We start from the raw sequence: 57,671 nt of genomic DNA on the forward strand, positions 1-57,671 counted from the left end.
AACTGGCTTGGCCGATGCGCAGGTGCTGGCCGTCGAGTTGGCCTTCCAGGCCCAGCCCGGGCACGTTCTGCACTTCTTCGGCGGGCCGCGTGCTGCGGCCGAAGGCACGCGCGATCGGGTGCTCCGAGCGGTTTTCCAGGGCGGCGGCGAGGGCCAGGCACTGGTCGCTGCCTAGCGTGCCCAAGGGGCGAATGCTGCGCAGGGTGAGGCGGCCTTCGGTGAGCGTGCCGGTCTTGTCGAAGATCACCGTGTCGATCTGGTTGAGGCCTTCCAGCACATGCCCGCGGGTCACCAGCAGGCCAAGCTTGTGCAGGGTGCCGGTGGCGGTGGTCAGCGCGGTCGGCGTGGCCAGCGACAGGGCGCAGGGGCAGGTGGCGACCAGCATCGCCAGCACGATCCAGAATGCCCGGCTCGGGTCCAGTTGCCACCAGAGCAGGCCGATGGCGACTGCGGCCAACAGCGTGAATAACAAGAACCACTGCGAGGCGCGGTCGGCGATCTGCGCCAGGCGCGGCTTTTCGGACTGGGCGCGTTCCAGCAGCCGGACGATGGCGGACAAGCGCGTGGCCTGGCCCAGCGCTTGGACCTCGACGCTCAGCGTGCTTTCGATGTTCAAGGTGCCGCCGGTGACGTGATCGCCCGGGCTGCGCGCCAGCGGCAGGTACTCGCCGGTGAGCAATGACTCGTCGATGCTCGAACGGCCCTCGACAATCCGCCCGTCCGCCGGGATCACCGCGCCGGGCAGCACCTGCACCCGATCGCCGCAGTTGAGTTCGGCCAGCAGAATACGCTCGCTGCGCCCCTCGCTGTCCAGGCGCAAGCACGAGGCCGGCAGCAGGTTGACCAGTTGCGCAGTGGCCGCCGCCGTGCGCTCGCGGGCGCGGCGTTCAAGGTAACGGCCAGTCAGCAGAAACAGGGCAAACATGCCGACCGTGTCGAAGTACAGCTCGCCACTCCCGGTGATCGCCGTCCAGATCCCGGCGCAGTAGGCCAGGGCGATGGCCAGCGACACCGATACGTCCATGGTCAGGTGGCGGGTCCGCAGGTCGCGCGCAGCGCCTTTGAAAAACGGCGCGCAGCTGTAGAACACGATCGGCGTAGTCAGAAACAGCGCAACCCAACGCAGGATGGTGTGCAACTCGGGGCTGAGGTCGATGTTGAATTCCGGCCAGGTGGCCATGGTCGCCATCATCGCCTGGAACCACAACAGCCCGGCCACACCGAGGCGGCGCAGGGCGCTGCGGTTCTCCCGCGCAAGCTGCTCGGCGGCCTGGTCGGGCTGATACGGGTGGGCGGCGTAGCCAATCTGGCGCAGCTCGGCCATCAGCTTCGACAACGGCAGTTGCAGGTCGTCCCAGCTCAGCAGCAGGCGGTGGTTGGACAGGTTCAGGCGGGCGTCGGCCACGCCTGGCACATTGCGCAGATGTTTCTCGATCAGCCAGCCGCAAGCGGCGCAACTGATGCCTTCGATCATCAGCACCGCTTCGGCATGGCCATGGTCATGGCGGACGAAGCCTTGCTGAACATCGTTGCGGTCGTACAGCGCCAGTTCGTCCTGCAACTGCTGGGGCAGGGCCTCTGGGTTGGCGCTGGTTTCGCTGCGGTGCTGGTAGTAGTGCTCAAGGCCGCCAGCGACGATGGATTCGGCAACGGCCTGGCAACCGGGGCAGCAGAATGCGCGCAGCTCGCCCAACACCTTGGCGTTGAAGCGGCTGCCGGCAGGGACCGGCAGGGCGCAGTGGTAGCACGGGTTGGGCTGAGTCATCACATCATGGCCTTACAAAAACCGCAAAGTTGCACGCATCCCCGTAGGAGCGGCCTTGTGTCGCGAAAGGGTCGCGAAGCGGCCCCAGGATTGATGCCGCGGCCACAATTGCCGGGCCAGCTTCGCTGACCTTTCGCGACACAAGGCCGCTCCTACAGGTGCTCGGCGCCCTGGATGGCTTCATCGCCGAGCTGGAGGGTTACGCCGTGCTCGACTTTCTCTTCCTCGAACAAGCGCCAGATGTGGCCATCCTGGCTGCCCAGCAACTCGACAAAGCGCCGGCCCTCGACCTTGTCGTCCAGTTGGCCAACATAGCGGCCCGCTTCGCTGCGCGCCAACTGGACTTTGCGGTCTTTGTCCGGCTGGGTCGGCGAGATCAGGTTGAGTTCCAACGTCTGCGGGTCGCTGTTGCCGCTCAGACGCAGCTCGACCTCGCCGGTCAGCTCATCGAGGAGCACGCTGGCCTTGAGGTTGAGAGTCTGCGCCAGCAGTTCGCGGTCGAGCGAGCGGTTGATGCCTTTGCCGGCCTCGTAGTAGTTGTCGTTGACCAGGTTGTCTGGGTTGCGCACGGCAATGCTGACCATGGTCAGGCTCAGGCACACCGAGGTGGTGAGGATGCCGATGAGGATCCAGGGCCAGAGGTGCTTGTACCAGGGGCTGGCGGCAGTAGCAGGCATGGAGCGGGTTCCTTAGCGAATTTGCGGGCCGATGAAACGGCTCTTGGCTTCAACCTGGGTGCCGTTGTCGTCGGCGTCCTTGAGGGTGAAGATGACTTCGTTGGTGGTCGACGGCAACTGCTCGGGGGCCACCGACAGCTGCACCGGCAGGCTGACGATATCACCGGCCTCGACACGGATCTCGCGCCGGCCTTGCAGTTGCAGGTCTGGCAGGCCGCTGGCCTCGAGCACGTAGACGTGATCGCGCTGGTCCTTGTTCATGACTTTGAGGCTGTACACGTTCTCGATCCGCCCCTGGGCGTTTTCGCGGTACAGCACGCGGTCCTTGCTGACATCGAACCCCACCAGCGAACGGGTAGCGAAGGCCGTGGCCAGGGCGCCGATCATCACCAGCAGGACTACTGCATAACCGATCAGGCGCGGCCGCACCATGTGTGTCTTTTGCCCGGACAGGTTGTGTTCGGTGGTGTAGCTGACCAGGCCGCGTGGGTAGTTCATCTTGTCCATGATGGTGTCGCAGGCGTCGATGCAGGCAGCGCAGCCGATGCACTCGACCTGCAGGCCGTCACGGATGTCGATGCCGGTCGGGCACACCTGCACGCACATGGTGCAGTCGATGCAGTCGCCCAGGCCTTGTGCCTTGTAGTCGGCATCTTTCTTGCGTGGGCCGCGCAGTTCGCCGCGGCGCGGGTCATACGAGACGATCAGGGTGTCCTTGTCGAACATCACGCTCTGGAAACGCGCATACGGGCACATGTAGATGCACACCTGTTCACGCAGCCAACCGGCATTGCCGTAGGTGGCCAGGGTGAAGAAGCCGACCCAGAAGTAGGCCCAGCCATCGGCTTCGCCGGTGAAGAATTCCACGAGCAGTTCACGGATCGGCGAGAAGTAACCGACAAAGGTCACCCCGGTGACGAAACCGATCAGCAGCCACAGGCTGTGCTTGGCGGTCTTGCGAGCGAGCTTGTTGGCGCTCATTGGCGCCTTGTCGAGCTTCATGCGCTGGTTGCGGTCACCCTCGGTGATTTTCTCGCACCACATGAACACCCAGGTCCACACGCTCTGCGGGCAGGTGTAGCCGCACCAGATGCGCCCGGCGAACACGGTGATGAAAAACAGGCCGAAGGCGGCGACGATCAGAATGCCCGACAGCAGAATGAAATCCTGCGGCCAGATGGTGGTGCCGAAGATGTAGAACTTACGCTCGGGCAGGTTCCACCAGACAGCCTGGTGGCCGCCCCAGTTCAGCCACACGGTGCCAAAGTAGAGCAGGAACAGCAGCGCGCCGCCGACCATGCGCAGCCTGCGGAACACGCCGGTGAAGGCGCGGGTGTAGATCTTGGCACGGGAGGCATAGAGGTCGACGGAATCCTTTCCCTTGTTGGCAGGCGGGGTCACGTCATGTACCGGAATGTGCTTGCTCATCATCGAGTCCCACGGCAGTGGAGAAGTGCCGCGGCCAGTGCATGCCGGCCGCGGTCGTGCGCCTGGTGCTGACGCTCTGCGGCCTATGATACGCCTGTGCTGGCGAGGTCGGACCGTGCTGCGACGTTATGTCGCGTTGGGTTTGCCTGTGAAATGGTGTAAGTGCGATTGTCAATTGATCCAGGTCAGCCGAGGTGCAAACGCCTCGGCTGACCTGGCTGGATTACGGCTTGGCAGGCTCGGCGGCTTCCTGCTGCGACAGGCTGTACACATAGGCGGCCAGCAGGTGCACCTTGTCATTGCCTTGCAACTCGGCCTGGGCCGGCATCTGGCCCTGACGGCCGTAGCGGATGGTCTGCTGCAACTGGGCGAAGCTTGAGCCGTAGATGAACGCCTGCGGATGGGTCAGGTCAGGTGCGCCCATGGCCGGCGTACCCTTGGCCTCGGGCCCGTGGCAGGCGACGCAGTTGGTGGCGAACAGTTTCTGGCCGTTGGCAGGGTCTGCCTTGATGCCCTCGGGCAGCTTGCGCCCGTCCAGGTTGGTCAGGACAAAGGCGGCCACATCAGCCACACCTTGCTCGCCGAGCACCTCGGCCCAGGCCGGCATGACGCCGTGGCGGCCGTTCATGATCGAGGCCTTGATCGTCTCCGGCTCGCCGCCCCAGCGCCAGTCGCTGTCGGTCAGGTTGGGGAAGCCATAGGCGCCCTTGGCGTCGGAACCGTGGCACACCGAACAGTTGGAGGCGAACAACCGGCCACCCATTTTCAGCGCCTGCGGGTCCTTGGCGACTTCCTCGATCGGCATCGCGGCAAACTTGGCAAAGATTGGCCCGAAGCGGGCATTGGCCTTGGCCATTTCCTTTTCCCACTCGTGCACGCCGGTCCAGCCCGCCTCACCGTTGCTGAACTCGGTCTGCTTGTCGTTATCGAGGTAGCTGTAGCCTGGCAGGATGCCTTTCCAGTTGCCCAGGCCTGGGTACAGCACCAGGTAACCAAGGGCAAAGATGATGGTGCCGACGAACAGCCAGAACCACCATTTGGGCAGCGGGTTGTCGTATTCCTCGATGCCGTCGAAGGCGTGGCCGACGGTCTCGTCGGTGATGTCCTCGCGCTGGCCCTTGCGGGTCGACAGCAGCAGCCAGGTGAGGGCGAAGATCGTGCCCAACGTCAGCACGCTGACGTACAGGCTCCAGAAGGTAGTCATTGTTGTTTGCTCCTAGACGCTTTTGCTTGCGCTTGCTCGACGTGCTGGCTGGCTTCGGGGTCATCGGCAAAAGGCAGTTGCGTGGCCTCGTCGAAGTCGCGCTTGCGCCGTGGGCTGAACACCCACAGGGCGAGGCCGACGAACGCCACCAGTACCACCACGGTGCCCAGGCCGCGGATCATTCCAATATCCATCAGCGTCACCGTTTGCTTTTGATGATGGTGCCAAGGCCTTGCAGGTACGCCACCAGCGCGTCCATCTCGGTCTTGCCCCTGACCGCGTCGGCAGCGCCGGCGATGTCGGCATCGGTGTACGGCACGCCCAGGGTGCGCAGCACTTCGAGCTTTTTCGCGGTGTCCTTGCCATCGAGCTTGTGCTCGACCAGCCACGGGTAGGACGGCATCTTCGACTCGGGCACGACGTTGCGCGGGTTGTACAGGTGCGCGCGGTGCCAGTCATCCGAGTAACGCCCGCCGACCCTGGCCAGGTCCGGCCCAGTGCGCTTGGAGCCCCACAGGAACGGGTGGTCCCAGACACTTTCCCCGGCCACCGAGTAGTGCCCGTAGCGCTCGGTTTCGGCGCGGAATGGCCGGATCATCTGCGAGTGGCAGCCGACGCAGCCTTCGCGGATATAGATATCGCGGCCTTCCAGCTCCAGCGCGGTGCGCGGCTTCATGCCTTCGACCGGCTTGTTGGTGACGTCCTGGAAAAACAGCGGGACGATCTGGGTCAGGCCACCGATGCTGACGGCAATGACCATGAAGAAGGCCAACAGGCCGATGTTCTTCTCGACTGCTTCATGCTTCATCAGTGCGCTCCCACAACGACGATCTTGGCGGCGGCTTCAGCTTCTGTGGCATCCGCTGCACGCACAGTGCGCAGCACGTTGTAGGCCATCAGCAACATCCCCGAGGCGAAGAACGCACCGCCCACTGCGCGGACGATATAGCCCGGGTGGCTGGCCTGCAGCGCCTCGACGAACGAATAGGTGAGGGTGCCGTCATCGTTGATCGCACGCCACATCAGGCCCTGGGTAATGCCGTTGACCCACATCGAGGCGATGTACAGCACGGTGCCGATAGTGGCCAGCCAGAAGTGCGCGTTGATCAGGCCGACGCTGTGCATCTGCGCCCGGCCGTAGAGCTTGGGAATCATGTGGTAGATGGCCCCGATCGAGATCATCGCCACCCAGCCGAGCGCGCCGGCGTGTACGTGGCCGATGGTCCAGTCGGTGTAGTGCGACAGCGAGTTGACCGTCTTGATCGCCATCATCGGCCCTTCGAAGGTCGACATGCCGTAGAACGCCAGTGACACCACGAGGAAGCGCAGGATCGGGTCGGTGCGCAGTTTGTGCCAGGCCCCGGACAGCGTCATCATGCCGTTGATCATGCCGCCCCAGCTCGGCGCCAGGAGGATGATCGACATGACCATGCCCAGCGACTGCGCCCAGTCGGGCAGGGCGGTGTAGTGCAAATGGTGCGGGCCGGCCCAGATGTACAGGGTGATCAGCGCCCAGAAGTGCACGATCGACAAGCGATACGAGTAGATCGGCCGCTCGGCCTGCTTGGGCACGAAGTAATACATCATGCCGAGAAAGCCCGTGGTCAGGAAGAAGCCCACCGCGTTGTGCCCGTACCACCACTGGATCATCGCGTCGGTCGCACCGGCATAGGCCGAGTACGACTTGAACAGGCTGACCGGCAGCGAGATGTGGTTGACGATGTGCAGCATCGCGGTGACGACGATGAAGGCGCCGTAGAACCAGTTGCCGACATAGATGTGCTTGGTCTTGCGCTTGACGATGGTGCCGAAGAACACCACGCCGTAGGTGACCCAGACAATCGCCAGCAGAATCGCGATTGGCCATTCAAGCTCGGCATATTCCTTGGTGGTGGTGTAACCCAGCGGCAAGGTGATCAAGGCGCTGACGATGACCGCCTGCCAACCCCAGAAGGTGAAAGCCGCCAGGCTATCGGAAATCAACCGCGTCTGGCAGGTGCGCTGGACCACGTAATACGAGGTGCCAAACAGCGCACAGCCACCGAAGGCGAAGATCACCAGGTTGGTGTGCAGCGGGCGCAGGCGGCCGAAGCTGGTCCAGGGCAGGTCGAGGTTCAGTTGCGGCCAGACCAGTTGCGAGGCGATGAACACCCCGAGCCCCATGCCAAGGATCCCCCAGACCACCGTCATGATGGCGAACTGGCGGACGACCTTATAGTTATAAGCAGTCGGACTGATTGCTGTGCTCATTCTAAGGTTCCACGGTTTGAATATTCTTGTTGGTTGAAAATCGGCGCCAGTATCGGTAACCCCTGGGGGTATGGCAACGCAAGGCTCCTCGCGCCGACCCGTGTCCAAACCCTGCATGCTGCCGTCCCGCAGCGCTTGGGTCTGGATGATTGTACACAAATAAATATTTGTTATGTGTACCGTTTCTCGACTTTTTCTGATCGATTGGTCAGGCTTTTTCGGGCCTGTCTGGGTAGGTCGGATACCCTTCCAAAGCCGTAGCTTGAACCGCCCAAAGTCGGCCCGGCGTCAGGCGCTATGGGACGTGCGAGTAGGGCGTTGCCGCCTTGGCATCAAGCTTAGTTGTGTTCGGAGGGGGTGCAAGCGAGGTGGGCGGTGGGGAGAAGCGGGGAAGCCGGGGCCGTGAAACGGCCCCGAGGGTGTTACTTGGCGGTCACGGTCTGCGCCGGTTGCGGTTGCGACAGGCTGTACACGTAGGCTGCCAGCAGGTGGACCTTGTCGTGGCCCTGAATGTCAGCCTGGGCTGGCATCTGACCCTGGCGGCCGTAGCGAATGGTCTGCTGCAACTGGGCGAAGCTGGAACCATAGATGAACGCCTGTGGATGGGTCAGGTCAGGTGCGCCCATCACTGGCGTGCCTTTGCCTTCCGGTCCGTGGCAGGCGACGCAGTTGCTGGCGAAGATCTGCTGGCCTTTGGCTGGATCAGCCTTGACCCCTTCAGGCAGCTTGCGGCCGTCCATGTTGGTCAGCACGAACGCCGCCACATCCGCCACGCCCTGTTCACCGATCACCTCCGCCCAGCCCGGCATGACGCCGTGGCGGCCGTTCATGATCGAGGCCTTGATGGTTTCCGGGTCGCCGCCCCAGCGCCAGTCGCTGTCGGTCAGGTTGGGGAAGCCGTAGGCACCTTTGGCGTCCGAGCCGTGGCACACCGAGCAGTTCGAGGCGAACAGGCGACCGCCCATTTTCAGCGCTTGCGGGTCCTTGGCCACTTCTTCCACCGGCATGGCGGCGAACTTGGCGAAGATCGGCCCGAAGCGGGCGTCGGCCTTGTCCATCTCGCGCTGCCATTCATCGACCTGGGTCCAGCCATTCTCATAGCCCGGCAGGATGCCCTTCCAGTTGCCCAGGCCTGGGTACAGGATCAGGTAACCGACGCCGAAGGCGAGGGTGCCGACGAACAGCCAGAACCACCACTTGGGCAGTGGGTTGTCGTACTCCTCGATGCCATCGAAGCTGTGGCCCATGGTCTGGTCGGTGGTGTCCTTGCTCTGGCCCTTGCGGGTGCTGAGCAGCAGCCAGGTCAGGCCGATCAGGCTGCCGATGGTCAGTACGCTGATGTACGTACTCCAGAAGGTGGTCATTGCCCGTTACTCCTCATTGCAGGCTCCTGCCCGGCAGGGGGCAGGCGGTCATCGTCGAAGGGCAGCAGGCGCGCTTCGGCGAAATCACGGTCACGGCGACGGTTGAACACCCACAGGCTCAGGCCGATGAAGGCGATCATCACCACCAGGGTGCCGAGGCCGCGGATCATGCCGATGTCAATTGACAGTTCCATTGCTTACCTTTTGTTCTTGATCGCAGTGCCGAGCACCTGCAGGTAGGCGACCAGCGCGTCCATCTCGGTATGGCCCTTGACGGCGTCACGGGCACCGGCGATATCCGCGTCGGTGTAAGGCACGCCGAGGGTGCGCAGGGCGCGCATCTTGGTCTCGGTGTGGCTGTTGTCGACCTGGTCGGCGACCAGCCATGGGTAGGACGGCATTTTCGACTCGGGGACGACGTTGCGCGGGTTGTACAGATGCGCGCGGTGCCAGTCGTCCGAGTAGCGCCCGCCGACTCGGGCAAGGTCCGGCCCGGTGCGCTTGGAGCCCCACAGGAACGGGTGGTCCCAGACGCTCTCGCCGGCGACCGAGTAGTGCCCGTAGCGCTCGGTCTCGGCGCGGAACGGCCGGATCATCTGCGAGTGGCAACCGACGCAGCCTTCGCGGATATAGATATCGCGGCCTTCCAGCTGCAGCGCGGTGTACGGCTTCATGCCTTCGACCGGCTTGTTGGTGACGTCCTGGAAGAACAGCGGGACGATCTGGGTCAGGCCGCCGATACTGACGGCCAACACCATCAACACCGCCAGCAGGCCGACGTTTTTCTCGATGACTTCATGTTTCATCAGGCAACTCTCCTCAGGCCAACTGGGCGTTCGCAGGGGCGGCGGCTGCATCCGGTGCGCGCACCGTGCGCCAGGTGTTCCAGGCCATCAGGAACATGCCGCTGAGGAAGATCGCACCACCGACGAAGCGCACGATGAAGCCTGGGTGGCTGGCCACCAGGGTTTCGACGAACGAGTAGGTGAGGGTGCCGTCGGCGTTGACCGCGCGCCACATCAGGCCCTGGGCGATGCCGTTGACCCACATTGAGGCGATGTACAACACGGTGCCGATGGTCGCCAGCCAGAAGTGCGCATTGATCAAGCCAATGCTGTACATGCGCTCTTTGCCCCAGATTTTCGGGATGGTGTGGTACAGCGCACCGATGGAAATCATCGCTACCCAACCAAGCGCGCCGGCATGGACGTGGCCGATGGTCCAGTCGGTGTAGTGCGACAAGGCGTTGACGGTCTTGATCGCCATCATCGGCCCTTCGAAGGTCGACATGCCGTAGAACGCCAGCGACACCACGAGGAAGCGCAGAATCGGGTCGCTGCGCAGTTTGTGCCAGGCGCCCGACAGGGTCATCATGCCGTTGATCATGCCGCCCCAGCTTGGCGCGAGCAGAATCAGCGACATGACCATGCCCAGCGACTGCGCCCAGTCAGGCAGGGCGGTATAGTGCAGGTGGTGCGGGCCGGCCCAGATGTACAGGGTGATCAGTGCCCAGAAGTGCACGATCGACAGCCGATAGGAATACACCGGGCGTTCGGCCTGCTTGGGCACGTAGTAGTACATCATGCCGAGGAAGCCTGCGGTCAGGAAGAAGCCCACCGCGTTGTGGCCGTACCACCACTGCACCATGGCGTCGGTTGCGCCGGCATACACCGAGTAGGACTTGGTCAGGCTGACCGGGATTTCCAGGTTGTTGACGATGTGCAGCAGCGCCACGGTGAGGATGAACGCACCGAAGAACCAGTTACCCACATAGATGTGCTTGGTGGTGCGCTTGATCAGCGTACCGAAGAACACGATCGCGTAGGCCACCCAGACAATGGTGATCAGGATGTCGATCGGCCATTCCAGCTCGGCGTATTCCTTGGAGCTGGTGTAGCCCAGCGGCAGGCTGATCGCGGCGAGCACGATCACCAGTTGCCAGCCCCAGAACGAGAATGCCGCCAGGCGCGGCGCGAACAGGGTGGTCTGGCAGGTGCGCTGCACCGAGTAATACGAGGTGGCAAACAGCGCGCAGCCGCCGAAGGCGAAGATCACTGCGTTGGTGTGCAGCGGTCGCAGGCGGCCAAAGCTGGTCCACGGCAGGTCGAAGTTGAGGGCAGGCCAGGCGAGTTGGGCAGCGATGAAAACGCCGAGCCCCATCCCGACGATTCCCCACACCACCGTCATAATGGCGAATTGGCGGACCACCTTGTAGTTGTAGGCGGTTCTGGGTGTTGTGTTCATGTATGGGTTCCCATCCACGGTTATAGGCAGACTAAACAGCGAGGCAAGAATGAGAGATGGGCAAAATGCCGGTATTGACGGGGATCAATGGGCGCAAGTGACAAATGTTTCAGGCTTGCGCTGCGATCTGCCGCAAGCCGGTGGCGAGCAGGGCTATGTGGGGTGTTTGATCCTGGCCCACGGCGCTGGCGCACCGATGGACAGCGGGTTCATGAACGACATGGCGCAAAGGCTGACAGGGCAAGGGCTGGCGCTGCTACGCTTCGAGTTCCCGTACATGGCCCAACGGCGCGCAACAGGCGGCAGGCGGCCACCTAACCCGCAGAAGGTTTTGCTTGAATGCTGGCGCGAGGTGTATCAACAGGTGCGACCATTGGTCACAGGGCCGCTGGCGATTGGCGGCAAGTCAATGGGCGGGCGCATGGCCAGTTTGCTGGCCGATGAACTGCAGGTAGATGCACTGGTGTGCCTGGGATATCCGTTCTACGCAGCGGGCAAGCCGGAAAAGCCGCGGGTCGCGCACTTGGCGGAACTGCAGACACCGACCTTGATTGTGCAGGGCGAGCGCGATGCCCTGGGCAACCGGGAAACGGTCGCGGGCTACCAGCTGTCGCCAGCCATCGAACTGTGCTGGCTGGCGGCGTCGGATCATGACCTCAAGCCGCTGAAAGCGTCGGGCTTCACCCATGAGCAGCACCTGCAAACCACTGCAGAACGGGTTGCCCGCTTCATCCAGCGCTGAGCAGCAACTCAGCAGGCGCCGCGCCTGCTGAGCCAATGCGATTGCTGGATCAGTCGCGGTATTCGCACAGGTAAGCGGTTGCAACTGCGACCTTGAGCTGGAACTTGCTGTCGGCAGGCACGTTGAACTGGCTGCCAGCGATGAATTCCTGCCAGTTGTCGCTGCCCGGCAGCTTGACGGTCAGGGCGCCGGAAACCACGTGCATGATTTCGCGCTTGGCGGTGCCGAACTCGTATTCGCCCGGGGCCATGACGCCGACGGTGGCCGGGCCTTCAGTGCCTTCGAAAGCGATCGACTTGACGGTGCCATCAAAGTACTCGTTGACCTTGAACATGGGGGCGACTCCTGTAAAGGGGGGATGAAAAAGGGGCTGGCCAGTATGCCCAAGCCCCAGCGTGTCGTCATCTGCTTTCAGGGGCTCTCGGCCGGCAGGCTCAGCGGCAGCAAACGCGCGGTGTTGCGCGCATCTTCGAGGGCGCGGTGCTGCTGGCCGCTGAACTGCAGGCCAGCCAGTTGCAGGGCGCTGTTGAGCCCGGCCGGGCGTTGCAGGTGGCGGGCCTTGGCGAAGCGCTGCTTGAGGTTGATGTGGGCGGTGTCCTGGAGCACGCTGCGCACTTTATAGTCGTGCCATTCCTGCAGCAGCTGGCGGCGGTCATAGTCGCCCCAGCTGACCCAGGCTTGCAGTTCATCGGCATGCGTCCTCAGCCAGCCCTCGAACCCAGCCCAGGCCTCACGAAAACACGCGGCGGCGTCGACGTCCGCCTGGCTGATGTGGGTCAGCTGGCGGCAGAACGGAGTCAACTGCGGGCGTTTTTTCGGTTTGACGAAGCACTGGAACTGGTCGACCTCATGGCCTTGCCGCGTCACCAGGCTGGCGCCGATTTCAATGATTTCCATCTCTGTGAGCGGCCAGCCACCGTCGTCGGTGGTGGCCTCCAGGTCGATCACTAACCAATGGGCCATGGCAGGCTCCCTTGCAAGACTCGCTAGAGAGTAGCCAAACTCGGCCAAACAGGCACCCTATGGCACTTTGGCATATGTGCTGGTTGTGCCGCTTGCAGAAAACGCCTAGCTTAGGCGCATCAAGGTTTGGTGTGTCTGCAAGTGTCTGTGTTGATTCCACTGCCCAGGCTCAAGGCCTTCTCGTCGCTGTTGCTGGTTGCTCTGCTGGGGCACGTCGCGCCTGCCTGTGCCGAACCCGAGGCAGGCATCGAGGTGCGCATCGGTGCGGCGCATTTTCCGCCTTATACCGAACGCCCGGAGCGGGGCGCCGACAGTGGCCTGCTGCCGCAACTGACACAGGCGCTCAACTCGCTGCAAAAGGACTACTTCTTCGTTCTGGTGCCCACCTCGATTCCGCGGCGCTTTGCCGACCTGGAGCAAGGGCGCACCGACATGGCGATTTTCGAGAACCCTCAGTGGGGCTGGCAACAGGTCCCCCACCAGGCCGTCGACATGGGCCTGGAAGATGCCGAAATTTTTGTCGCGCGGCGCCAGCCGGGAAGGGACCAGAATTACTTCGCTGAGCTGCATGGCAAGCGTCTGGCTGTTTACCACGGCTATCATTACGCCTTCGCCGACTTCAACGCCGACCCACAGCAGCTCAGTGCGAACTACCATGCGACCTTGACCTACTCGCATGACAGCAACCTTTTAATGGTCCAGCGAGGGCGCGCCGACATTGCCCTGGTAACGCGCTCGTACTTCAATGATTTTCTTGCTCGCAACCCTGCCAGCCGCGAGCAGTTGATGGGCTCGGAACGCGTCGATCAGCTTTATCATCATTACGCACTGCTGCGCCCGAATGCACCGATCAGCCCGCAGGCATTTGCCGCGCTATTGCAACAACTGCGCAGCAACGGTGAATTGACGCGGATTTTTCAGCCCTATCAGATCCAGACGACCAGCCCGCAGTAGCCCTCAAGCGTGCGGCTGGGCGCTTTTGCGGCAATGGATCAGGGCGTCGCGAATCATGAAGTTGACCAGCGTCGGCGAGACGCCAAGTTCCTTGGCGATGTCTTTCTGCGGGACGCCGTGCAGCCGGTACATCTCGAAGGCATAACGGGTGCGCTGGGGCAGTTCATTCAATGCATCGGCGATATGTTCAAGCGCAGCCAGGTTGATGTGGGTGTGCTCGGGCGATGCATTGACGATCACCACGTTCATGCCTTCCTCTTCGGTGCCCGAATACCTCAGCTCCATCGCCTGTTTGCGATAGTGATCGATGGCCAGGTTGCGCACGATCTGGAACAGATAGCTGAGTTGAGCTTTGATCGAGGAGGTGATCTGCGGTGCGGCGTTGAGCCGGAAGAAGGCGTCCTGAACAACATCCTCGGCACGCGAGCGGCAGCCAGTGATGCGTGCGGCTATTTTGAGGAGAATGCTGCGATTGTCGACGAACGCCTGGAGTAAGGGTGAATCGCACTTACTTGTGGATAGTTGTTCCGCCATGGAAATCACCTTAGCTCTTTTAGGAATAGGAGCGCTTTTGGATAGGGCGCTTCCTGCGACGAGCGACAAATTAGGCGGAATGATAATGGTTGTCAAATACGAAAGTTAATGAGTATCTATTCGTGTTTGATCTAAGCCTGCCCTCGCGCAGTCATCACCCTCGCTGCCCGCACTGTTAATTATTTGCCCTGCCCATCCGTTCCCCTGTGTACCCAAGGCCGCCTACGCCGCCCGCATTCAGCGAGGCAACGGCCAGGCCCGACTTACCCAGACACTGGCAGGAACACCCATGACGGACGCCTTCGAACTCCCGCACTCGCTGGTCCAGGCCCTGGCGCAACGCGCCAAGCAGACCCCCGAGCGGATCGCCTTGCGCTTTCTGGCCGATGACCCGCGCGAGCAGGCAGTACTGACCTATCAGGCGCTGGATGCGCGGGCGCGGACCATCGCCGCAGCACTGCAGGCGCGGGCCGAGTTCGGTGATCGGGCAGTGCTGTTGTTCCCCAGCGGTGCCGATTACGTCGCGGCGTTCTTCGGCTGCCTGTATGCGGGTGTGATTGCCGTGCCGGCCTATCCGCCAGAATCTGCCAAGCGCCATCATCAACAGCGCCTGTTGTCGATCATCGACGATGCCCAGCCGCGCTTGCTGCTGACCGTGGAAACACTGCGCGACAGCCTGCAGCAACTTGACGCGCTCGCTGCTGACGGCGCGCCGCAGTTGCTGGCGGTCGACCAGCTAGACCCGGCGCTGGCGGCGCAGTGGCGCGAGCCGCAGTTGGCGGGCGATGACATCGCCTTCTTGCAGTACACCTCAGGCTCTACCGCATTGCCCAAGGGCGTGCAGGTCAGCCATGCCAACCTGGTCGCCAACGAGCAACTGATTCGCCAGGGCTTTGGCATCGACCTGAACCCCGACGACGTCATCGTCAGCTGGCTGCCGCTGTACCACGACATGGGCTTGATCGGCGGCTTGCTGCAGCCGATCTTCAGTGGCGTGCCGTGTGTGCTGATGTCGCCGGGATACTTCCTGGCCCGGCCGCTGCGCTGGCTGCAGGCGATCAGCGAGTACGGCGGCACCATCAGCGGCGGGCCGGATTTTGCCTATCGCCTGTGCAGTGAACGGGTTAGCGAAGCGGCCTTGGCCGGGCTCGACCTTAGCCGCTGGCGGGTGGCCTATTCCGGTTCCGAGCCGATCCGTCAGGACAGCCTGGAAACCTTTGCCAGCAAGTTTCAGCCATGCGGCTTCGAGCGCAGCAGCTACTTCGCCAGTTACGGCCTGGCCGAAGCCACCTTGTTCGTCAGCGGCAGCCGTCGCGCTCATGGCATTGCTGCTCTGCAGGTCGATGCCCAGGCGCTGGCCGAGCACCGTATCGAAAGCGGCGAGGGCAGTGTGTTGATGAGCTGCGGCTATCCGCAACCCGAGCACGCCGTGTGCATCGTCGAACCACAGCAGCAACAGCTGCTGGCGGATAACCAGGTCGGGGAAATCTGGGCCGCCGGCCCGAGCATCGCCCGTGGCTATTGGCGCAACCCGCAAGCGACGGCACGCACCTTCGTCGAGATGAACGGCCAGACCTGGCTGCGCACGGGCGACCTGGGCTTTATCCGCGACGGCGAGATATTCGTCACCGGGCGCCTGAAAGACATGCTCATCGTACGCGGGCAAAACCTCTACCCGCAGGACCTGGAGCAGACCCTCGAGCGCGAAGTCGAAGGGCTGCGCAAGGGGCGGGTGGCGGTATTCGCCGTCGACGACAACGGCGAGGAGGGCATCGGTGTCGCTGTCGAAGTGAGCCGCAATGTGCAGAAGTCGACCGCTCCCGAGGCGCTGATCAAGACCCTGCGCCAGGTGATCGCCGATGCCTGTCGGCAGGCACCGGCGGCAGTGCTGCTGCTCAACCCCGGCGCGCTACCGAAGACTTCCAGCGGCAAGCTGCAACGCGCGGCCTGTCGCCTGCGCATGGATGACGGCAGCCTTGATCTCTACGCGCGCTTCCCGGCGATCAGCAGCGTGGCGTCGGCGGCCTCTGTGACAGAGCCCCTGCAAGCGCGCATCGCTGCCATCTGGCGTGACCTGCTCAAGGTCGAAGCGGTGGCGGCCGATGACCACTTCCTGCTGCTGGGTGGCAACTCGATTGCCGCCACGCAGGCGACCGCGCAACTGGCAGACGAGCTTGGCATCGAGCTGAGCCTGCGCACCCTGTTCGACGCCCCGGTGCTGGCTGGCTACAGCGCAGCGGTAGCTGCACTGCTGGCTGACGGCGGCCAGCAGCGCACTCATATCGACGTGCGCGACCGCGCTCAGCCACTGCCGCAGTCGCTGGCGCAAAACCGCCTGTGGCTGCTATGGCAGCTGCAACCGCAGTCGGCAGCCTACAACATCCCGGCCGGCCTGCACCTGCGCGGCGAACTCGACGTTGCCGCGCTGCAGCACAGCCTGCAAGCGCTGGTCAGCCGGCATGAATCGTTGCGTACGGTGTTCAGCGAAGTCGACAGCCAGGCCCTGCAACGGGTGCTGCCTGAGCTGCAACTGGAGCTCGCTCAGCTTGACCTGCATGGGCTGGAACCCACGCAGGTTACGGCCCGCCGCGAAGCCGAGGCGCAGCAGCCGTTCGATCTGGGCAATGGGCCGCTGCTGCGCGCTACTCTGGCGCGGCTGGATGATGAGCAGCACCAGCTGTGGCTGACGCTGCACCACATCGTCGCTGACGGCTGGTCGCTGAACATTCTGCTGGATGAGTTCGCTCGCCTGTACGCGGCCCGCTGCCAGGGCCAGCACGTCAGCCTGCCAGCACTGCCGTTGGGCTACGCCGATTACGGCATCTGGCAGCGCCAGTGGCTGGCCGAGGGCGCGGCTGCAGCACAACTTGAATATTGGCAAGCGCAATTGGGTGATGATCTGCCGGTGCTCGATCTGGCCACCGATCAGCCGCGTTCGAGCCAGCGCACACTGCGCGCCGAGCGCCTCAGCGTAAAAGTCCCGGCCCAGCTCACCACCGCGCTCAAGCAGCTTGCCGAGCAGCAACAGGCCAGCCTGTTCATGATCCTGCTGGCTGCCTGGCAGGGCTTGCTGCACCGCTACAGCGGGCAGCACGACATCCGCGTTGGCGTGCCCAATGCCAACCGCCCACGCCTGGAAACTCAGGACATGGTTGGCTTCTTCATCAATACCCAGGTGCTGCGTGCGCAGCTCGATGGCCGCCAGCCGTTCAGCCAGTTGCTGGCCCAGGTGCGTCAGGCCACGATCGAGGCGCAGGCGCATCAGGACCTGCCGTTCGAGCAACTGCTTGAAGCACTGCCGCAGGCGCGTGAGCAGGGCCTGTTCCAGGTCATGTTCAACCATCAGCAACGCGACCTGTCAGCGCTGCGCCGCCTGCCTGGTTTGCTCGCCGAAGAGTTGCCATGGCACAGCCGTGAAGCCAAGTTCGACCTGCAACTGCACAGCGAAGAAGACCAGCAGGGCCGCCTCAGCCTGGCCTTCGACTATGCCGCCGAGCTGTTCGACGCGGCCACCGTGCGGCGCCTGTCGCAGCACCTGCTGGCCTTGCTCGAACAGGTCAGCGCGCAACCGCAGCTGGCGCTGGGCGATGTGCAGTTGCTTGATGCCGCCTCGCGCACGCAACTGCTGCAGTGGGGCCAGTGCGCAGCGCCGGCGCCGCAGCGCTTGCTGGTCGAGCAGCTCAACGAACAGGCGCGCCTGACCCCGCAACAGCCGGCTCTGCTCTGGGACGGCGGCAGCCTCGATTACGCCAGCCTGCACCAGCAGGCCAACCGCCTGGCGCATTACCTGCGCGACAAAGGTGTCGGCCCCGATACCTGTGTCGCGATTGCCCTGCAGCGCTCGCCACAGTTGCTGGTCGGCTTGCTGGCGATCCTCAAGGCCGGTGGCGCCTATGTGCCGCTGGACGTCGATTACCCTGCCGAGCGGCTGGCGTTCATGCTCGCCGACTGTGGCGCGAGCCTGTTGCTCAGCCACAGCGACTGCCTGGCACAGCTGCCGCAGCGTGCCGAGGTCAGCGTGATCGCCCTTGACCAGCTGCACCTGGACAGCTGGCCAAGCCATGCGCCGGGGCTGCATCTGGAAGGCGACAACCTCGCCTACGTAATCTACACCTCAGGCTCCACCGGCCAGCCCAAAGGCGTCGGCAATACCCATGGGGCATTGGCCGAGCGCCTGCAGTGGATGCAGACCAGCTATGCGCTGGAGGCCAGCGATGTGCTGCTGCAAAAGGCACCGATCAGTTTTGACGTGTCGGTGTGGGAGTGCTTCTGGCCGCTGCTCACCGGTTGCCCATTGGTCCTCGCCGGCCCCGGCGAGCACCGTGATCCGCAGCGCATCGCCGAGCTGGTGCAGCAGTTTGGCGTGACCACGCTGCACTTCGTCCCGCCGTTGCTGCAGGTGTTTGTCGAGGAGCCGCTGGCTGCGAGCTGCACGAGCCTGCGCCGGCTGTTCTCCGGTGGCGAGGCGTTGTCGGCCAGCCTGCGTGATCGGGTTCTGCAGGTACTGCCGCAGGTGCACCTACACAACCGCTATGGCCCGACCGAAACCGCAATCAACGTAACCCATTGGCATTGCCAGCCAAGCGATGGCGAGCGTTCACCGATTGGCAGGCCGCTGGCCAACGTGCTCTGCCAGGTGCTCGATGACGAGCTCGAGCTGAGTCCGCCAGGTGTGCCGGGCGAGCTGTGCCTGGGTGGCGTCGGCCTGGCTCGGGGTTACCTGGGCCGACCAGGGCTGACCGCCGAGCGCTTCGTGCCGCAGGCCGATGGCAACGGCGCGCGCCTGTACCGCAGCGGCGACCGCGTCCGTTGGTTGCCCGAGCATGCGGCGCTGGAATATCTGGGCCGGCTCGATCAGCAGGTCAAGGTCCGTGGCTTCCGGGTTGAACCCGAAGAAGTGCAGGCCTGCCTGCTGGCTCAGCTGGGCGTCTCTCAGGCGGTGGTGCTGATTCATCAGGACGCGGTTGGTGCGCAGTTGCTCGGCTATTACACCGGTAACGAGCAGAGCGAGGCGCTGCTGGCCGCACTGAGCGAGCGCCTGCCGGCCTATATGGTCCCGGCGCAATTGATCCACCTTGCTCAGATGCCCATCGGCCCGAGCGGCAAGGTCGAGCGCAAGGCGCTGCCGGCGCCGGTCTGGCAACAACGCCAGCACGTCGAGCCGCACACTGCGCTGCAACAGCAGGTCGCGGCAATCTGGCGCGAAGTGCTCGGCGTGCCGCAGGTGGGCTTGCAGGATGACTTCTTCGCCCTCGGTGGCCACTCGCTGCTGGCCACCCAGATCGTCTCGCGCACACGCCAGGCGTTGGACGTCGAACTGCCGTTGAAGACCTTGTTCGATGCCAGCCAGCTGGGCGCATTCTGTGTCGAGATTGCCGGGCTGCGCGAGCGCGGCGAGCATAACCAGCAAGGCGCTATTTCGCGGGTCGACCGGCGCCAGGCGGTGCCGCTGTCGTATTCGCAGCAGCGCATGTGGTTCCTCTGGCAGATGGAGCCGGACAGCCCGGCCTATAACGTCGGCGGCATGGCGCGCCTGCGCGGCACCTTGCACGTGGATGCCTTCGAGCGCGCCCTGCATGCGTTGATTGCCCGTCACGAAACCCTGCGCACCACCTTCCCGAGCATCGATGGCGTGCCGTACCAGTGCGTCGCCGAGCACAGCCCATTGCAGGTGCAGTGGCATGACTTCAGCGCGGTGGCTGCCGAGCAGCGCCAACAGCGCCTGCAAGCGCTGGCCGATCAACAGGCGCACCAGCCGTTCGATCTGGAGCGCGGTGCGCTGCTGCGCGCCTGCCTGGTCAAGGCCGCCGAGCGCGAGCACTACTTTGTCCTGACCTTGCACCATATCGTCACCGAAGGCTGGGCGATGGACATCTTTGCCCGCGAACTGGGTGAGCTGTACGAAGCCTTTGTCGATGATCGCGAGTCGCCGCTGGCGCCGTTACCAGTGCAGTACCTGGACTACAGCGTGTGGCAGCGGCAATGGCTGGAAGGCGGCGAAGGCGAGCGCCAGCTGGCCTACTGGCAGGCCCGGCTGGGCGATGAACAGCCGCTGCTGGAACTGCCCAGCGACCGCCCACGGCCGCCGGTGCAGAGCCATCAGGGCGGGCTGTACCGCTTCGACCTCGACCCGGCACTGGCGGCGCGGGTGCATGCGTTCAATGGCGAGCGCGGCCTGACCCTGTTCATGACCATGACCGCCACTCTGGCGGCCTTGCTGCACCGCTACAGCGGCCAGCGCGACCTGCGTATCGGTGCGCCGGTGGCCAACCGGATTCGCCCGGAAAGCGAAGGCCTTATTGGCGCCTTCCTCAACACCCAAGTACTGCGCTGCGAGCTGGACGGGCAGATGCGTGCAGGCGACCTGCTCGAGCAACTGCGTGACACCATCGTGGCCGGCCAGTCGCACCAGGACCTGCCGTTCGAGCAACTGGTCGAAGCCTTGCAACCGGCGCGCAGCAGTGCCTACAACCCGCTGTTCCAGGTGATGTGCAACGTGCAGCGCTGGGCCTTCCAGCAAAGCCGCGAGCTGGCCGGGATGCAGGTCGACTACCTGCTCAACGACGCCAGTGCGACCAAGTTCGACCTGTACCTGGAAGTTACCGACCTGGACGGCCGCCTCGGCTGCTGCCTGACCTACAGCCGCGACCTGTACGATGAACCGCGCATCGCCCGTATGGCCGAGCACTGGCAACAGCTGCTGGCTGGGCTGATCGCCGACCCGCAGCAGCGTCTGTGCGAGCTGCCGATGCTGGCCGCGGCCGAGCAACAGGCGCTGCTTGAGCAATTGCAGGGCGAGCCTGCTGGCGAGCTGCAACACACCCTGCACGGTCTGTTCAGCGTGCAAGCCCAGCGCAGCCCGGATTCGCTGGCGCTGACCTTTGCCGGTGAACACCTCAGCTATGCCGCCCTCGACCAGCAGGCCAATCGCCTGGCGCGGGTGCTGCGCGAGCGTGGCGTCGGCCCGCAAGTGCGGGTTGGCCTGGCACTTGAGCGCTCGCTGGAAATGGTCGTTGGCCTGTTGGCAATCCTCAAGGCCGGCGGTGCCTATGTGCCGCTCGACCCGGAATACCCACTGCAACGCCTGCAATACATGATCGAAGACAGCCGCATCGGCCTGCTGCTCGGCCAGCGCGATTTGTTCGAACGGCTCGGCGAGTTGCCGGCCACTGTCGGCCGTTGGTGCCTTGAGGATGATGCCGCGGCCTTGGCTGATTACAGCGATGCAGCGCTGACCAACCTCAGCCTGGCGCAGCATCAGGCCTACCTGATCTACACCTCAGGCTCGACCGGCCAGCCCAAGGGCGTGGTGGTCAGCCACGGCGAAATCGCCATGCATTGCCAGGCCGTGATCAGCGCGTTCGGCATGCGCAGCGACGACTGCGAGCTGCACTTCTATTCGATCAACTTCGATGCTGCCAGTGAGCGCCTGCTGGCGCCGCTGTTGTGCGGTGCGCGGGTGGTCTTGCGCGGGCAAGGGCAGTGGGGCGCCGAGGAAATCTGCCAGCTGGTGCGCGAGCAGCAGGTGAACATTCTTGGCTTCACCCCAAGCTACGGCAGCCAGCTGGCTCAGTACCTGGCCAGCAGCGCCGAGCAATTGCCAGTGCGTCTGGTAATCACCGGCGGTGAAGCGCTGACCGGCGAGCACCTGCAGCGGATCCGCCAGGCGTTTGTTCCGCAGCAGCTGTTCAACGCCTATGGGCCGACCGAAACCGTAGTCATGCCGCTCGCGTGTCTGGCGCCGACGACCCTGCCGGCCGACGCTGGCAGCGTGCCGATCGGCCAAGTGATCGGCGCTCGCAGCGCGTACGTGCTGGATGACGATCTGGCGCTGTTGCCCCAGGGCGGCATCGGCGAACTGTACATCGGCGGCGCCGGCCTGGCCCAGGGTTATCACGACCGCCCCGGTTTGACTGCCGAGCGTTTTGTCGCCGACCCATTCAGCGGCGACGGCGGCCGCCTGTACCGCACCGGCGACCGCGTGCGCCTGCGTGCTGATGGCTTGGTCGAATACGTTGGCCGTGCCGACCAGCAAGTGAAGATCCGTGGCTTCCGGATTGAACTGGGTGAAATCGAAAGCCGCCTGCAAGCCTACGCCGATATCGACGAGGCAGTGGTGCTGGCGCTGGACTTGCCCGGCGGCAAGCAGCTGGTCGGCTATCTGGTCTGCGCTCAGGCCAACGCCGACGCGGCTACCCAGGCCGATCTGCGCGAAGCGCTGAAGGCTCATGCCCGCCGGCACCTGCCGGACTATATGGTCCCCGCACACCTGGTGCTGCTCGCCCAGCTGCCGCTGATGGGCAACGGCAAGCTCGACCGCCGCGCCTTGCCAGCGCCGGATCTGGAGCTGGTGCAGCTGCATTATCAAGCCCCGGCGAATGCGCTCGAGGAGCAACTGGCGCAGGTCTGGCGGGAGGTGCTCAACGTCACCCGAGTTGGCGTGCAGGACAACTTCTTCGAGCTGGGCGGCGATTCGATTCTGTCGATCCAGGTAGTCAGCCGGGCCCGCCAGCTGGGGCTGCAGTTCACCCCGCGCGACCTGTTCCAGCACCAAACCATCCAGGCACTCGCCGCGGTGGTCAGGCACAGCGATGCGCCTAGCGTGATCGAGCAGGGCGCGCGGGTCGGCAGCAGCGCGTTGACGCCGATCCAGCAATGGTTCTTCGACAGTGAAGTGGTCGAGCCGCAGCATTGGAACCAGGCCGTGCTGTTGCAGGTCCGTGAGCCATTGCTGGCGGCGAGCCTGGCACAGGCGCTGGCCGCGTTGCTGGTCCAGCACGACAGCTTGCGGCTGCGCTTCAATCAGGTGAACGGTCGCTGGCACGGCGAGTATCAACAGCCGACCAGCGAGCAACTGCTGTGGACGGCAACGGTCGCCGATCTGGACGACTGCCAGGCGCTGTATACCGATGTGCAACGCAGCCTCGACCTGCAGCAAGGGCCGCTGCTGCGCGCCTTGCTGGTCAGTGATGGACAAGGCCAGCAGCGTTTGCTGGTCGTTATCCACCACCTGGTGGTCGATGGCGTGTCCTGGCGGGTGCTGCTCGAGGACTTGCAGGCGCTGTACCGCGGCGCCAGTCTCGCGGCCAAGACCCACGCCATGGGCGACTGGGCAGCGCGCCTGGCTACCTATGCCGGCAGCGACTCGCTGCGCGATGAGCTTGGCTGGTGGCAGACGCAACTGGCTGGCGTGCGCCGTGAGCTGCCCTGTGATCATCCTCAGGGCGGCAACCTCAACCGACATGCACAGACCCTGAGCATCAACCTTGAGGTCGAACAAACCCGCCAGCTGCTGCAGCAGGCGCCGGCGGCCTATCACACCCAGGTCAACGACCTGCTGCTGACCGCCCTGGCGCGCACCCTGTGCCGCTGGAGCGGCGACCGCGAAGTGCTGGTGCAACTGGAAGGCCACGGCCGCGAAGGCTTGTTCGAAGACCTCGACCTGACCCGCAGCGTCGGCTGGTTTACCAATGCCTATCCACTGGCCCTGGCCATCGAGCCAGGCGAACACGATCAGGCCCAGGCAAGCTCGATCAAACGCATCAAGGAACAACTGCGCCAGGTGCCGCACAAGGGCATCGGTTACGGCGTACTGCGTTACCTCGCTGACGCCGCCAGCCGCGAAAGCATGGCAGCGCTGCCGCAGGCGCGGATCACCTTCAACTACCTCGGCCAGTTCGACCAGCAGTTCGATGCGCATGCGCTGTTCCAGCCGCTGGATGCGCCGGCGGGCCTGGCCCACGACCTCGACGCGGCGCTGCCCAACTGGCTCAGCGTCGATGGCCAGGTTTACGGCGGTGCCCTGCAACTGCGCTGGAACTTCAGCAGCGAGCGCTACGAGCACGCCACCATCGCCGCGCTGGCCGAAGACTATCGCCGCGAACTGCTGGCGCTGGTTGCCCATTGCCTGGCCGATGGCAACGGCAGCTTCACCCCGTCGGACTTCCCCCTCGCTCACCTGAGCCAGGAGCAGATCGACAGCCTGCCCGTTACCCGCTGCGCAAATCGACGACGTCTACCCGATGACGCCGATGCAGGAGGGCATGCTCCTGCATACCCTGCTCGAGCCGGGCACCGGCATCTACTACATGCAGGACCGCTATCGCATCAACAGCGCGCTCGAGCCGCAGCGCTTTGCCCAGGCCTGGCAGGCGGTAGTCGCCCGTCACGAAGCCCTGCGTGCCTCGTTCAGCTGGAGCGCCGGCGAAGCGATGCTGCAGATCATCCATAAGCCGGGCCACACCGCGGTCGACTATCAGGACTGGCGCGAGCTGGATGAAGAGGCCCAGGAGCAACGCCTGCAAGCGCTGCACAAGCAGGAACGCGAAGCGGGCTTCGAATTGCTCAGCCAGGCGCCGTTTCACCTGCGCCTGGTGCGCGTGGCCGACGAGCGTTACTGGTTCATGATGAGCAATCACCACATCCTGATCGATGCCTGGTGCCGCTCGTTGCTGATGAACGACTTCTTCGAGATCTATCAGGCGCTCGGTGAGGGCCGCCAGGCGCAACTGCCAGTGCCGCCGCGCTATCGCGATTACATCGGCTGGCTGCAACGGCAGGACCTCGATGAAGCGCGCCAGTGGTGGCAAGCCAACCTGGCCGGATTCGAGCGCGCCACGGCGCTGCCCAGCGACCGACCGCTGCGCCACGACCATGCCGGCGACGGCATGATCGTCGGCGACTGCTATACCCGGCTGCAGGTCGAGCAGGGCGCACGCCTGCGTGAGTTGGCCCAGGCCCACCAGTTGACCATCAATACCTTCGCCCAGGCGGCCTGGGCACTGGTGCTGGCGCGCTTCAGCGGCGAGCGCGACGTGGTCTTCGGCGTTACCGTGGCTGGGCGGCCGGTGAGCATGCCGCAGATGCAGCGCACGGTTGGCCTGTTCATCAACAGCGTGGCCCTGCGTGTGCAATTGCCGGCGCCGGGGCAGCGGCAAAGTGTGCGGCAGTGGCTGCAGGGCCTGCTCGAGCGCAACATGGAGCTGCGTGAATACGAGTACCTGCCGCTGGTGGCGATCCAGGAGCGCAGCGAACTGCCCAAGGGCCAGGCGCTGTTCGACAGCCTGTTCGTGTTCGAGAACGCGCCAGTGGAAACGGCCGTGCTCGACCACGCCCAGCACCTCAACGCCAGCTCTGACTCGGGCCGGACCCACACCAACTTTCCGCTGACCGCGGTGTGCTACCCCGGTGATGACCTAGGCCTGCACCTGTCGTTTGACCAGCGCTATTTCGATCACGCCACGGTCGAGCGCTTGCTGGCCGAATTCAAGCGCCTGCTGCTGGCGCTGGTCGAGGGCTTTGACGGCGAGGTCAGCGCGCTGGCGTTGCTCGGCGCTGAAGAACAACGCTTCCTGCTCGAAGACTGCAACCGCAGCGAGCATGCCTACAGCCTTGAACAGAGCTATGTCGAGCTGTTTGAAGCGCGCGTCGCCGCGCATCCGCAGCGGGTCGTGGCGCGCTGCCTGGAGGCCAGTTTTTACTACGCCGGGCTCAACCTGGCCGCCAACCGCATGGGCCACGCGCTGCTCGCAGCGGGCGTCGCCATCGATCAACCCGTAGCCCTGCTGGCCGAGCGTGGCTTGCCGCTGCTGGGCATGATCGTCGGCAGCTTCAAGGCCGGCGCGGGCTATCTGCCGCTCGACCCCGGGCTGCCAGCGGCGCGCCTGCAACGCATCGTCGAGATGAGCCGCACGCCGCTGCTGGTGTGCACCGCCGCCCACGCCGAACAGGCGCGGCAACTGCTGGATGAGCTGGCCGGTGCCGTACGGCCAACCTTGCTGGTGTGGGAAGAAATTCAGCATAGCGCCGTGGCTAGCCATAACCCAGGCGTCTACAGCGGCCCGGACAACCTCGCCTATGTGATCTACACCTCCGGCTCCACCGGTTTGCCCAAGGGGGTGATGGTCGAGCAGCGTGGCATGCTCAACAACCAGTTGAGCAAGGTGCCGTACCTGGGGCTGGACGAGCACGACGTGATCGCCCAGACCGCGTCGCAAAGTTTTGATATTTCGGTCTGGCAGTTCCTCGCCGCGCCGTTGTTCGGGGCCCGCGTGGAGATCGTGCCGAACGCCATCGCGCATGACCCGCAAGGCTTGCTCAGCCATGTGCAGGCGAGCGGGATCAGCGTGCTGGAAAGCGTGCCGTCGCTGATTCAGGGCATGCTCGCCAACCCCGAGCAGCACCTGGACCGGCTGCGCTGGATGCTGCCGACCGGCGAGGCAATGCCGCCCGAGCTGGCCGCGCAATGGCTGCAACGCTACCCGGCAATTGGCCTGGTCAACGCTTATGGCCCGGCCGAGTGCTCGGATGACGTGGCGTTCTTCCGTGTCGATGCAGCGTCGACCGAAGGCAGCTACCTGCCGATCGGTACGCCGACCGACAACAACCGGCTGTACCTGCTGGGTGAAGAACAGACCCTGGTGCCGCTGGGTGCAGTGGGCGAGTTGTGCGTGGCCGGCACCGGGGTGGGCCGCGGCTATGTCGGCGACCCGGTGCGCACGGCCCTCGCGTTCATACCGCATCCATACGGCGCGCCGGGAGAGCGCTTGTACCGCACGGGTGATCTGGCCCGGCGCCGGGTAGACGGCGTGCTCGAATACGTCGGTCGCATCGACCACCAAGTGAAGATCCGCGGTTATCGGATCGAGCTGGGCGAGATCGAAGCGCGCCTGCATGAGCAGGGCGAGATCCGCGACGCCGCCGTCGGCGTGCAGGAGGGCGTCAACGGCAAGCACCTGGTCGGCTATCTGGTGGCGCATCACGGCGTGACGGCCGATGCAGCCTTGCTTGAACAGGTCAAACAGCGCCTGCGCAGCGACCTGCCGGAGTACATGGTGCCGTTGCACTGGGGCTGGTTCGACAGCCTGCCGCACAACGCCAACGGCAAGCTCGATCGCAAAGCGCTGCCAGCCATCGATATCGGTGCTCAGCACAGCCAGGACTACCTGGCGCCGCGCAGCGAGCTGGAAGCGACCCTGGCCGCGATCTGGGCCGATGTGCTTGGCAGCGAGCGGGTAGGCGTGCGCGACAACTTCTTCGAGCTTGGCGGCCACTCGCTGCTGGCCACTCAGATCGCCTCGCGGGTGCAGAAGCAGCTGCAACTGAACGTGCCGCTGCGGGCAATGTTCGAGTGCAGCACGGTCGAGGAACTGGCGCTGTATGTCGAAGGGCTGCAGGGCAGTGTGCTGGATGACGACAAGGTCGACCGCCTGAGCGACCTGATGGCCGAGCTGGAAGGCTTCTGACAGCTGCGGCGGGCGGGCGCTGGTCGCCCGCTCGCCGGCGCCTGGCCGAGCGTTAAATTCAACCTGTGGTTATCCGTTCTAGCTTGGACACCACCTGCAGCACCATCGCATTTGATCAGAGGCGCAATGACCATTTCTCGACGCGGCTTCATCGCTGGCCTGGCGCTGGCGGGGGCTACTGGCACGGCGGCTTACTACGCGCACAGGGAGCTGACCCACGACCCGGCCGACGACATCGTTACCCCCGGCGAAGCGACGGTGGAGCCTGCCGATTTCACCGGCCAGGTGCTCGCCGAGCAGATGCGCGGTGTTTGGGACCTGCGCTTCGAGGGCGTTGATGGCGGCCTCGAGGGCTTGCCACTCACGGGCGTGCAGGCGTTTATCGACGTCGCCACCAAGGGCCGTGGCCTGCGTGGTTTTGTCGATACCGGCGAGCAGTTGCGCGCTGACGGCGTGGCCGCCTACCGCATTCTCGGAGACCTGGTCGGGGCCAATTCGCGGCAGGTGCGCTGGCGTTTGATCAGCCTGCGCGGCGGCCCCGGCTACGAGTGCATCGCCACCCTGGATGAGGTCTGGGGCGAGTTCGCCAATGCCGGCAACGCCAGCCTCAGTGGCCGCTTGCAACGGGTCGACCGCTCGCTGACCCTGCCGGTGCCGGACAGCCGCTTCGTTGCGATCAAACGCAGTTTCCCCGAAGCACGTGAGCGCCTGAAGTACAACGCGGCGATGCAGGCCTGGGTGATCAGCCCCGAACATCGCTTGTTCCATCAGCTCTGGCACGCCACCCGCGACCAGTGGCACAAGCTCCCCGAAGACAAGCGCAACGCCCTGCGTGGGCTCGGTTGGCAGCCCGGCCCACGTGAGCAGGAGCGCGATGCCCGCGGCCCGCGCAAGCACCGCAATGGCTCGGGTATCGACTTTCTGTTCATGCACCGGCACATGCTCGCGGCAGCGCGGCAGTTGCAGGACTTGCCCGCCTGGCAGCAGTTTCCGCTGCCGCAGCCCAACGTCGAGTTCGACCGTCAGGGCTTTGCCCGCTACCACGAAAACCACGACGGCTGCTGTGTGCCGCCCAGCTGGCAGGCGCCGGGCGACGAGCCGTATGGCCAGTGGGTTGCAGCGATCAAGGCCAGCGAAACGTTCTGCAGCAACTTCCAGGTGTGGGAGTCGCAGTATCAGGACCCGCAGTACCTGGCCAGGCTCAGCCTGGGCGAGCTTGGTTCGGAAATGGAAATGACCCTGCACGACTGGCTGCACATGTGCTGGGCCTCGGTCCCGCGCGACCCAAGCAACGGCGCTCCGGTGCCGTTTGCCCGTGATCCGAGCGACTTTGCTCCGCGCTGGTTCGGTGCCGACAACGATTTTCTTGGCGATCCGTTTTCATCCCACGTCAACCCAGTGTTCTGGGGCTTTCACGGCTGGATCGACGAGCGCATCGAGGACTGGTATCAGGCCCATGAGCGGCTGCACCCGGGCCAGGTGCGCCGGCTTGAGGTGAGCGGGGTGAAGTGGTTTGCGCCTGGACGCTTCGTCGAGGTCGGCGATCCGTGGCTGGGGCCGGACACCCACGGTTGCAGCAGCACGCCCGGCCTGCGCGTGGGCAAGTCGGTGGAGATGGACGTAGAGACCATGAAGCTGGCTCTGCGCATCACTTTTGCTGAAGACGACACGCTCGCCGGGTTGGTGCGCAAGGTGCCGCGGCGGCCTTGGTATGCGCGGCACTTGTCGCTGAAGAATATCGTCTGAAGCCGGCCTGGGGCCGCGGCCCCGGGCGTTCGCCTACTGCTCGACCTGCCAGCCACCGCCCAGGGCTTTGTACAGCGCTACGCTGCCTTGCAGGCGGGCCAGACGCAGTTGCGCCTGTTGGTCCTGGGCCAGGTACAGCGTGCGCTGGGTTTCGAGCACGCTGAGCAGGGTTTCGGCGCCGGCGCTGTAGCGGCGTTGGGCGATATCGAAAGCCAGCCTGGCCTGGGTGAGTTCCTCATCCTGCCACTGGCGCTGACGGTCTATCCCGCTGATCGCGTTGAGCGCCTTTTCCACATCGGCAAAGCCGGCAACGATGCTGCTGCGGTAGTTCTCCAGCAGTTCCTCCTGCTCGGCCGTGGCCAGGTCGCGGGCCGCACTGAGGCGGCCGTTATTGAAGATTGGCCCGATCAGCCCGGCTGTCAGGGTGTAGTAGGGGCTGTCGAGGATGTCGGCGAAGGTGCGCGCGCCACTGCCCAGTTCGGCGCCCAGGGTAAGCCGCGGCAACAGTGCAGCGCGGGCGACCTGAACATTGGCACTGGCGGCGGCCAGACGTGCTTCGGCGGCGGCGATGTCCGGGCGGCGGCCGAGCAGGTCGCTGGGCACACCACTGCCGATCTGCGGCCAGCGCACGGCGCTGATGCTGGCGCTGGTCTGCGGCAGATTCTGGACCGGTTCGCCGAGCAGTGTGGCCAGCGTCACGCGGTTGTCTTGCCACTGTTGTTCGAGCAACGGCACTTGCCGTTCCTGAGCGGCGACCAGACTGCGCTGCTGGGCAAGCTCCAGGCGAGTGGCAGACCCCGCACCCTGGCGCGCCTCGACCACGCCGAGCACATCGCGCGCGTTGGCCAGGTTGAGGCGGGCGATGCGCAGTTGCTCTTGCAGGGTCAGGCCACGCAGGTAGCTGTCGGCAACGGCGCTGGTCAGGGTCAGCTCGACGGTGTGCCGATCAAAGCGGCTGGCGTCGACCTCGCGCAGGGCGCTGTCGCGGGCGGCGCGCACACCGCCCCAGAAGTCCACCTCGTAGCTGGCGTTCAAGCGTGCATCGAAGGCGGTGCTGGTGCGCTCGCTGCTGCTGGCGTCGAGCTGGTCGTTACCCTCGCCACGCAGCAGCCGCTGGCGGCTGGCGTCGAGGCCGTATTGCAGGTCCGGCAGCAACGGCGCGCCGGCAATCACCGCTCGCGCCTGCGCCTGGCGTACCCGTGCGGCAGCGCCGGCAAGGTCGTGGCTGTTGAGCCGGGCGCGCTCGACCAGACCGTCCAGCTCGCTGCTGGCAAACGCCTGCCACCAGCGGGCATTTGGCAGCGGGTGGTTGTTAACCTCACTGCCGCCTTGCCAGGCCGACGGTGCCGGAAGGTTGGCCTCGGGGGCGGGCGCGGTACTGCAGGCGGCGAGGGCAAGGCTCAGGGATAACAGGCTGATGCGGCTGGGCAAGGTCATGGATTATTCGCTGGTAAGGGCTTTGACCGGATCGAGGCGGGCGGCTTTGCGCGCCGGCATAAAGCCGAACACCACGCCTGTCACCACGGCGCAGGCGAAGGCGCCAAGAATGGCCGGCAGGGCGAAGGCTACGGCGATGTCGGCCAGCAGCAGGCCGCCGCCAATCGCCAGGGCGAGGACAATGCCGGTCACGCCGCCGACCATCGACAGCATCACCGCCTCGCTGAGGAACTGGCGGAGGATGTCGCGCTGACGGGCACCGGTGGCCATGCGGATGCCGATCTCGCGGGTGCGCTCGCGCACGGTCATGAGCATGATGTTCATCACGCCGATGCCGCCGACCAGCAGCGAGATCGCGGCGATGGCGCCGAGCATCAGCGACAGGCTGTTCTGCGTGCGTGCTTCGGCCTGAATCAGCGCCGCGTCGTTGGTCAGTTCGAAATCCGCCTTGCCCTGGTGGCGCTGGCGCATCAAACGCTCGATGGCTGCTTCGGTGGCGCTGACCCTGGCCGAATCGGCGGCGGCGATGATCACGTACTCAGGGTCGTGGCTGCCGAACAGGCGGATCGCCGCTGCGGTATAGGGCACCACGATGCGCTCGTCGCTGTCCTGATCGCCGGAACTGGCACCCTTGGCCGCGAGCATGCCGATTACCTGAAACGGCACGTTGCCGATCAGCAGGTACTGGCCGATCGGATCGCTGCCCGGGGCGAGCAGCTTGTCGCGGACCTTCTGCCCGATCACCGCCACAGCGGCGCCGGAGCGCTCGTCGGCCTCGGTGAAGAAGCTGCCGGCCACCACCGGCCAGTTGAGAATATGCGGGAACTGGATATTGTTGCCGCCGACATAGAACTGCTGATTGTTGTTGCCATGACGGACCATCAGCTCGCCGCCAATGACTGGCATGATCCGCTCGACCTGCGGCAGTTGCGCGACCGCGGCAACGTCATCGAGGCTGACGATGCCGCCCGGTTCGCGCAGGGTGGCGTGGCGCCCGCTCAGGTAGAGGATGTTCGAGCCAAACGCGGCCATCTGCGCCATGACCTGGCGCTTGCTGCCTTCGCCTACAGCGAGCATGACCACCACCGAGGCGACGCCGATGACGATGCCAAGCAAGGTCAGTGCGGTGCGAAAGCGGTTGATCCACATCACCCGCCAGGCGGCTTGCAAGGCTTCGACCAGCTCGCCTTTCCAGGCGCCGCGCTCGACGGCGCCCTGATCCAGACGCTGGCGTAGGTCATCGGCCTGCAGCCCTTGTATGACCACAGGCGGCTGGCCAGCCGCCGAGTCGCTGACGATCTGCCCGTCACGAATCTCGATCACCCGCGCTGCCCTGGCCGCGACTTCGCGGTCGTGGGTGATCAGGATGATCACATGGCCCTGGCTGGCCAGCTCGTCGAGCAGGTTCATCACCTCGGCGCCGCTGTGGCTGTCCAGCGCACCGGTCGGCTCGTCTGCCAGGATGATATGGCCGCCGTTCATCAGGGCGCGGGCAATCGATACTCGCTGCTGCTGGCCGCCCGACAACTGATGCGGACGGTTGCCGGTGCGGCTGGCCAGGCCCAGCCGGTCGAGCAGGGCGGCGGCGCGGGCATGGCGCTCGGCGGCCGCGGTCCCGGCGTAGATGGCAGGCATCTCGACGTTTTCCTGGGCTGAGCCAGACGGGATCAGGTGGTAGCCCTGGAAGACGAAACCGAACGCTTCGCGGCGCAACCAGGCCAGCTCATCGCTGTCCAGTTCTGCAACGTTCTTGCCAGCGAAGTGGTAGCTGCCGGAGGAGGGCCGGTCGAGGCAGCCGAGGATGTTCATCAAGGTCGATTTGCCGGAACCGGAGGTGCCGACGATGGCGACGAATTCACCCGGATGAATGCTCAGGCTGACCCCGCGCAATACCTGCACTTCAGGGCTGTCGATACCGCCGTAGACTTTGCAGATGCCGTTCAGCTCGATCAGAGGCACAGACATTCAACCTCCGCTGGCGCTGGGCGCGCCGATGACCAGTTGCTCGCCTTCGGCGAGGCCGTCGAGGATCTGCACGCGCAGTCGATCACTGAGGCCGGTGCGGACCTCGCGCTGCTCGATCTTGCCGTCGCGCTTGACCACCTGCGCCAGGCGCAGGCCCTCGGCCTTGCCTTCGTCGAAGGCGGCCAATGGCGCGGTCAGGACCTGGCTGGCCTGGCCGGCGACGAAGAACACCTGGGTGGTCATCTCGGCCATCAGCGCGCCGTCGGGATTGTCGACATCCAGCAGTACCGTGTACTGCACCACCTGGCTGCCGGTGGTACCGGCGCTGGCGCTGGCCGGGCTGCCGCCACCTTGGCTGGTCTGATCCAACGGCTTGGGCGGGATCGGCAGGATCTGCCTTACCTGGCTGGTCCAGCGGCGCTTGCCGCCGGCGAGGGTGGTGAAGTAAGCGCTCATGCCCGGCTTGACCTTGCCGATGTCGGCTTCCGAGACCTGCGCCCAGACGGTCATCGGCGACAGCTTGGCGATGCGCAGGATCAGCGGGGTCTGCTGTTGGGCGTTGAGGGTCTGGCCCTCGCGCGCGTCCAGCGCCACCACCGTACCGTCCATTGGGGCAAAGATACGCGTGTAGCCAAGCTCGGCTTCATCACTGCGCAAGCTGGCCTGGGCCTGGCGGATCTGCGCCTGGTACATGTCGATGCGCGCCTGGGTGACCTTGAGCTGGGCGTCAGCGCTTTGCAGGTCTTCGGCACGGGTGGCGCCGGCGGCAGCCAGTGCACGTTGGCGCTGCTGTTGTTGCTGGGCTAGCTGGAATTGCGCGCGTTGCTCAGCCAGTTGCGCCTTGAGGTTGTCGATCGAATAACGCCCGGCATCGAGCCTGGCCTGTTGCGTCGAGGGGTCGATTTCGACCAGCAGCTGACCCTGGCGGATCGGGTCGCCGACTTCGACGTGCAGCTTGCGGATCTGCCCCGACGCCTGCGCCCCCACGTCGACGTAGCGGCGTGGCTGCAGGGTACCCAGCGCGGTGACGCTGCTTTCGATGTCGGCGCGGGTAACCGCGACGGTGCTGACTGGCGCGCCAGCCAAGGGCAAGCTGGCCCAGGCCAGTACGCTGCCCAGTGCCAGCAGGCCGAGGCCACCGAGCAAAACACGGTGGCGGGTGGTGGTTGAGCGACTCATGCGAACTTCCAGCCAGTGAGGTTGGCCACACGCTGCCAATCAGGGCGCGCACGGAGGTGCCAGATAGACGAAAGCGCTCTATCCGGATTTAGCCGGAAAAGGTGATCGCGTGCTTGTTGCTGAGAATAATTATAATTTGTAAGATCGCACTCTGATATCACTCAGTCCCGCGTCAATGCAGTGCATATTGCCCAGCAGGGAGACGCCAGGTGCCGTTGTGGAACATTATTATCGCGAGTTGGTGAGCTTTCTTTGCGCGCGTCTGGGCAATCGCCAGGCCGCTGAAGACGTGGCTCACGACGCTTATCTGCGGGTGCTGGAGCGTACCGATACGCAGCAGATCGAGCATCCCCGCGCGTTCCTTTATCGCACTGCGCTCAACCTGGTGATTGACCGCCACCGCCGCCACCTGATCCGCCAGACCGAATCGCTCGATGTGCTCGACAGCGATGAGCGCTGGCACAGCCCGGCGCCGTCGCAGAGCATGCAGCTTGGCCAGCGCCTGGCGCTGATGCAGCGCGCACTGGATGAACTCAGCGCGCCGTGTCGCGAGTGTTTTCTGCTGCGCAAGATCGACGGTCTGTCGCATCCGCAGATTGCCGAGCGTCTGGGTATTTCCCGCAGTCTTGTGGAAAAGCACATCGTCAATGCCATGAAGCACTGCCGCGTGCGCATGCGCCAGTGGGAATCGTGAACGGCGGCCAGTGAAAATCCCCGTGCTGGCACCTTGATTTCTCGCGTTTTAGCGACGAGTATCAGTAAAGACCCCGCCTGGTAGTCACCGGGCATGCCTGAACTGGCGCAGTATGGTCATGGAGCGTGTGTCCTTACCTCTGCCCAGGTTCGATCGATGCCTCATAAATCCTTGCGCATCCTCATCGCCGACGAGCACCCGTCCCAGCGTTTGCAGCTGGAGAAGATGCTTAATGCCATGGGGTATTACCGGATCGCCCCGGTGGAAAACTTCGAAGACTTGCAGCGCCTGGTGCAGAGCGCGCTGCAGCCGTTCAATCTGTTGATTGGCAACATCGAGCTGGCTAGCCACGCCGGTGTTGATCTGGCGCGTTTCTGTCGGGTCAGTTCGCAGATTCAGCATGCCCTGCTGTATCACTCGCAGCGCCTGAAAGTGCCGGCGGTGCCGCAGACCGAGCGCAAGGCGGTGAGCATCAGCCTGCCGAAAGTGCCTGACAGCGAGGCGTTGGAGTCCTTTATGGCAATCATCGACCTGCCGATGGTGGTCGGCCAGTTGCCGCTGCCGCCCGGGCTTTCCCCAGGCTCGGGCTATCCAAGACTGCGGCGCAACTTCGCCCAGACCGTGTTCAACCGCTAAGCCTGGATGCGCCTGATGGCTGCAGGGTTTGTTATTCTCTCGCCCTTTGCCGATCTGCGGACTCTGCCATGACAGCCATCGATAGCGCGCCTGCGCCGCGGTTTACCCGCGCTGACCACCGGACCCTGGGTCTGGCGGCGCTGGGCGGCGCGTTGGAAATCTACGATTTCATCATCTTCGTGTTCTTTGCCCTGACCCTCAGCCAGCTGTTTTTCCCGCCGGAAATGCCTGAGTGGCTGCGTTTGTTGCAGAGCTTCGGGATTTTTGTGACTGGTTACCTGGCGCGGCCGTTGGGCGGTATCTTGATGGCGCATTTTGCCGACCATCTGGGCCGCAAGCGGGTGTTCAGCCTGAGCATCCTGATGATGGCGCTGCCGTGCCTGCTGATCGGGGTGATGCCGACCTACGCCGACATCGGCTACGCCGCGCCGTTGATCCTATTGGCGCTGCGGATTCTGCAGGGCGCGGCAGTGGGCGGTGAAGTGCCCAGCGCCTGGACCTTCGTTGCCGAGCATGCGCCGGATGGCCGGCGCGGCTACGCATTGGGCTTTTTGCAGGCTGGATTGACCTTTGGTTATTTGCTCGGCGCGCTTACGGCTACTTTGCTGGCGCAGCTGTTTACCCCGCAGGAGATCCTTGATTACGCCTGGCGTTACCCGTTCTTGCTTGGCGGGGTGTTCGGCGTGATTGGGGTTTGGCTGCGCCGTTGGTTGAGTGAGACGCCGGTGTTTCTGGCGCTGCGTGAGCGGCGTGAGCAGCCGGTGGCGTTTCCGTTGCGCCAGGTGTTGCGCGAGCATCGGCGGGCGTTGCTGCCGGCGGCGCTGCTGACCTGTGTGCTGACTTCGGCGGTGGTGGTGTTGGTGGTGATTACGCCTACAGTGATGCAGCAGCGCTTTGCTATCAGTGCTGGGCATACCTTTGCCTTGAGCAGTGTCGGGATCGTGTTCTTGAATATTGGTTGCGTGCTGGCGGGGTTGCTGGTTGACCGCATCGGGGCGTGGCGGGCGTTGCTTGTTTATAGCCTGGCGCTGCCGGTGGGGATTGCCACGTTGTATGCGAGTCTGGTGGGGCAGTGGGGGATGATCTGGCCGGCCTATGCGCTGGCGGGTCTTTGCTGTGGGGTGGTGGGGGTGGTGCCTTCGGTGATGGTCGGGTTGTTTCCGGCGCAGATTCGGGTTTCCGGGATTTCCTTTACCTATAACGTGGCATATGCATTGTGGGCAAGTACTACGCCTTTGGCTTTGATCGCCTTGATGCCTTGGAGTCCTTGGGTTTGTGTGGGGTTCTGTTTGGTGATGGGGGTGGTTGGGGTGGTGACTGCGCTGTATTTTCAGGGGCGGGAGTCGTTGGTGTTTGCAGGTGATAGTTCTGCTTCAGGGGCGGCTTTGTGTCGCGAGGGGGCTGCTTAGTTAGGCTTGGCTGTCTTCGGGTTGATCGCGGGTCTTTTGAGCTTATCCATTTGATTTATAGATAGTTCTGGCCCCTTTCGCCCTTACGGGGAGTCACTTTTTTGAGACCCCCGGGCGTTTTCCACAAAATTGACTCACCGTAAGGGCGAAAGGGGCCGGACCTACCCATAAAGCAAACGGATAAGCCCCAGCCCCCAACCTCAAACCAACCCCAAAAAATCACATATTGGGATAGTTAGGCCCACCCGCACCCTCAGGCGTAACCCAGGTAATATTCTGCGCCGGATCCTTGATATCACACGTTTTGCAATGCACACAGTTCTGCGCATTGATCTGGAACCGCTTGGCGCCATCTTCCTGCGTAACCACCTCATACACCCCAGCCGGGCAATATCGCTGCGCCGGCTCGTCATACAACGGCAGGTTACTGGCAATCGGTACACTCGGATCAGCCAGCTTCAAGTGGCAAGGCTGCTCCTCTTCATGGTTGGTGCTGGAGAGAAACACCGAACTCAGCTTGTCAAAGCTCAACTTGCCATCCGGCTTCGGATAATCGATCTTCTTCGAGTCTGCCGCCAGTTTCAGGCACGCATAATCAGGCTTGGTATCACGCAGGGTGAACGGCAGCTTGCCGGCAAACCAGTTCTGGTCGACATAGTTGAAGGCAGCACCAAACAGCGGCCCGAACTTGTGCATCGCCGGGCCAAAGTTACGGCTGGCAAACAACTCGTCATGCAGCCAGCTGGCCTTGAAGCCATCGACGTAGCTATTGAGCACATCACCGCCTTCACTCCCGGCCAGCAACGCAGCAGCCACCGCATCAGCGGCGAGCATGCCTGACTTCATCGCCGTATGGCTGCCCTTGATCTTGGCGAAGTTCAGCGTGCCCAGGTCGCAACCAATCAGTGCGCCGCCATTGAAGACCATCTTCGGCAGCGAGTTGAAGCCGCCCTTGGCGATTGCGCGGGCTCCGTAGCTGATGCGCTTGCCGCCTTCAAGGTACTGGCTGATCACCGGGTGATGCTTGAGACGCTGGAACTCATCGAACGGCGACAGGTATGGGTTGGAGTAGGACAGGTCGACGATAAGGCCAACCACCACCTGATTGTTCTCCAGGTGATAGAGGAACGAGCCACCAGTGTTCTCGTTGCTGACCACATCCAGCGGCCAGCCCGCGGTATGCACCACCAGGCCTTGCTCGTGCTTGCTCGGGTCGATCTCCCAGATCTCTTTGATGCCGATGCCGTAGTGCTGCACATCCGACTCGCTGTCGAGATTGAAGCGTTTGATCAGCTGCTTGCCGATGTGCCCGCGGCAGCCTTCGGCGAACAGGGTGTACTTGGCACGCAGTTCCATGCCTGGGGTGTACAGGCCATCTTTCGGCTTGCCTTCGCGGTCGACGCCGAGGTCGCCGGTGAGGATGCCGCGGACTACGCCGTTGTCATCGATCAGCGCTTCCTGAGCGGCAAAACCTGGATAAACCTCGACGCCGAGGTTTTCCGCCTGCTGGGCCAGCCAGCGGCACAGGTTGCCCAGCGAGATGATGTAGTTGCCCTGGTTGTGCATGGTCTTGGGCACGAACAGGTCAGGCACCTTGGTCGAGCTGCCGGCATCTTTGAGGACATAGATGTCATCGCGTTTGACCGCGGTGTTGAGCGGGGCGCCGAGCGCTTTCCAGTCAGGGAACAGCTCGTCCAGCGCGCGCGGTTCGAACACCGCGCCAGAGAGGATGTGAGCGCCGACTTCGGAGCCTTTCTCGACCACGCAGACGCTGATCTCGCTACCGGCTTCGGCGGCCTTCTGCTTCAGACGGCAGGCGGCGGACAGGCCTGCCGGCCCGGCGCCGACAATGACCACGTCGAATTCCATGTATTCGCGTTCCACTGGTTCTCTCCTACTCAAGGCTCATCGCTGTTTCTTGTCGGGGGGACGGGCAGTCACCGGTAGCTATCTAGGCTGTAGCTTTACCGAACACGGACTACACCGCTGGGTCATGCCGCGCATTATATCTACACCACTCCAACGGTCCAATACAAACGTTTGTTTGAATTTGCCGCAGACCAGTAAAACCACAGGGAGGCGGCTGGAGGCTGGCCGATTTGCCGTATTGACCAGGCTGGGTGTTACGGTCAAGATACGAGCGGTTTTACGCTCGCCGTAGGCTGATCGATGGGCGCAGGAGCACCCCTAAAGACCAGGTGTAGAGCAGGGTTTTCGGGCTGAAAGCCGTCATGTAGTGGAGTTTACACGCCACCACAGAAAATGACCCGCAGGTTCTGCCTCGGCAGTCGCTACAGGACTTATCAGTCACAGTGAATAATCCTCTGGCCGATTCGTTTTTAGAGGTGCCCTTGTACCCACGCGCAATCGCCGGGCCTTTGTCCCCAGGCGAGTTTCTTTTCACCGGAGAGTAACGAGGAATCCATGAAGGTTCTTGTAGCTGTCAAACGAGTGGTCGACTACAACGTCAAGGTTCGCGTCAAAGCGGATAACTCCGGCGTCGACCTTGCAAACGTCAAGATGTCCATGAACCCCTTCTGCGAAATCGCGGTGGAAGAAGCCGTACGCCTGAAAGAAAAGGGCATTGCGACCGAGATCATCGCCGTTGCAGTCGGCCCGACCGCTGCCCAGGAGCAACTGCGCACCGCGCTGGCCCTCGGCGCTGACCGTGCCATCCTGGTCGAGACCAGTGATGAACTGAACTCGCTGGCCGTGGCCAAGGTGCTCAAGGCGCTGGTCGACAAGGAGCAGCCGCAACTGGTGATCCTCGGCAAACAGGCGATCGACAGCGACAACAATCAGACCGGGCAGATGCTCGCGGCGCTGACTGGCTACGCCCAGGGCACCTTCGCCTCCAAGGTTGAGGTGGCCGGTGACAAGCTCAATGTCACCCGTGAAATCGATGGCGGCCTGCAGACTGTATCGCTGAACCTGCCGGCGATCGTCACTACCGACCTGCGCCTGAACGAGCCGCGCTATGCGTCGCTGCCGAACATCATGAAGGCCAAGAAGAAGCCACTGGAGACTGTTACTCCGGACGCGCTGGGCGTTTCTACCGCCTCCACTGTGAAGACCGTAAAAGTCGAAGCGCCGGCTGCACGCAGCGCGGGTATCAAGGTCAAGTCGGTGGCTGAACTGGTCGAGAAATTGAAGAACGAGGCGAAGGTAATCTAAATGACTATCCTGGTTATCGCTGAACACGAGAACGGCGCTGTTGCCCCGGCCACCCTCAATACCGTTGCTGCTGCCGCCAAGATTGGTGGTGAAGTCCACGTACTGGTCGCCGGCGCCAACGTTGGTGCTGTCGCCGAAGCCGCAGCCAAGATCGCTGGCGTGGCCAAGGTGCTGGTAGCCGACAACGCCGCCTATGCCCACCTGCTGCCGGAAAACGTCGCGCCGTTGCTGGCCGAGCTGGGCAAGGGTTACAGCCACGTGCTGGCTCCGGCCACCACCAACGGCAAGAACATCCTGCCACGGGTTGCTGCACTGCTGGACGTCGACCAGATCTCCGAGATCATCGCGGTCGAGTCTGCCGACACCTTCAAGCGCCCGATCTATGCTGGTAACGCCATTGCCACCGTGCAATCGAGCGCGGCCGTCAAGGTCATCACCGTGCGTACCACCGGCTTCGATCCGGTTGCTGCCGAAGGTGGTTCGGCCACTGTCGAAGCCGTCAGCGCTGCCCACGATGCCGGCAAGTCGGCGTTCGTTGGCGAAGAGCTGGCCAAGTCGGACCGTCCCGAGCTGACTGCTGCCAAGATCGTCGTTTCCGGCGGCCGCGGCATGGGTAACGGTGACAACTTCAAGCACCTGTACACCCTGGCCGACAAGCTCGGCGCCGCCGTTGGTGCATCCCGCGCTGCGGTAGACGCAGGCTTTGTGCCGAACGACATGCAGGTCGGTCAGACCGGCAAGATCGTCGCGCCGCAGCTGTACATCGCCGTCGGTATTTCCGGCGCGATCCAGCACCTGGCCGGTATGAAAGACTCCAAAGTGATCGTTGCGATCAACAAGGATGAAGAGGCGCCGATCTTCCAGGTAGCTGATTACGGCCTGGTCGCGGACCTGTTCGAAGCAGTTCCGGAGCTGGAAAAGCTGGTCTGATCCGCCTGCTTCACTTATAAAGAAGCCCGGCCCTCGACATGAGGGCCGGGCTTTTTTCATAAGGAGTGGTGGATGAATTTTCGCAGAACGGGCAGGGCGCTGGTCTGCCTGGCCGCGCTGATGTCGCCTGCGGTCATGGCGGCCGGCAAGTGCGAGCGCCTGGTCGCCACCGGCAGCCCGGATGCGCCGCCTTATTCATGGCAGGACCCGCAAGACCCGCGGCACCTGATCGGGGCCAACGTCGACCTGCTGCGCCAGGTGGCGACCGAGCTTGGCCTGAAGCTTGAAGTGCTGCACGCCGGCCGCCGCGATCAAGCGCTGGAAGAGGTGCGCAGCGGGCGTATGGACCTGTTGCTCGATACGCCCATGCAGGTAACCCAACTGGATGCCCTGGATTACATCCACCCTGCGCTGCAGCTCAATGAATACTTGGTCTGGACCCGGCATGACGGCGCCGTGGTGTTCGACGGGCCGGCTGATCTGGCTCGCTATCAGGGCACTTTGTCCGAGCGGGCGCGGCTGACCCCGGCCTTCGAGGCCTTTGCCAAGGCGCAGCTCAAGCTGGTGCCGGCGCAGAACCTGACTCAGGCGTTCCAGAAGCTGGTGCTCGGTCAGGTTGATTATGTGCTGGCCGGGCGCTACTCGGGCATGGCCATGGTCCAGGGCCTGGGCATGGCCAATGACCTGATCGCCCGTGGCCTGCCGGTGGACCGCCCCGGGCTGTACCTGGCGGTGTCGCACAACTCGGCCTGCAATGACGCCTGGTTGCGCGGACAACTGGCAAAAAAACTGACAGAATTGCCGATCTCCGGTGCATCCGAAACGGTGCTGCAACGTAACGTCGAACGCTGGAAGGCGCAGATGTTGGTGCCCCAGGATGCCCCCAAACAGTAGGAAGACCGTGTTGAGAATCCAACCCTTGATGCTGGCCCTGGCCATCACCAGCCTGGCTGGCTGTGCCAATGATCCGGCGCCCACTGAACAACTGCGGCTGTCCGAGCAGGCGCTGGAGCAGGCCAAGGCCGTCGGTGCCACCGATCAGGTCGAAGCGCTGAAGCTGGCAGACGAAAAACTGACTCGCGCCAAAGCCAATCTGCTCAGCCAGGACAATCGCGATGCACGCATGCGCGCTGAGCAGGCCGAACTGGATGCGCGCCTGGCCGAGGCACAGGTATTGACGCTCAAGAGCGAAGAGCAGTTGACCGTGCTGCAGTCGCGCGTCAAGCGCTTGCGCAAGCAATTGGAGGCGCAGCCATGAATCGCACTACGCCAATCGCGGCGCTGGCATTGCTGGCGCTGGTCGGTCTGCAGGGCTGTGCCAGCCAGCGCAGCGAGTCGGCCCTGGAGGACGCCAGCGCGGCGTTCCAGAAGGTCAAGGATGACTCCAACGTGCTGCGCAGTGCGCCACGCGACGTGATCCGCGCCGGCGAGTCGCTTGCCAAGGCCGAGCGCTTGTCCAGCTACATCGGCACCGGTGCCGATGTGCGCCACTACGCTTATCTGAGCCAGCGCTACAGCGAGATCGCTGCCGAGCACGCCAAGCTGTCGTTGAATCAGGAGCGCATCGCCAAGCTTGATCTGGAGCGTCAGCGCCTGCAATTGGCGCTACGTGAGGCCAAGCTGGCCAGTGTGCAGCAGCAAGGCAAGTGGGTCGAAGCGCAGATCAGCGCGCTGGCCTCCGAGCAGAGCGAACGCGGCCTGGTGATGACCCTCGGCGATGTGCTGTTCGACACCGGTCGGGCTGATCTGAAGAATTCGGCAAGTCGCACCGTGCTCAAGCTGGTGCAGTTTCTCCAGCTCAATCCGCGCCGTGTGATCCGCATCGAGGGTTACACCGACAGCACTGGTACGCCGGAAGACAACCTCAAGCTGTCGCGTGATCGTGCACAGGCCGTGGCCGATATGCTGGTCGATCTGGGTATCGACGAGAAGCGTATTCAGGTCGAGGGTTACGGCGACCAGTACCCGATCGACGTCAATGCTTCGGAGCGGGGCAGGGCGCAGAACCGCCGAGTCGAGATCGTCTTCTCGGACGACAAGGGCAAACTCGCCGCGCCACGCTGACGGATGCTGCTCGCGGGGCCGTTGCATGGCCCCGTGAGCTGGCGTGGATAAACCCTGAAAGGGTGCTGGTCACGTAACTGTAATGTCGACTATTCTGCAATCTGTCCCCGTACACTTTGCAACTGTTCCGGTATTCTGCCTATCAGTGAGTCGCATAAAAACAACGACCCGTCCGCGCTTCGAGAATCCGTCATGACCAACCTGCTGCTGTACCAGCGCATCGCCCAGCAACTGGCTGAGGACATCCGTCGCGGTGTCTACCAGCCCGGGGAGCGAGTACCGTCGGTGCGCAAGATGAGCGCGCAGCTCAATGTCAGCCACGCAACCGTGCTTCAGGCCTACGCCAACCTGGAAGACCAGGGGCTGATCCGCGCACGGCCGCAGTCCGGCTACTATGTGCACCAGACGCCAGCGTTGACTGCGCAGACGCCGGACATCGCCCGCGTCGAGCGGCCTGGCCTGGTCACCCGCGCGACCATCATCCAGCAGGTACTGACCGAGGCACGTCGGGATGGCGTATTCCCGTTCGGCGCTGCCGTGCCGCATGTCGACTATCTGCCGGTACGAGCGCTACACCAGCAATTGGCCAAGGTCACCCGTTTTCATAGCCCGCGCGCGTTCAGTTACATGTTCAGCCCGGGCTTCGAGCCACTGCGTCGACAGATAGCCATTCGCATGCGTGATGCCGGTGTGTTGGTCGACCCGAGTGAGATCATCGTGACCCATGGCTGTGTCGATGCGCTGCAGATGTCGCTGCGCGTGCTGACCCGGCCGGGCGACCTGATCGCAGCCGAGTCGCCGACCTATTACGGCCTGCTGCAACTGGCTGATCTGCTTGGGCTGAAAGTCATCGAGATCCCCAGCGACCCTGCCAACGGCATCAGCCTTGAGGCATTGCAGCTGGCGGCCAATCAGTGGTCGATCAAGGCGCTGGTACTGACTGCGCGATTGAGCAACCCGCTTGGCGGCACCATCCCGGAAGAGCGCCAGAAGCAGCTGCTGCGGCTGGCGTCGGACTTCGACATCCAGATCGTCGAGGATGATATCTACGGCGAGCTGATGTTCGAACAGGGCCGCACCAAGGCACTCAAGGCCTACGACCGGCTGGATCGGGTGATCTACTGCTCGAGCTTTTCCAAGACCTTATCGCCCGGCGTACGGGTGGGCTGGATGATTGCCGGCCGTTATCAGGCCGAGATCCAGCGCTTGCAGACTTTCACTACCCACTCGGCTTGCAGCGTGACTCAGATGGGGGTGTCGGCGTACCTGGAAAACGGCGGCTATGACCGCCACCTGCGCTTTATCCGCCAGGAATACCGCAAGAACCTCAGTGCGTATCAGTTGGCGGTGCAGCAGCACTTCCCTGAGGGCACGCAAATGACCCGGCCAACCGGCGGTTTCATCCTTTGGGTGAGTCTGCCTGGGCGGGTCAACACCCAGGAGTTGCATGTGCGCGCGCTGGAGCAGGGCATCAGTATCGCGCCAGGGTTGATCTTCAGTAATACCGAGCAGTTCAACCACTGTATTCGGCTCAATTGCGGTATCCCGTGGAACAAGGAAGCCGAGCGCGCCGTGATCACCCTTGGCCTGCTGGCCCATCAATTGTGCAAAGACTCGGCCAGTTCACTGTTCTAGTCTTGCCAGACTCAGGCGGAACCGCCAGCATAGTCCTGTCATTCAGCGGTGTTTATGGAGTTCATGAAAGCGCTTCGCTGTTTTGCCCTGTTGTTTTGCCTGGCTCCGCTGTGTTTCTCCAGCGGTGCGCTGCAGGCTGCGTCCACAGCGCCCGTCGCTGCCCCGGCCAAGGCGGCCAGCAAAGCCACCGCTGGCAAGGCGAGCACGCCCCCGGCAAAGGCTGCGGTACGGAAGAAGGCCAAGGCCAAGCCTGTGGCGAGAAACAAGCGCAAGGCAGTCAGCAAGGCTGTGGCCAAACCGGTACCCAAGACCAAGCTCGACCTCAGCTTGCCTACGCACTTGGTCGACAAGCTGGAGCCGGAGGTGAATACCTTGTCGTCGCAACGGCGCAAGCCTCTGCTGCCGTCGATGTTCCCGGAGAACCCGCCGGCGGATGACAGCCCATTTCAGCTCAACGGGCGCTTGATCAACAACGAGATGCAGCTGCAGTTGCGCAATGACAGCCGGCGTGAAGTCGAAGGCGCTGCCATCGATTTTCAATTCCGCCAGTAACTGCAACTGACTGCCGGGTCACGGCAGATTTCATCTGGCCAGCAATTTCAAACGAATGTTTGAGTCGTTACTATCAGGGACGTTCGTCCCGTTTTGTTCCAGGAGTCTAGACTTGATGAAATGCCGAGAGGGTTGCGGTGCATGCTGCATCGCCCCTTCGATCAGCTCGCCCATGCCGCGCATGCCACATGGCAAGCCGGCCGGTGAGCGCTGCCTGCACCTGACGCCGAGCAATCTCTGTGAGCTTTTCGGCAGGCCGGAGCGCCCCGCAGTGTGTGGTGGCTTCAAGGCCGATGTCGAGGTGTGTGGCAGTGACAGTGACGAGGCAATCAGGCTTCTTGGCTGGCTGGAGCAGATGACGGCGGCGTGACACGGTATCTTCGACAACAAGGATAAGCATGATGAGATCGTTCAAGCGTATTGCACTGCTGTGTGGCATGGGTGTGTTGTTGGCTCCGGCCGCCTGGGCAGAAAACTGGCAGGTGGCCAAGGACAAGGACGGCATCACCGTGTCGCTCAGCGAGGTGGCAGGATCGCAGTACAAGGCCTACCGCGGCGTGACGGTGATCAAGGCACCGCTGGCCAAGGTCAAGGCGCTGCAGGAAGACGTCGCCGGGGCCTGTGCCTGGATCCATGAGTGCGAGTCGCAGAAGCTGCTCAAGCATGAGGGTGATCAAACCTGGACTTACAGCCGCTTCAATACGCCGCCGCTGGTTACCCCGCGCGACTCGGTGATGCTGGTTACCACCACTCAGCAAGCGGACGGCAGCCTGCTGCGCACGCTGGAAGAAAAGCCCGATTATCTGCCGGCAGAAAAGGGTTTTGTGCGGGTGGCCAAGGTTGAAGGCTTCTGGAAGCTGGTGCCCAAGGGTGACAGCACTGAGGTGACCTATCAGGTGCACACCGAACCAGGTGGCAGCGTGCCGTCCTGGCTCGCCAACAAATTCGTCGTGGATGCACCGTTCAATACCCTGCAGGCGCTGCGCGAGCGCGCCGAGAAGCCCTGATCGGCAAATGCAAAAAGGCTGCCCGAGGGCAGCCTTTTTTACGCATTCAGCATTAAACCAGCGATGCTTACTTGCGATCCGTCAGGTTGACGATATCGCGCTGCGGCTCACCGGTGTACAGCTGGCGTGGACGGCCAATCTTGTACGGGCTGGAGAGCATTTCTTTCCAGTGCGAGATCCAGCCGACAGTACGTGCCAGGGCAAAGATCACGGTGAACATGCTGGTCGGAATGCCGATCGCCTTGAGGATGATCCCCGAGTAGAAGTCGACGTTCGGATACAGCGAGCGCTCGATGAAGTACGGATCGGTCAGAGCGATCTCTTCAAGGCGCATGGCCAGTTGCAGTTGCGGGTCGTCCTTGATGCCCAGCTCGCGCAGGACTTCGTCGCAGGTCTGCTTCATCACGGTGGCGCGCGGGTCACGGTTCTTGTAGACGCGGTGACCGAAGCCCATCAACTTGAACGGATCGTTCTTGTCCTTGGCCTTGGCGATGAAAGTGTCGATGTTGGAAACATCGCCGATTTCATCGAGCATGGTCAGTACGGCTTCGTTGGCGCCGCCGTGTGCCGGGCCCCACAGCGCGGCGATGCCGGCTGCGATACAGGCGAACGGGTTGGCACCCGACGAACCGGCCAGACGTACGGTGGAGGTCGAAGCGTTCTGCTCGTGGTCGGCATGGAGGATGAAGATCCGGTCCATCGCCTTGGCCAGCACCGGGCTGATCGGTTTGATCTCGCACGGGGTGTTGAACATCATGTGCAGGAAGTTTTCCGCGTACGACAGGTCGTTGCGCGGGTACATCATCGGCTGGCCCATGGAGTACTTGTAAACCATCGCTGCCAGGGTCGGCATTTTCGCGACCAGGCGCACCGCGGAAATTTCGCGGTGTTGCGGGTTATTGATATCCAGGGAGTCGTGGTAGAACGCCGAGAGGGCGCCGACCACACCGCACATCACCGCCATCGGGTGAGCGTCGCGGCGGAAACCGTTGAAGAACGACTTCAGCTGCTCGTGAACCATGGTGTGGTTCTTGACGGTGCTGACGAACTGCGCCTTCTGCTCAGCATTCGGCAGTTCGCCGTTGAGCAGCAGGTAGCAGGTTTCGAGGTAGTCCGATTGCTCGGCGAGCTGCTCGATCGGGTAGCCGCGGTGCAGCAGGATGCCCTTGTCGCCGTCAATGTAGGTGATCTTCGACTCGCACGAGGCAGTCGCCATGAAACCTGGGTCGAAGGTGAAGTGACCAGAAGCCCCCAACCCGCGGACGTCGATTACATCGGGACCAACGGTGCCGGTTAAAATGGGCAGCTCGACGGGGGCTGCGCCCTCGATGACCAACTGCGCTTTTTTGTCAGCCATGTGGCCTCCTATTAATGCTTGAAATCATCAGACAGACCCCCCACGCAGGGCCCGCACCACTATAGAGGGATAAATTCAGATGTCAATTTGCCTAAAGGTGGGTTGAATCACCCCCTAAGGCCTGATTTTTCAAGAAATTGGCGCCCGTTTACGCCTTTTGTTCGCTAAAGGCAATGCGCTATTTGGGCTAGCCCATCACGTTGTCATAAGCAGCCTAACTGTCTATACTCGGCAGCCGACCGCCAAGGGCTTGCAAGCCCGATTGCTGGGGGTCGCCGTTCTCTGGGTGGTGGGTACCTGACCAGTACACTTACCAACAACTTTGCCCTGTTAGCTTGGGGCTCTTCAGTGTGAAAAAAGCCGTGAAAAGCCAACGACCTGTAAACCTAGACCTAAGGACCATCAAACTCCCCATTACCGGTATTACGTCATTCCTGCACCGTGTCTCCGGCATCATTCTCTTCCTGGGCTTGGCGATCATGCTTTACGCATTGAGCAAATCCCTGGGTTCGGAGGAAGGTTTCGGCGAGGTGAAGGCGTGCTTGACCAGTCCGCTGGCCAAGTTCGTGGCGTGGGGTCTCCTCTCTGCCCTGCTGTATCACCTGGTTGCCGGTGTGCGCCATTTGATCATGGACATGGGCGTCGGTGAGACACTGGAAGGCGGAAGACTGGGCTCGAAAATCATCATCGCTGTTTCCGTAGTGGTGATCGTGCTGGCAGGAGTTTGGATATGGTAACTAACGTCACGAACCTCTCGCGTTCGGGCCTCTATGACTGGATGGCGCAGCGCGTATCTGCGGTCGTTCTCGCGGCTTACTTCATCTTCCTGATCGGCTACCTCGTCGCCCACCCGGGTATCGAGTTTGCCCAGTGGCACGCTCTGTTCTCCAACAATGCGATGCGAATCTTCAGTCTGTTGGCCCTGGTGGCCCTTGGCGCTCACGCCTGGGTCGGCATGTGGACCATCGCCACTGACTACCTGACGCCAATGGCGCTGGGCAAGTCGGCGACTGCGATTCGTTTCCTGTTCCAGGCGGTATGCGGCGTTGCGATGTTCGCTTACTTCGTCTGGGGTGTGCAGATTCTCTGGGGTATCTGATTCATGGCTATGATTCCAACGATTTCATTCGACGCCATCATTGTTGGTGGTGGCGGTGCCGGCATGCGCGCTGCGCTGCAGCTGGCCCAGGGCGGTCACAAGACTGCCGTGATCACCAAGGTCTTCCCGACCCGCTCGCACACTGTATCCGCCCAAGGCGGCATCACCTGCGCAATCGCCTCGGCTGACCCGAACGACGATTGGCGCTGGCACATGTACGACACCGTCAAGGGGTCGGACTACATTGGTGACCAGGACGCTATCGAATACATGTGTCAGGAAGGCCCGGCTGCGGTGTTCGAGCTGGACCACATGGGTCTGCCGTTCTCGCGTACCGAAACTGGCCGTATCTACCAGCGTCCGTTCGGTGGCCAGTCCAAGGACTTCGGCAAGGGCGGTCAGGCGGCGCGCACCTGCGCAGCTTCCGACCGTACCGGTCACGCGCTGCTGCACACCCTGTACCAGGGTAACCTGAAAGCCGGCACCACCTTCCTCAACGAGTACTACGCAGTCGATCTGGTGAAAAACCAGGACGGCGCATTCGTTGGTGTGATCGCGATCTGCATCGAAACCGGCGAAACCCTGTACATCAAGGCCAAGGCCACTGTACTGGCGACTGGCGGTGCGGGCCGTATCTACGCGTCGACCACCAATGCCCTGATCAACACCGGTGACGGTATCGGCATGGCCCTGCGTGCAGGCGTTCCGGTACAAGACATCGAAATGTGGCAGTTCCACCCGACCGGCATCGCCGGCGCTGGTGTACTGGTCACCGAAGGTTGCCGCGGTGAAGGCGGTTACCTGATCAACAAGCACGGCGAGCGTTTCATGGAGCGCTATGCGCCTAACGCCAAGGACCTTGCCGGTCGTGACGTTGTGGCCCGCTCGATGGTCAAGGAAATCATCGCCGGTAACGGCTGTGGTCCGAATGGCGACCACGTGATGCTCAAGCTCGACCACCTCGGCGAAGAAGTGCTGCACAGCCGCCTGCCAGGCATCTGCGAGCTGTCCAAGACCTTCGCCCACGTCGACCCAGTGGTCGCGCCGGTGCCGGTCGTACCAACCTGCCACTACATGATGGGCGGCGTTGCCACCAACATTCATGGTCAGGCCATGACCCAGGACGCCGACGGCGTCGACCAGATCATCCCGGGCTTGTTCGCCGTGGGTGAAGTGGCTTGCGTATCGGTTCACGGCGCTAACCGCCTGGGCGGCAACTCGCTGCTCGACCTGGTGGTGTTCGGTCGTGCTGCTGGTCTGCACCTGGAAAAAGCGCTGTCCGACGGCATCACCTACACCGACGCCAGCGACACCGACATCGAAGTCGCCCTGAGCCGCTTGAACAAGCTCAATCAGCGCACTGATGGCGAAGACGTGGCTACCCTGCGTCGCGAGCTGCAAAGCTGCATGCAGAACTACTTCGGCGTGTTCCGCACCGGCGAATACATGCAGAAGGGAATCGAGCAGCTGGCTCAGCTGCGCGAGCGTATTGGCAACGTCAAGATCAACGACAAGTCCCAGGCCTTCAACACCGCGCGGATCGAAGCGCTGGAGCTGCAGAACCTGCTGGAAGTTGCCGAAGCTACTGCGATCGCCGCAGAAGTGCGTAAAGAGTCGCGCGGTGCTCACGCCCGTGAAGACTTCGAAGATCGTGACGACGAAAACTGGCTGTGCCACACCCTGTTCTTCCCAGGTGAGAAGCGGGTTGCCAAGCGCGCAGTCAACTTCGCACCGAAGACCGTACCGGCGTTTGAGCCAAAAATCCGGACTTACTAAGGGGTGGCCGCTATGTTGAAAGTCGAAGTATATCGCTACAACCCGGACACCGACTCGGCGCCGAAAACTCAGATTTTCGAAGTCGACACCGGTGGCAAGGACCTGATGGTGCTGGACGTGCTGGCACTGATCAAGGAGCAGGACGAAGGTTTCTCCTATCGTCGCTCCTGCCGTGAAGGCGTCTGTGGTTCCGACGGCATGAACATCAACGGCAAGAACGGTCTGGCGTGCATCACGCCGCTGTCTGCCGTAGTAAAAGGTAACAAATTGGTCGTGCGTCCGCTGCCGGGCCTGCCAGTTATCCGTGACCTGGTCGTCGATATGAGCATCTTCTACAAGCAGTACGAGAAGGTGAAGCCATTCCTGCAGAACGATTCGCCAGCTCCGGCTATCGAACGCCTGCAATCGCCAGAAGAGCGCGAGAAGCTGGACGGTCTGTACGAGTGCATCCTGTGCGCTTGCTGCTCGACTTCCTGCCCGTCGTTCTGGTGGAACCCGGACAAGTTCCTCGGTCCAGCTGCACTGCTGCAGGCCTATCGCTTCCTGGCCGACAGCCGCGACACGAAAACTCAGGAGCGCCTGGCGTCCCTGGATGACCCGTTCAGCGTATTCCGCTGCCGCGGGATCATGAACTGCGTAAACGTTTGCCCTAAAGGTCTGAATCCGACCAAGGCAATCGGTCACGTACGTAACATGCTGCTGCAAAGCGGCACCTGATACACAGCTGTAGCAAGTGCAAGACACTGAAGCGCGGGTGGTGAGCCCGCGCGGAGGTGAAACCCGGGCAGGGGTCGATAAGGCCCACGCCCATTACCTATGAAGATTTGAGACCAGCAGGGGCTTCCGGGCTGGTACCCGGAAAATCTGCAGGATCCTCGGTGGCGTGATTGGTCGCTGTTCTCGGGCTTTCTCATGCGTATTGAGGTACTTGCCGATTCGTCCCCGAACGAGGGTGACCAAGCATGCAAGAAAGCGTGATGCAGCGCATGTGGGAAAGCGCCCACCTTTCAGGTGGTAACGCTGCATATGTGGAAGAGCTCTACGAACTCTACCTGCACGACCCTAACGCTGTGCCAGAAGAGTGGCGCACCTACTTCCAGAAGTTGCCCGCCGACGGCAGCACCGCTACCGATGTATCGCACTCGACAATCCGCGACCATTTCGTACTGCTGGCAAAGAACCAGCGCCGCGCTCAACCGGTTTCCGCCGGGAGCGTGAGCAGTGAACACGAGAAGAAGCAGGTTGAAGTTCTGCGACTGATCCAGGCCTATCGTATGCGCGGCCATCAGGCTGCCAAGCTCGACCCGTTGGGGTTGTGGCAGCGCCCTGCGCCCGTAGACCTGTCGATCAATCACTACGGCTTGACCAATGCCGATCTTGATACGACCTTCCGTGCCGGCGACCTGTTCATCGGCAAAGAGGAAGCGAGCCTACGCGAAATTCACGATGCGCTGGAGAAGACATATTGTCGCACCATCGGCGCCGAGTTCACCCATATCGTCGATTCCGAGCAGCGTAGCTGGTTCCAGCAGCGTCTCGAAAGCGTGCGTGGGCGTCCGGAGTTTTCCGCTGATGTGCAGGCGCATCTGCTTGAGCGTGTCACCGCAGGTGAAGGCCTCGAGAAGTATCTGGGCACCAAGTATCCAGGTACCAAGCGCTTCGGTCTGGAAGGCGGCGAGAGCCTGATCCCGATGCTGGACGAAATGATCCAGCGCTCGGGCTCCTACGGCACCAAGGAAGTCGTGATCGGCATGGCCCACCGTGGCCGTCTGAACGTGCTGGTCAATACCTTCGGCAAGAACCCGCGCGAGCTGTTCGACGAGTTCGAAGGCAAGAAGATGAACGAGCTGGGCTCGGGTGACGTTAAATATCACCAGGGCTTCTCGTCGAACGTGATGACCCCGGGTGGTGAAGTTCACCTGGCCATGGCGTTCAACCCGTCCCACCTGGAAATCGTCTCGCCAGTGGTGGAGGGTTCGGTGCGCGCCCGTCAGGACCGTCGCAACGACAGCGTTGGCGACAAGGTACTGCCGATCTCGATTCACGGTGATGCTGCGTTCGCTGGCCAGGGTGTGGTACTGGAAACCTTCCAGATGTCGCAGACCCGCGGTTTCAAGACCGGCGGTACCGTGCACATCGTGATCAACAACCAGGTTGGTTTCACCATCAGCAACCCGCTCGACTCGCGTTCCACCGAGTACTGCACCGACGTCGCCAAGATGATTCAGGCGCCGATCCTGCACGTCAACGGTGATGATCCGGAAGCTGTGCTGTTCGTGACCCAGCTGGCCATCGATTACCGCATGCAGTTCAAGCGTGACGTGGTGGTTGACCTGGTCTGCTACCGTCGCCGCGGCCACAACGAAGCGGACGAGCCTAACGGCACCCAGCCACTGATGTATCAGCAGATCAGCAAGCAGCGCACCACCCGTGAGCTGTACGCCGAGTCGCTGATCCAGGCCGGTCGTGTCGATGCCGAGCGTGCTCAGGCCAAGATCGACGAGTACCGCAACGCACTGGACAACGGTCTGCATGTGGTCAAGAGCCTGGTCAAGGAGCCGAACCGCGAACTGTTCGTCGACTGGCGTCCATACCTGGGCCATGCCTGGACCGCGCGTCACGACACCCGTTTTGACCTCAAGACCTTGCAGGACCTGTCGGCCAAACTGCTGGAGATGCCGGAAGGCTTCGTCGTGCAGCGTCAGGTGTCGAAGATCTACGAAGACCGCCAGAAGATGCAGGCCGGTGGCTTGCCGATCAACTGGGGCTATGCCGAAACCATGGCGTACGCCACGTTGGCCTTCGAAGGTCACCCGATCCGCATGACCGGTCAGGATATCGGCCGCGGCACCTTCTCGCACCGCCATGCGGTGTTGCACAACCAGAAGGACGCCAGCACCTATATCCCGCTGCAGAACCTGTACCCGGGCCAGCCACGTTTCGACCTGTACGATTCGTTCCTGTCCGAGGAAGCAGTTCTGGCGTTCGAATACGGTTACTCGACCACTCAGCCAAACGCGCTGGTGATCTGGGAAGCCCAGTTCGGCGACTTCGCCAACGGTGCGCAAGTGGTCATCGACCAGTTCATCACCAGTGGCGAGCACAAGTGGGGCCGTCTGTGCGGTCTGACCATGCTGCTGCCGCACGGCTACGAAGGTCAGGGTCCTGAGCACTCCTCGGCGCGTCTGGAGCGTTACCTGCAGCTGTGCGCCGAGCACAACATCCAGGTGTGCGTACCGACCACCCCGGCACAGATCTACCACCTGCTGCGTCGCCAGGTGATCCGCCCGCTGCGCAAGCCGCTGGTAGTCCTGACGCCGAAGTCGCTGCTGCGCCACAAGCTGGCCGTGTCGACCTTGGAAGACCTGGCAGAAGGCTCGTTCCAGACCGTGATCCCGGAAATCGACACCCTCGATCCGGCCAAGGTCGAACGCTTGATCCTGTGCAGTGGCAAGGTCTACTACGACCTGCTGGAAAAACGCCGTGCCGAAGGCCGCGAAGATATCGCCATCGTGCGTATCGAGCAGCTGTATCCGTTCCCGGAAGACGACCTGGTCGAAATCCTGGCGCCGTACAGCAACCTCAAGGCCGCCGTCTGGTGCCAGGAAGAGCCAATGAACCAAGGCGCCTGGTACAGCAGCCAGCACCACATGCGCCGTATCCTGGGCCGCCACAACAAGGCACTGGTCCTGGAATACGCCGGCCGCGACGCTTCTGCCGCGCCAGCCTGTGGTTACGCATCGAAGCACGCTGAACAGCAGGAAAAACTGCTGCAAGACGCCTTCACTGTTTAATGCTTTCGCGCACCTGAAACCGAATTTAAGGAAACACTGCTAATGGCTATCGAGATCAAAGCCCCAACCTTCCCGGAATCGGTTGCCGACGGCACCGTTGCCACCTGGCACAAACAGCCGGGCGACGCCGTCAAGCGTGACGAGCTGATCGTTGACATCGAAACCGACAAAGTCGTCCTGGAAGTGCTCGCCACTGCCGACGGCGTACTCGGCCCGATCGTCAAGGGCGAGGGCGACACCGTCCTCTCCGACGAACTGCTGGGCTCGATCGTTGAAGGCGGCGCTGCTGCCGCTGCACCTGCTGCTGCCGCGCCTGCTGCTGGCGGCGCTGCCCCGGCCGCTGCTGCCGACGCTGGCGAAGACGACCCGATCGCTGCACCGGCCGCGCGCAAGCTGGCTGAAGAAAGTGGTATCGATCTGGCTACCGTCGCCGGCACTGGCAAAGGCGGTCGTATCACCAAGGAAGACGTGGTTGCCGCCGTTGCCAACAAGAAGTCCGCGCCTGCCGCGGCTCCTGCTGCCAAGCCAGCCGCTGCTGCTGCCGCTCCAGTACTGACCGCCACTGGCGACCGTACCGAGAAGCGTGTGCCGATGACCCGTCTGCGCGCCAAGATCGCCGAGCGTCTGGTCGAAGCCCAGTCGAACATGGCGATGCTGACCACCTTCAACGAAGTCGACATGACCGAAGTCATGGCTCTGCGTTCGAAGTACAAGGACCTGTTCGAGAAGTCCCACAACGGCGTACGCCTGGGCTTCATGTCGTTCTTCGTCAAGGCCGCTACCGAGGCGCTCAAGCGCTACCCGGCAGTCAACGCCTCGATCGACGGCACCGACATCGTCTACCACGGCTTTGCTGACGTCGGCGTTGCCGTCTCCAGCGACCGTGGCCTGGTGGTTCCAGTACTGCGCAACGCCGAGCAGATGAGCCTGGCGGAAATCGAGAACGGCATCGCCACCTTCGGCAAGAAGGCTCGTGACGGCAAGCTGGGCATCGAAGACATGACCGGCGGTACCTTCACCATCACCAACGGTGGTACATTCGGCTCGATGATGTCGACCCCGATCGTCAACCCGCCGCAGGCGGCTATTCTGGGCATGCACAACATCATCCAGCGTCCGATGGCGGTCAATGGCCAGGTTGCCATTCGCCCGATGATGTATCTGGCGCTGTCCTACGATCACCGTCTGATCGATGGCAAGGAAGCAGTAACCTTCCTGGTCACCATCAAGAACCTGCTGGAAGACCCGGCTCGTCTGCTGCTGGACATCTAACACGCAGCTGCAAGCGGCAACCGGCCGGCTCCCGTGCGAGCCCGTCGCTTGCCGCTTGAGGCTTGCAGCTTGTAGCTGAAAAGGAATCTTTTATGACCCAGAAATTCGACGTGGTAGTGATTGGTGCAGGCCCTGGTGGCTATGTTGCCGCGATCAAGGCCGCTCAGCTTGGCTTGAGCACCGCCTGCATCGAGAAGTACACCGACGCCGAAGGCAAACTGGCCTTGGGCGGTACCTGCCTGAACGTCGGTTGCATTCCTTCCAAGGCGCTGCTGGACAGCTCCTGGAAATACAAGGAAGCCAAAGAGAGCTTCAACGTTCACGGTATCTCCACTGGCGAAGTGAAGATGGACGTTGCTGCCATGGTTGGCCGCAAGGCTGGCATCGTGAAGAACCTGACCAGCGGTGTTGCCACCCTGTTCAAGGCCAACGGCGTTACTTCGATCCAGGGCCACGGCAAACTGCTGGCTGGCAAGAAAGTCGAAGTCACCAAGGCTGACGGCACTACCGAAATCATCGAAGCCGAAAACGTGATCCTGGCCTCCGGCTCGCGTCCGATCGACATTCCGCCGGCTCCGGTCGACCAGAACGTCATCGTCGACTCCACCGGTGCCCTGGAATTCCAGACCGTTCCGCAGCGTCTGGGCGTGATCGGCGCTGGCGTGATCGGCCTGGAACTGGGTTCGGTATGGTCGCGTCTGGGTGCTCAGGTAACTGTCCTGGAAGCTCTGGATACCTTCCTCATGGCTGCCGATACTGCAGTTGCCAAGGAAGCCCAGAAGACCCTGACCAAGCAAGGCCTGGACATCAAGCTGGGCGCTCGCGTGACCGGCTCGCAAGTCAACGGCAACGAAGTCGAAGTGACTTACACCGATGCCAACGGCGAGCAGAAGATCACCTTCGACAAGCTGATCGTTGCGGTCGGCCGTCGTCCAGTGACCACCGAACTGCTGTCTGCCGACAGCGGCGTCGACATCGACGAGCGCGGCTACATCTTCGTCGATGACTACTGCGCAACCAGCGTGCCGGGCGTGTACGCCATCGGTGACGTGGTGCGTGGCATGATGCTGGCGCACAAGGCCTCGGAAGAGGGCATCATGGTTGTCGAGCGCATCAAGGGCCACAAGGCTCAGATGAACTACGACCTGATCCCATCGGTGATCTACACCCACCCGGAAATCGCTTGGGTCGGCAAGACCGAACAAGCCTTGAAGGCTGAAGGCGTAGAGGTTAACGTGGGCACCTTCCCGTTCGCGGCCAGCGGCCGTGCGATGGCTGCCAACGACACCGGTGGTTTCGTCAAGGTCATCGCCGATGCCAAGACCGACCGCGTTCTGGGTGTGCACGTGATTGGCCCATCGGCTGCCGAACTGGTTCAGCAGGGCGCAATCGCAATGGAATTCGGCACCAGCGCCGAAGACATCGGCATGATGGTGTTCAGCCATCCGACCCTGTCCGAAGCGCTGCATGAAGCCGCTCTGGCTGTGAATGGCGGTGCCATTCACGTCGCCAACCGCAAGAAGCGTTAATTATAAGAAACCACGGCGGGTCGCCCGTCGTGAGTCCTGCGTGCATGACTCACCGCGGAACGTCCGCCGGACCGGACCTTCGGGACCACCCGAAGGTTTAACGGTCACAGGTGGTGCGGCGCCATTGTTGGCGCAGCGCCGAAGCGCAGTACCTAACGAAGACGGTATAAAGCATGAATCTTCACGAGTATCAGGGTAAGCAGCTGTTCGCTGAATACGGCCTGCCAGTTTCCAAGGGTTTCGCAGTCGACACCCCTGAAGCAGCAGCAGAAGCCTGCGACAAGATCGGCGGTTCCGAGTGGGTTGTAAAAGCCCAGGTTCACGCAGGTGGTCGCGGTAAAGCGGGCGGCGTCAAGCTGGTTCGCAGCAAAGAAGACGCCAAGGCGTTCGCTGCACAGTGGTTGGGCAAGCGTCTGGTGACTTACCAGACTGACGCCAACGGTCAGCCAGTGACCAAGATCCTGGTCGAGTCCTGCACTGACATCGCCAAAGAGCTGTATCTGGGCGCTGTAGTCGATCGTTCGAGCCGTCGTATCGTGTTCATGGCTTCCACCGAAGGTGGCGTGGATATCGAGAAAGTCGCTCACGAAACTCCTGAGAAGATCATCAAGGCTACTATCGATCCACTGGTTGGCGCTCAGCCATTCCAGGGTCGTGAACTGGCGTTCCAGCTGGGTCTGGAAGGCAAGCAAGTTGCACAGTTCGCCAAGATTTTCGTAGGCCTGGCCAAGCTGTTCAAAGAACACGACCTGGCCCTGCTGGAAGTCAACCCGCTGGTCATCAAGGCCGACGGCGACCTGCATTGCCTCGATGCCAAAATCAACATCGATGCCAACGCAATGTACCGTCAGCCTAAGCTGAAGACCTTCCACGACCCGTCCCAGGACGATCCTCGTGAAGCCCACGCTGCCAGCTTCGAGCTGAACTACGTAGCGCTGGAAGGCAACATCGGTTGCATGGTCAACGGTGCTGGCCTGGCCATGGGTACCATGGACATCGTCAACCTGCACGGCGGCAAGCCAGCCAACTTCCTCGACGTAGGTGGTG

The 57,671-nt window shown here is 62.9% G+C and carries 42 protein-coding genes and 1 pseudogene (2 of these 43 only partly in view); 24 read left to right on the forward strand and 19 right to left on the reverse strand.

Annotated features, from left to right (window positions below; genetic code table 11):
• The 11 genes from IDM28_RS07635 to ccoN (IDM28_RS07685) all read right to left on the reverse strand — a co-directional run.
• A protein-coding gene (locus tag IDM28_RS07635) for a heavy metal translocating P-type ATPase (protein ID WP_188035657.1) crosses the window boundary here: on the reverse strand, positions 1 to 1,765 show its 5' portion. Its footprint begins 698 nt before the window's first position; 1,765 of the gene's 2,463 nt are visible here — the first part of the coding sequence; its start codon is at positions 1,763 to 1,765; the stop codon falls past the left edge of the window.
• A 152-nt stretch (positions 1,766 to 1,917) separates the two neighbouring features.
• A complete protein-coding gene (locus IDM28_RS07640; RefSeq protein ID WP_101318061.1) occupies positions 1,918 to 2,442 on the reverse strand; it encodes a FixH family protein in 525 nt (174 codons plus the stop codon).
• Between the two features lie 12 nt (positions 2,443 to 2,454).
• Positions 2,455 to 3,870 carry a cytochrome c oxidase accessory protein CcoG gene (gene ccoG / locus IDM28_RS07645; protein WP_101318063.1) on the reverse strand — a complete coding sequence of 472 codons (1,416 nt, stop codon included), beginning with the start codon at positions 3,868 to 3,870 and terminating at the stop codon, positions 2,455 to 2,457.
• Positions 3,871 to 4,093: 223 nt separating this feature from the next.
• On the reverse strand, positions 4,094 to 5,074 hold the full coding sequence (ccoP, locus tag IDM28_RS07650) for a cytochrome-c oxidase, cbb3-type subunit III (protein WP_101318065.1): 981 nt from the start codon (positions 5,072 to 5,074) through the stop codon (positions 4,094 to 4,096).
• On the reverse strand, positions 5,071 to 5,268 hold the full coding sequence (locus tag IDM28_RS07655; RefSeq protein ID WP_101318067.1) for a cbb3-type cytochrome oxidase subunit 3: 198 nt from the start codon (positions 5,266 to 5,268) through the stop codon (positions 5,071 to 5,073). Before IDM28_RS07655 ends, ccoP (IDM28_RS07650) begins: the two co-directional genes overlap by 4 nt.
• 5 nt (positions 5,269 to 5,273) lie before the next feature.
• Entirely contained in the window at positions 5,274 to 5,882 is a 609-nt protein-coding gene (ccoO, locus tag IDM28_RS07660; protein ID WP_101318069.1) for a cytochrome-c oxidase, cbb3-type subunit II, read from the reverse strand.
• On the reverse strand, positions 5,882 to 7,324 hold the full coding sequence (gene ccoN, locus IDM28_RS07665; RefSeq protein WP_103436733.1) for a cytochrome-c oxidase, cbb3-type subunit I: 1,443 nt from the start codon (positions 7,322 to 7,324) through the stop codon (positions 5,882 to 5,884). Before ccoN (IDM28_RS07665) ends, ccoO (IDM28_RS07660) begins: the two co-directional genes overlap by 1 nt.
• A gap of 422 nt (positions 7,325 to 7,746) precedes the next feature.
• Positions 7,747 to 8,688, reverse strand: a complete 942-nt coding sequence (ccoP, locus tag IDM28_RS07670; RefSeq protein WP_101318073.1) for a cytochrome-c oxidase, cbb3-type subunit III — start codon at positions 8,686 to 8,688, stop codon at positions 7,747 to 7,749.
• Positions 8,685 to 8,876, reverse strand: a complete 192-nt coding sequence (locus tag IDM28_RS07675; RefSeq protein WP_101322973.1) for a cbb3-type cytochrome oxidase subunit 3 — start codon at positions 8,874 to 8,876, stop codon at positions 8,685 to 8,687. Before IDM28_RS07675 ends, ccoP (IDM28_RS07670) begins: the two co-directional genes overlap by 4 nt.
• Positions 8,877 to 8,885: 9 nt before the next feature.
• On the reverse strand, positions 8,886 to 9,494 hold the full coding sequence (gene ccoO / locus IDM28_RS07680) for a cytochrome-c oxidase, cbb3-type subunit II (RefSeq protein ID WP_101318075.1): 609 nt from the start codon (positions 9,492 to 9,494) through the stop codon (positions 8,886 to 8,888).
• Between the two features lie 13 nt (positions 9,495 to 9,507).
• Positions 9,508 to 10,932, reverse strand: a complete 1,425-nt coding sequence (gene ccoN / locus IDM28_RS07685) for a cytochrome-c oxidase, cbb3-type subunit I (RefSeq protein WP_101318077.1) — start codon at positions 10,930 to 10,932, stop codon at positions 9,508 to 9,510.
• A 49-nt stretch (positions 10,933 to 10,981) separates the two neighbouring features.
• Between ccoN (IDM28_RS07685) and IDM28_RS07690 the strand changes: the two genes are divergently transcribed.
• The gene (locus IDM28_RS07690; RefSeq protein ID WP_262500025.1) at positions 10,982 to 11,674 is read left to right on the forward strand and encodes an alpha/beta family hydrolase; all 693 of its coding nucleotides are present in this window, start codon (positions 10,982 to 10,984) and stop codon (positions 11,672 to 11,674) included.
• A gap of 49 nt (positions 11,675 to 11,723) precedes the next feature.
• Here IDM28_RS07690 and IDM28_RS07695 read toward each other — a convergent pair whose 3' ends face one another.
• On the reverse strand, positions 11,724 to 12,008 hold the full coding sequence (locus tag IDM28_RS07695) for a pyrimidine/purine nucleoside phosphorylase (protein ID WP_101318081.1): 285 nt from the start codon (positions 12,006 to 12,008) through the stop codon (positions 11,724 to 11,726).
• Positions 12,009 to 12,085: 77 nt separating this feature from the next.
• Positions 12,086 to 12,637 (reverse strand): exonuclease domain-containing protein, encoded by a 552-nt coding sequence (locus IDM28_RS07700; protein WP_101318083.1) that lies wholly within the window; start codon positions 12,635 to 12,637, stop codon positions 12,086 to 12,088.
• Positions 12,638 to 12,787: 150 nt separating this feature from the next.
• Between IDM28_RS07700 and IDM28_RS07705 the strand changes: the two genes are divergently transcribed.
• The gene (locus tag IDM28_RS07705; RefSeq protein WP_188035690.1) at positions 12,788 to 13,591 is read left to right on the forward strand and encodes a substrate-binding periplasmic protein; all 804 of its coding nucleotides are present in this window, start codon (positions 12,788 to 12,790) and stop codon (positions 13,589 to 13,591) included.
• A 3-nt stretch (positions 13,592 to 13,594) separates the two neighbouring features.
• Here IDM28_RS07705 and IDM28_RS07710 read toward each other — a convergent pair whose 3' ends face one another.
• Complete coding sequence (locus tag IDM28_RS07710) at positions 13,595 to 14,125, reverse strand: RNA polymerase factor sigma-70 (RefSeq protein ID WP_150569709.1); 531 nt, start codon at positions 14,123 to 14,125, stop codon at positions 13,595 to 13,597.
• Positions 14,126 to 14,414: 289 nt separating this feature from the next.
• Between IDM28_RS07710 and IDM28_RS07715 the strand changes: the two are divergent.
• Positions 14,415 to 27,369 (forward strand): annotated as a pseudogene (locus tag IDM28_RS07715) (non-ribosomal peptide synthetase).
• Positions 27,370 to 27,495: 126 nt separating this feature from the next.
• The gene (locus IDM28_RS07720) at positions 27,496 to 29,115 is read left to right on the forward strand and encodes a PvdJ/PvdD/PvdP-like protein (protein ID WP_188035658.1); all 1,620 of its coding nucleotides are present in this window, start codon (positions 27,496 to 27,498) and stop codon (positions 29,113 to 29,115) included.
• Positions 29,116 to 29,148: 33 nt separating this feature from the next.
• On the opposite strand, the gene IDM28_RS07725 is transcribed toward IDM28_RS07720, so the two are convergent.
• Genes IDM28_RS07725 through IDM28_RS07735 form a run of 3 tightly spaced genes read right to left on the reverse strand, consistent with a single transcriptional unit; the run spans position 29,149 to position 33,696 of the window.
• Positions 29,149 to 30,552 carry an efflux transporter outer membrane subunit gene (locus tag IDM28_RS07725; RefSeq protein ID WP_101318091.1) on the reverse strand — a complete coding sequence of 468 codons (1,404 nt, stop codon included), beginning with the start codon at positions 30,550 to 30,552 and terminating at the stop codon, positions 29,149 to 29,151.
• A gap of 3 nt (positions 30,553 to 30,555) precedes the next feature.
• Positions 30,556 to 32,517, reverse strand: a complete 1,962-nt coding sequence (locus IDM28_RS07730; RefSeq protein WP_188035659.1) for a MacB family efflux pump subunit — start codon at positions 32,515 to 32,517, stop codon at positions 30,556 to 30,558.
• Entirely contained in the window at positions 32,518 to 33,696 is a 1,179-nt protein-coding gene (locus IDM28_RS07735) for an efflux RND transporter periplasmic adaptor subunit (protein WP_101318096.1), read from the reverse strand. It abuts the gene before it with no gap.
• A gap of 217 nt (positions 33,697 to 33,913) precedes the next feature.
• Here IDM28_RS07735 and IDM28_RS07740 point away from each other — a divergent pair, with 217 nt between their 5' ends.
• The 3 genes from IDM28_RS07740 to IDM28_RS07750 all read left to right on the forward strand — a co-directional run bounded on the left by IDM28_RS07740 (position 33,914) and on the right by IDM28_RS07750 (position 36,435).
• Positions 33,914 to 34,390, forward strand: a complete 477-nt coding sequence (locus tag IDM28_RS07740) for a sigma-70 family RNA polymerase sigma factor (RefSeq protein WP_101318098.1) — start codon at positions 33,914 to 33,916, stop codon at positions 34,388 to 34,390.
• A 156-nt stretch (positions 34,391 to 34,546) separates the two neighbouring features.
• Positions 34,547 to 35,026, forward strand: coding sequence for a response regulator (locus IDM28_RS07745; RefSeq protein ID WP_101318100.1), 480 nt, complete (start codon positions 34,547 to 34,549; stop codon positions 35,024 to 35,026).
• A 68-nt stretch (positions 35,027 to 35,094) separates the two neighbouring features.
• Positions 35,095 to 36,435, forward strand: coding sequence for an MFS transporter (locus IDM28_RS07750; RefSeq protein ID WP_188035660.1), 1,341 nt, complete (start codon positions 35,095 to 35,097; stop codon positions 36,433 to 36,435).
• A 219-nt stretch (positions 36,436 to 36,654) separates the two neighbouring features.
• Here the strand turns inward: IDM28_RS07750 and IDM28_RS07755 are convergent, their stop codons facing one another.
• Entirely contained in the window at positions 36,655 to 38,319 is a 1,665-nt protein-coding gene (locus tag IDM28_RS07755) for an electron transfer flavoprotein-ubiquinone oxidoreductase (RefSeq protein ID WP_101318104.1), read from the reverse strand.
• Positions 38,320 to 38,859: 540 nt separating this feature from the next.
• Between IDM28_RS07755 and IDM28_RS07760 the strand changes: the two genes are divergently transcribed.
• From IDM28_RS07760 to IDM28_RS07800, 9 genes are all read left to right on the forward strand, one after another.
• Positions 38,860 to 39,609: an electron transfer flavoprotein subunit beta/FixA family protein gene (locus IDM28_RS07760; protein WP_101318106.1), complete on the forward strand. Its 750-nt coding sequence runs from the start codon at positions 38,860 to 38,862 to the stop codon at positions 39,607 to 39,609.
• Positions 39,610 to 40,539, forward strand: coding sequence for an electron transfer flavoprotein subunit alpha/FixB family protein (locus IDM28_RS07765; protein ID WP_101318108.1), 930 nt, complete (start codon positions 39,610 to 39,612; stop codon positions 40,537 to 40,539).
• 72 nt (positions 40,540 to 40,611) lie between these two features.
• On the forward strand, positions 40,612 to 41,433 hold the full coding sequence (locus tag IDM28_RS07770) for a substrate-binding periplasmic protein (protein ID WP_101318110.1): 822 nt from the start codon (positions 40,612 to 40,614) through the stop codon (positions 41,431 to 41,433).
• 10 nt (positions 41,434 to 41,443) lie between these two features.
• Positions 41,444 to 41,797 carry a DUF4398 domain-containing protein gene (locus IDM28_RS07775; RefSeq protein WP_101318113.1) on the forward strand — a complete coding sequence of 118 codons (354 nt, stop codon included), beginning with the start codon at positions 41,444 to 41,446 and terminating at the stop codon, positions 41,795 to 41,797.
• Positions 41,794 to 42,603 carry an OmpA family protein gene (locus tag IDM28_RS07780; RefSeq protein WP_101318115.1) on the forward strand — a complete coding sequence of 270 codons (810 nt, stop codon included), beginning with the start codon at positions 41,794 to 41,796 and terminating at the stop codon, positions 42,601 to 42,603. Before IDM28_RS07775 ends, IDM28_RS07780 begins: the two co-directional genes overlap by 4 nt.
• A gap of 192 nt (positions 42,604 to 42,795) precedes the next feature.
• Positions 42,796 to 44,238 carry a PLP-dependent aminotransferase family protein gene (locus IDM28_RS07785; RefSeq protein WP_101318118.1) on the forward strand — a complete coding sequence of 481 codons (1,443 nt, stop codon included), beginning with the start codon at positions 42,796 to 42,798 and terminating at the stop codon, positions 44,236 to 44,238.
• A gap of 63 nt (positions 44,239 to 44,301) precedes the next feature.
• A complete protein-coding gene (locus IDM28_RS07790) occupies positions 44,302 to 44,790 on the forward strand; it encodes a hypothetical protein (protein ID WP_150569700.1) in 489 nt (162 codons plus the stop codon).
• Positions 44,791 to 44,905: 115 nt separating this feature from the next.
• Entirely contained in the window at positions 44,906 to 45,160 is a 255-nt protein-coding gene (locus tag IDM28_RS07795; protein WP_101318120.1) for a YkgJ family cysteine cluster protein, read from the forward strand.
• Between the two features lie 31 nt (positions 45,161 to 45,191).
• Positions 45,192 to 45,797 (forward strand): START domain-containing protein, encoded by a 606-nt coding sequence (locus tag IDM28_RS07800; RefSeq protein WP_101318122.1) that lies wholly within the window; start codon positions 45,192 to 45,194, stop codon positions 45,795 to 45,797.
• A gap of 67 nt (positions 45,798 to 45,864) precedes the next feature.
• On the opposite strand, the gene gltA is transcribed toward IDM28_RS07800, so the two are convergent.
• Positions 45,865 to 47,154: a citrate synthase gene (gene gltA / locus IDM28_RS07805; protein WP_101318124.1), complete on the reverse strand. Its 1,290-nt coding sequence runs from the start codon at positions 47,152 to 47,154 to the stop codon at positions 45,865 to 45,867.
• A gap of 350 nt (positions 47,155 to 47,504) precedes the next feature.
• Between gltA and sdhC the strand changes: the two genes are divergently transcribed.
• The 8 genes from sdhC to sucC form a co-directional block, all read left to right on the forward strand.
• Positions 47,505 to 47,891 (forward strand): succinate dehydrogenase, cytochrome b556 subunit, encoded by a 387-nt coding sequence (gene sdhC / locus IDM28_RS07810; RefSeq protein ID WP_178080755.1) that lies wholly within the window; start codon positions 47,505 to 47,507, stop codon positions 47,889 to 47,891.
• A complete protein-coding gene (gene sdhD / locus IDM28_RS07815; protein WP_101318128.1) occupies positions 47,885 to 48,253 on the forward strand; it encodes a succinate dehydrogenase, hydrophobic membrane anchor protein in 369 nt (122 codons plus the stop codon). Before sdhC ends, sdhD begins: the two co-directional genes overlap by 7 nt.
• A 3-nt stretch (positions 48,254 to 48,256) precedes the next feature.
• Positions 48,257 to 50,029, forward strand: coding sequence for a succinate dehydrogenase flavoprotein subunit (gene sdhA, locus IDM28_RS07820; RefSeq protein WP_101318131.1), 1,773 nt, complete (start codon positions 48,257 to 48,259; stop codon positions 50,027 to 50,029).
• 12 nt (positions 50,030 to 50,041) lie between these two features.
• The gene (locus tag IDM28_RS07825) at positions 50,042 to 50,746 is read left to right on the forward strand and encodes a succinate dehydrogenase iron-sulfur subunit (protein ID WP_101318133.1); all 705 of its coding nucleotides are present in this window, start codon (positions 50,042 to 50,044) and stop codon (positions 50,744 to 50,746) included.
• A gap of 245 nt (positions 50,747 to 50,991) precedes the next feature.
• Positions 50,992 to 53,823 carry a 2-oxoglutarate dehydrogenase E1 component gene (locus tag IDM28_RS07830; RefSeq protein WP_101318135.1) on the forward strand — a complete coding sequence of 944 codons (2,832 nt, stop codon included), beginning with the start codon at positions 50,992 to 50,994 and terminating at the stop codon, positions 53,821 to 53,823.
• 42 nt (positions 53,824 to 53,865) lie between these two features.
• Positions 53,866 to 55,095, forward strand: coding sequence for a 2-oxoglutarate dehydrogenase complex dihydrolipoyllysine-residue succinyltransferase (odhB, locus tag IDM28_RS07835; RefSeq protein ID WP_181108316.1), 1,230 nt, complete (start codon positions 53,866 to 53,868; stop codon positions 55,093 to 55,095).
• Between the two features lie 92 nt (positions 55,096 to 55,187).
• Positions 55,188 to 56,624, forward strand: coding sequence for a dihydrolipoyl dehydrogenase (gene lpdA / locus IDM28_RS07840; protein ID WP_101318139.1), 1,437 nt, complete (start codon positions 55,188 to 55,190; stop codon positions 56,622 to 56,624).
• Positions 56,625 to 56,797: 173 nt separating this feature from the next.
• Positions 56,798 to 57,671, forward strand: the 5' portion of a protein-coding gene (gene sucC, locus IDM28_RS07845; protein ID WP_008091914.1) for an ADP-forming succinate--CoA ligase subunit beta. The gene runs 293 nt beyond the window's last position; only the first 874 of its 1,167 coding nucleotides appear in the window; it begins with the start codon at positions 56,798 to 56,800; its stop codon lies off the right edge, out of view.

Source organism: Pseudomonas sp. EZ-C24 (assembly GCF_014525325.1).
Classification (GTDB): domain Bacteria; phylum Pseudomonadota; class Gammaproteobacteria; order Pseudomonadales; family Pseudomonadaceae; genus Aquipseudomonas; species Aquipseudomonas shirazensis.

Excerpts from the sequence above, each read along its gene's own strand:
- IDM28_RS07750 (WP_188035660.1), top strand. The coding sequence starts at position 35,095 with ATGACAGCCATCGATAGCGCGCCTGCGCCGCGGTTTACCCGCGCTGAC.
- IDM28_RS07745 (WP_101318100.1), top strand. The coding sequence starts at position 34,547 with ATGCCTCATAAATCCTTGCGCATCCTCATCGCCGACGAGCACCCGTCC.
- gltA (WP_101318124.1), bottom strand. The coding sequence starts at position 47,154 with ATGGCTGACAAAAAAGCGCAGTTGGTCATCGAGGGCGCAGCCCCCGTC.
- IDM28_RS07785 (WP_101318118.1), top strand. The coding sequence starts at position 42,796 with ATGACCAACCTGCTGCTGTACCAGCGCATCGCCCAGCAACTGGCTGAG.
- IDM28_RS07735 (WP_101318096.1), bottom strand. The coding sequence starts at position 33,696 with ATGAGTCGCTCAACCACCACCCGCCACCGTGTTTTGCTCGGTGGCCTC.
- ccoP (WP_101318065.1), bottom strand. The coding sequence starts at position 5,074 with ATGACTACCTTCTGGAGCCTGTACGTCAGCGTGCTGACGTTGGGCACG.
- IDM28_RS07770 (WP_101318110.1), top strand. The coding sequence starts at position 40,612 with ATGAATTTTCGCAGAACGGGCAGGGCGCTGGTCTGCCTGGCCGCGCTG.
- odhB (WP_181108316.1), top strand. The coding sequence starts at position 53,866 with ATGGCTATCGAGATCAAAGCCCCAACCTTCCCGGAATCGGTTGCCGAC.
- ccoP (WP_101318073.1), bottom strand. The coding sequence starts at position 8,688 with ATGACCACCTTCTGGAGTACGTACATCAGCGTACTGACCATCGGCAGC.
- IDM28_RS07720 (WP_188035658.1), top strand. The coding sequence starts at position 27,496 with ATGACCATTTCTCGACGCGGCTTCATCGCTGGCCTGGCGCTGGCGGGG.
- IDM28_RS07695 (WP_101318081.1), bottom strand. The coding sequence starts at position 12,008 with ATGTTCAAGGTCAACGAGTACTTTGATGGCACCGTCAAGTCGATCGCT.
- lpdA (WP_101318139.1), top strand. The coding sequence starts at position 55,188 with ATGACCCAGAAATTCGACGTGGTAGTGATTGGTGCAGGCCCTGGTGGC.
- ccoO (WP_101318069.1), bottom strand. The coding sequence starts at position 5,882 with ATGAAGCATGAAGCAGTCGAGAAGAACATCGGCCTGTTGGCCTTCTTC.
- IDM28_RS07730 (WP_188035659.1), bottom strand. The coding sequence starts at position 32,517 with ATGTCTGTGCCTCTGATCGAGCTGAACGGCATCTGCAAAGTCTACGGC.
- IDM28_RS07800 (WP_101318122.1), top strand. The coding sequence starts at position 45,192 with ATGAGATCGTTCAAGCGTATTGCACTGCTGTGTGGCATGGGTGTGTTG.
- IDM28_RS07655 (WP_101318067.1), bottom strand. The coding sequence starts at position 5,268 with ATGGATATTGGAATGATCCGCGGCCTGGGCACCGTGGTGGTACTGGTG.
- IDM28_RS07780 (WP_101318115.1), top strand. The coding sequence starts at position 41,794 with ATGAATCGCACTACGCCAATCGCGGCGCTGGCATTGCTGGCGCTGGTC.
- ccoG (WP_101318063.1), bottom strand. The coding sequence starts at position 3,870 with ATGAGCAAGCACATTCCGGTACATGACGTGACCCCGCCTGCCAACAAG.
- IDM28_RS07765 (WP_101318108.1), top strand. The coding sequence starts at position 39,610 with ATGACTATCCTGGTTATCGCTGAACACGAGAACGGCGCTGTTGCCCCG.
- ccoN (WP_101318077.1), bottom strand. The coding sequence starts at position 10,932 with ATGAACACAACACCCAGAACCGCCTACAACTACAAGGTGGTCCGCCAA.
- IDM28_RS07830 (WP_101318135.1), top strand. The coding sequence starts at position 50,992 with ATGCAAGAAAGCGTGATGCAGCGCATGTGGGAAAGCGCCCACCTTTCA.
- IDM28_RS07760 (WP_101318106.1), top strand. The coding sequence starts at position 38,860 with ATGAAGGTTCTTGTAGCTGTCAAACGAGTGGTCGACTACAACGTCAAG.
- IDM28_RS07700 (WP_101318083.1), bottom strand. The coding sequence starts at position 12,637 with ATGGCCCATTGGTTAGTGATCGACCTGGAGGCCACCACCGACGACGGT.
- IDM28_RS07690 (WP_262500025.1), top strand. The coding sequence starts at position 10,982 with ATGAGAGATGGGCAAAATGCCGGTATTGACGGGGATCAATGGGCGCAA.
- ccoO (WP_101318075.1), bottom strand. The coding sequence starts at position 9,494 with ATGAAACATGAAGTCATCGAGAAAAACGTCGGCCTGCTGGCGGTGTTG.
- IDM28_RS07795 (WP_101318120.1), top strand. The coding sequence starts at position 44,906 with ATGAAATGCCGAGAGGGTTGCGGTGCATGCTGCATCGCCCCTTCGATC.
- IDM28_RS07710 (WP_150569709.1), bottom strand. The coding sequence starts at position 14,125 with ATGGCGGAACAACTATCCACAAGTAAGTGCGATTCACCCTTACTCCAG.
- IDM28_RS07825 (WP_101318133.1), top strand. The coding sequence starts at position 50,042 with ATGTTGAAAGTCGAAGTATATCGCTACAACCCGGACACCGACTCGGCG.
- ccoN (WP_103436733.1), bottom strand. The coding sequence starts at position 7,324 with ATGAGCACAGCAATCAGTCCGACTGCTTATAACTATAAGGTCGTCCGC.
- sdhD (WP_101318128.1), top strand. The coding sequence starts at position 47,885 with ATGGTAACTAACGTCACGAACCTCTCGCGTTCGGGCCTCTATGACTGG.
- sdhA (WP_101318131.1), top strand. The coding sequence starts at position 48,257 with ATGGCTATGATTCCAACGATTTCATTCGACGCCATCATTGTTGGTGGT.
- IDM28_RS07790 (WP_150569700.1), top strand. The coding sequence starts at position 44,302 with ATGAAAGCGCTTCGCTGTTTTGCCCTGTTGTTTTGCCTGGCTCCGCTG.
- IDM28_RS07640 (WP_101318061.1), bottom strand. The coding sequence starts at position 2,442 with ATGCCTGCTACTGCCGCCAGCCCCTGGTACAAGCACCTCTGGCCCTGG.
- IDM28_RS07725 (WP_101318091.1), bottom strand. The coding sequence starts at position 30,552 with ATGACCTTGCCCAGCCGCATCAGCCTGTTATCCCTGAGCCTTGCCCTC.